Source organism: Allobosea sp. Root483D1, assembly GCF_001429505.1.
Classification (GTDB): Bacteria; Pseudomonadota; Alphaproteobacteria; order Rhizobiales; family Beijerinckiaceae; genus Allobosea.
The window spans coordinates 60,348-101,702 of record NZ_LMJW01000021.1; the positions used below are offsets into that span (position 1 = coordinate 60,348).

43 protein-coding genes are annotated in these 41,355 nt (G+C 66.2%); 23 read left to right on the top strand and 20 right to left on the bottom strand.

Annotation, left to right across the window (positions count from 1 at the left end):
- Positions 1-206 precede the first annotated feature (206 nt).
- Entirely contained in the window at positions 207-1,043 is an 837-nt protein-coding gene (locus ASE66_RS22635; RefSeq protein WP_082613668.1) for an outer membrane lipoprotein carrier protein LolA, read from the top strand.
- A gap of 65 nt (positions 1,044-1,108) precedes the next feature.
- Here the strand turns inward: ASE66_RS22635 and ASE66_RS22640 are convergent, their stop codons facing one another.
- A complete protein-coding gene (locus ASE66_RS22640; RefSeq protein WP_057192071.1) occupies positions 1,109-1,744 on the bottom strand; it encodes a DUF1062 domain-containing protein in 636 nt (211 codons plus the stop codon).
- A 482-nt stretch (positions 1,745-2,226) separates the two neighbouring features.
- Here ASE66_RS22640 and xth point away from each other — a divergent pair, with 482 nt between their 5' ends.
- Positions 2,227-3,042: an exodeoxyribonuclease III gene (xth, locus tag ASE66_RS22645; protein WP_057192024.1), complete on the top strand. Its 816-nt coding sequence runs from the start codon at positions 2,227-2,229 to the stop codon at positions 3,040-3,042.
- Positions 3,043-3,048: 6 nt separating this feature from the next.
- Here xth and ASE66_RS22650 read toward each other — a convergent pair whose 3' ends face one another.
- Both ASE66_RS22650 and ASE66_RS22655 read right to left on the bottom strand, forming a co-directional pair.
- Positions 3,049-3,513: a cyclic nucleotide-binding domain-containing protein gene (locus tag ASE66_RS22650; RefSeq protein WP_057192025.1), complete on the bottom strand. Its 465-nt coding sequence runs from the start codon at positions 3,511-3,513 to the stop codon at positions 3,049-3,051.
- A gap of 5 nt (positions 3,514-3,518) precedes the next feature.
- The gene (locus ASE66_RS22655; RefSeq protein ID WP_057192026.1) at positions 3,519-4,205 is read right to left on the bottom strand and encodes a response regulator transcription factor; all 687 of its coding nucleotides are present in this window, start codon (positions 4,203-4,205) and stop codon (positions 3,519-3,521) included.
- Between the two features lie 194 nt (positions 4,206-4,399).
- Here ASE66_RS22655 and ASE66_RS22660 point away from each other — a divergent pair, with 194 nt between their 5' ends.
- Positions 4,400-4,954 carry a L,D-transpeptidase family protein gene (locus ASE66_RS22660; protein ID WP_082613669.1) on the top strand — a complete coding sequence of 185 codons (555 nt, stop codon included), beginning with the start codon at positions 4,400-4,402 and terminating at the stop codon, positions 4,952-4,954.
- Between the two features lie 130 nt (positions 4,955-5,084).
- Complete coding sequence (locus tag ASE66_RS22665; protein WP_057192027.1) at positions 5,085-5,462, top strand: glyoxalase superfamily protein; 378 nt, start codon at positions 5,085-5,087, stop codon at positions 5,460-5,462.
- 21 nt (positions 5,463-5,483) lie between these two features.
- On the opposite strand, the gene ASE66_RS22670 is transcribed toward ASE66_RS22665, so the two are convergent.
- On the bottom strand, positions 5,484-6,149 hold the full coding sequence (locus tag ASE66_RS22670) for a YggS family pyridoxal phosphate-dependent enzyme (RefSeq protein WP_057192028.1): 666 nt from the start codon (positions 6,147-6,149) through the stop codon (positions 5,484-5,486).
- A gap of 114 nt (positions 6,150-6,263) precedes the next feature.
- Here ASE66_RS22670 and leuS point away from each other — a divergent pair, with 114 nt between their 5' ends.
- The 3 genes from leuS to holA are packed head-to-tail and all read left to right on the top strand — an operon-like array spanning position 6,264 to position 10,448.
- Positions 6,264-8,888, top strand: coding sequence for a leucine--tRNA ligase (gene leuS, locus ASE66_RS22675; RefSeq protein WP_057192029.1), 2,625 nt, complete (start codon positions 6,264-6,266; stop codon positions 8,886-8,888).
- Entirely contained in the window at positions 8,875-9,414 is a 540-nt protein-coding gene (gene lptE / locus ASE66_RS22680; RefSeq protein ID WP_057192030.1) for an LPS assembly lipoprotein LptE, read from the top strand. Before leuS ends, lptE begins: the two co-directional genes overlap by 14 nt.
- A gap of 11 nt (positions 9,415-9,425) precedes the next feature.
- On the top strand, positions 9,426-10,448 hold the full coding sequence (holA, locus tag ASE66_RS22685) for a DNA polymerase III subunit delta (RefSeq protein ID WP_057192031.1): 1,023 nt from the start codon (positions 9,426-9,428) through the stop codon (positions 10,446-10,448).
- Here holA and ASE66_RS22690 read toward each other — a convergent pair whose 3' ends face one another.
- The 5 genes from ASE66_RS22690 to mnmE are packed head-to-tail and all read right to left on the bottom strand — an operon-like array spanning position 10,449 to position 16,092.
- Positions 10,449-11,330, bottom strand: coding sequence for a ParB/RepB/Spo0J family partition protein (locus tag ASE66_RS22690; protein WP_057192032.1), 882 nt, complete (start codon positions 11,328-11,330; stop codon positions 10,449-10,451).
- 30 nt (positions 11,331-11,360) lie between these two features.
- Positions 11,361-12,191, bottom strand: coding sequence for a ParA family protein (locus ASE66_RS22695; protein ID WP_057192033.1), 831 nt, complete (start codon positions 12,189-12,191; stop codon positions 11,361-11,363).
- Complete coding sequence (rsmG, locus tag ASE66_RS22700) at positions 12,191-12,844, bottom strand: 16S rRNA (guanine(527)-N(7))-methyltransferase RsmG (protein ID WP_057192073.1); 654 nt, start codon at positions 12,842-12,844, stop codon at positions 12,191-12,193. Before rsmG ends, ASE66_RS22695 begins: the two co-directional genes overlap by 1 nt.
- Before the next feature lie 4 nt (positions 12,845-12,848).
- On the bottom strand, positions 12,849-14,741 hold the full coding sequence (mnmG, locus tag ASE66_RS22705) for a tRNA uridine-5-carboxymethylaminomethyl(34) synthesis enzyme MnmG (RefSeq protein ID WP_156412286.1): 1,893 nt from the start codon (positions 14,739-14,741) through the stop codon (positions 12,849-12,851).
- A 46-nt stretch (positions 14,742-14,787) separates the two neighbouring features.
- Positions 14,788-16,092 carry a tRNA uridine-5-carboxymethylaminomethyl(34) synthesis GTPase MnmE gene (mnmE, locus tag ASE66_RS22710; RefSeq protein WP_057192034.1) on the bottom strand — a complete coding sequence of 435 codons (1,305 nt, stop codon included), beginning with the start codon at positions 16,090-16,092 and terminating at the stop codon, positions 14,788-14,790.
- A 32-nt stretch (positions 16,093-16,124) separates the two neighbouring features.
- On the opposite strand from mnmE, the gene ASE66_RS22715 reads away from it, so the two are divergent.
- Entirely contained in the window at positions 16,125-18,122 is a 1,998-nt protein-coding gene (locus ASE66_RS22715; RefSeq protein ID WP_057192035.1) for a thioredoxin domain-containing protein, read from the top strand.
- An 82-nt stretch (positions 18,123-18,204) separates the two neighbouring features.
- Here ASE66_RS22715 and rho read toward each other — a convergent pair whose 3' ends face one another.
- The 3 genes from rho to hemE form a co-directional block, all read right to left on the bottom strand.
- Positions 18,205-19,470, bottom strand: coding sequence for a transcription termination factor Rho (gene rho, locus ASE66_RS22720; protein WP_057192036.1), 1,266 nt, complete (start codon positions 19,468-19,470; stop codon positions 18,205-18,207).
- 220 nt (positions 19,471-19,690) lie between these two features.
- On the bottom strand, positions 19,691-20,116 hold the full coding sequence (gene hemJ, locus ASE66_RS22725; RefSeq protein ID WP_082613671.1) for a protoporphyrinogen oxidase HemJ: 426 nt from the start codon (positions 20,114-20,116) through the stop codon (positions 19,691-19,693).
- A 12-nt stretch (positions 20,117-20,128) separates the two neighbouring features.
- Positions 20,129-21,163, bottom strand: a complete 1,035-nt coding sequence (gene hemE, locus ASE66_RS22730; protein ID WP_413814284.1) for a uroporphyrinogen decarboxylase — start codon at positions 21,161-21,163, stop codon at positions 20,129-20,131.
- Positions 21,164-21,616: 453 nt separating this feature from the next.
- On the opposite strand from hemE, the gene ASE66_RS22735 reads away from it, so the two are divergent.
- From ASE66_RS22735 to dnaQ, 5 genes are read left to right on the top strand one after another with little or no spacing between them, the layout of a single operon-like run.
- Positions 21,617-22,447 (top strand): pyruvate, water dikinase regulatory protein, encoded by an 831-nt coding sequence (locus ASE66_RS22735; RefSeq protein WP_057192039.1) that lies wholly within the window; start codon positions 21,617-21,619, stop codon positions 22,445-22,447.
- The gene (locus tag ASE66_RS22740; protein ID WP_057192040.1) at positions 22,444-23,067 is read left to right on the top strand and encodes a Maf family protein; all 624 of its coding nucleotides are present in this window, start codon (positions 22,444-22,446) and stop codon (positions 23,065-23,067) included. Before ASE66_RS22735 ends, ASE66_RS22740 begins: the two co-directional genes overlap by 4 nt.
- A gap of 16 nt (positions 23,068-23,083) precedes the next feature.
- Complete coding sequence (locus ASE66_RS22745) at positions 23,084-23,917, top strand: shikimate dehydrogenase (protein WP_057192041.1); 834 nt, start codon at positions 23,084-23,086, stop codon at positions 23,915-23,917.
- A 22-nt stretch (positions 23,918-23,939) separates the two neighbouring features.
- Positions 23,940-24,551 (top strand): dephospho-CoA kinase, encoded by a 612-nt coding sequence (gene coaE, locus ASE66_RS22750; RefSeq protein WP_057192042.1) that lies wholly within the window; start codon positions 23,940-23,942, stop codon positions 24,549-24,551.
- 1 nt (position 24,552) lies between these two features.
- The gene (dnaQ, locus tag ASE66_RS22755) at positions 24,553-25,260 is read left to right on the top strand and encodes a DNA polymerase III subunit epsilon (protein WP_057192043.1); all 708 of its coding nucleotides are present in this window, start codon (positions 24,553-24,555) and stop codon (positions 25,258-25,260) included.
- Between the two features lie 91 nt (positions 25,261-25,351).
- Here the strand turns inward: dnaQ and ASE66_RS22760 are convergent, their stop codons facing one another.
- Complete coding sequence (locus ASE66_RS22760; protein ID WP_057192044.1) at positions 25,352-26,095, bottom strand: TerC family protein; 744 nt, start codon at positions 26,093-26,095, stop codon at positions 25,352-25,354.
- A gap of 151 nt (positions 26,096-26,246) precedes the next feature.
- Positions 26,247-26,741, bottom strand: a complete 495-nt coding sequence (secB, locus tag ASE66_RS22765; RefSeq protein WP_244495028.1) for a protein-export chaperone SecB — start codon at positions 26,739-26,741, stop codon at positions 26,247-26,249.
- Between the two features lie 240 nt (positions 26,742-26,981).
- Between secB and ASE66_RS22770 the strand changes: the two genes are divergently transcribed.
- From ASE66_RS22770 to ASE66_RS22790, 5 genes are read left to right on the top strand one after another with little or no spacing between them, the layout of a single operon-like run.
- On the top strand, positions 26,982-27,707 hold the full coding sequence (locus tag ASE66_RS22770) for a Tim44/TimA family putative adaptor protein (protein WP_057192046.1): 726 nt from the start codon (positions 26,982-26,984) through the stop codon (positions 27,705-27,707).
- Between the two features lie 47 nt (positions 27,708-27,754).
- The gene (locus ASE66_RS22775) at positions 27,755-28,867 is read left to right on the top strand and encodes a murein transglycosylase A (RefSeq protein WP_057192047.1); all 1,113 of its coding nucleotides are present in this window, start codon (positions 27,755-27,757) and stop codon (positions 28,865-28,867) included.
- A 3-nt stretch (positions 28,868-28,870) separates the two neighbouring features.
- The gene (locus ASE66_RS22780; RefSeq protein ID WP_057192048.1) at positions 28,871-29,431 is read left to right on the top strand and encodes a Smr/MutS family protein; all 561 of its coding nucleotides are present in this window, start codon (positions 28,871-28,873) and stop codon (positions 29,429-29,431) included.
- The gene (locus tag ASE66_RS22785) at positions 29,431-29,805 is read left to right on the top strand and encodes a helix-turn-helix domain-containing protein (protein ID WP_057192049.1); all 375 of its coding nucleotides are present in this window, start codon (positions 29,431-29,433) and stop codon (positions 29,803-29,805) included. Before ASE66_RS22780 ends, ASE66_RS22785 begins: the two co-directional genes overlap by 1 nt.
- 57 nt (positions 29,806-29,862) lie before the next feature.
- Positions 29,863-30,861, top strand: coding sequence for an adenosine kinase (locus ASE66_RS22790; RefSeq protein ID WP_057192050.1), 999 nt, complete (start codon positions 29,863-29,865; stop codon positions 30,859-30,861).
- 18 nt (positions 30,862-30,879) lie between these two features.
- Here the strand turns inward: ASE66_RS22790 and hemA are convergent, their stop codons facing one another.
- Positions 30,880-32,091, bottom strand: a complete 1,212-nt coding sequence (gene hemA / locus ASE66_RS22795) for a 5-aminolevulinate synthase (protein WP_057192051.1) — start codon at positions 32,089-32,091, stop codon at positions 30,880-30,882.
- A gap of 205 nt (positions 32,092-32,296) precedes the next feature.
- Here hemA and ASE66_RS22800 point away from each other — a divergent pair, with 205 nt between their 5' ends.
- A complete protein-coding gene (locus tag ASE66_RS22800; protein ID WP_057192052.1) occupies positions 32,297-33,928 on the top strand; it encodes an HAL/PAL/TAL family ammonia-lyase in 1,632 nt (543 codons plus the stop codon).
- Positions 33,929-34,058: 130 nt separating this feature from the next.
- On the opposite strand, the gene ASE66_RS22805 is transcribed toward ASE66_RS22800, so the two are convergent.
- The 3 genes from ASE66_RS22805 to rpsO form a co-directional block, all read right to left on the bottom strand.
- The gene (locus ASE66_RS22805; RefSeq protein WP_057192053.1) at positions 34,059-34,691 is read right to left on the bottom strand and encodes a pyridoxamine 5'-phosphate oxidase family protein; all 633 of its coding nucleotides are present in this window, start codon (positions 34,689-34,691) and stop codon (positions 34,059-34,061) included.
- A 137-nt stretch (positions 34,692-34,828) separates the two neighbouring features.
- A complete protein-coding gene (pnp, locus tag ASE66_RS22810) occupies positions 34,829-37,000 on the bottom strand; it encodes a polyribonucleotide nucleotidyltransferase (RefSeq protein ID WP_057192054.1) in 2,172 nt (723 codons plus the stop codon).
- A gap of 283 nt (positions 37,001-37,283) precedes the next feature.
- Positions 37,284-37,553, bottom strand: coding sequence for a 30S ribosomal protein S15 (gene rpsO / locus ASE66_RS22815; RefSeq protein ID WP_057192055.1), 270 nt, complete (start codon positions 37,551-37,553; stop codon positions 37,284-37,286).
- 218 nt (positions 37,554-37,771) lie between these two features.
- Here rpsO and ASE66_RS22820 point away from each other — a divergent pair, with 218 nt between their 5' ends.
- Both ASE66_RS22820 and ASE66_RS22825 read left to right on the top strand, forming a co-directional pair.
- The gene (locus ASE66_RS22820) at positions 37,772-38,266 is read left to right on the top strand and encodes an NUDIX domain-containing protein (RefSeq protein ID WP_057192056.1); all 495 of its coding nucleotides are present in this window, start codon (positions 37,772-37,774) and stop codon (positions 38,264-38,266) included.
- An 85-nt stretch (positions 38,267-38,351) separates the two neighbouring features.
- A complete protein-coding gene (locus ASE66_RS22825) occupies positions 38,352-38,585 on the top strand; it encodes a hypothetical protein (RefSeq protein WP_413814285.1) in 234 nt (77 codons plus the stop codon).
- On the opposite strand, the gene ASE66_RS22830 is transcribed toward ASE66_RS22825, so the two are convergent.
- Positions 38,586-38,957, bottom strand: coding sequence for a winged helix-turn-helix transcriptional regulator (locus ASE66_RS22830; protein WP_057192058.1), 372 nt, complete (start codon positions 38,955-38,957; stop codon positions 38,586-38,588).
- A gap of 119 nt (positions 38,958-39,076) precedes the next feature.
- On the opposite strand from ASE66_RS22830, the gene ASE66_RS22835 reads away from it, so the two are divergent.
- Entirely contained in the window at positions 39,077-39,688 is a 612-nt protein-coding gene (locus tag ASE66_RS22835) for an NAD(P)-dependent oxidoreductase (RefSeq protein WP_057192059.1), read from the top strand.
- 33 nt (positions 39,689-39,721) lie between these two features.
- Here the strand turns inward: ASE66_RS22835 and ASE66_RS22840 are convergent, their stop codons facing one another.
- On the bottom strand, positions 39,722-40,108 hold the full coding sequence (locus ASE66_RS22840) for an Atu4866 domain-containing protein (protein ID WP_057192060.1): 387 nt from the start codon (positions 40,106-40,108) through the stop codon (positions 39,722-39,724).
- Positions 40,109-40,396: 288 nt separating this feature from the next.
- Here ASE66_RS22840 and ASE66_RS22845 point away from each other — a divergent pair, with 288 nt between their 5' ends.
- Positions 40,397-41,296, top strand: a complete 900-nt coding sequence (locus ASE66_RS22845; RefSeq protein ID WP_057192061.1) for an AraC family transcriptional regulator — start codon at positions 40,397-40,399, stop codon at positions 41,294-41,296.
- Positions 41,297-41,355 lie beyond the last annotated feature (59 nt).

Consider the following 41,355-nt stretch of genomic DNA (forward strand, 5'->3'; position numbering starts at 1 on the left):
CCATTCCAGCAGAAGTGCGCAGCGGTTCTGCGTCCGCAATCGCGTAGAAACCAAGGGGCCGGTGCGGCCGAATGGCGCGAAACCGGTCCTGAAAATGCCATCAGCCCGGTGCAACCTCACGGCCGATTGATGCGTTGAACCCTTGCCGGCCAGCCTTGGCGGCACGATATTCCGCCAGAAGACCGCCAACCGGACACTGGAGCTCCATGACCACTCTCTCGCCCATGCCAGCCCTCGCAGCCGCCGCCCTGGCGCTCGCGCTGGCGTCGGGCCCGGTCCTGGCCCAGCCGCTCGACATCAAGCCAAGCGGCCAGCCGGCTGTCGCTGCCCGCCCGGCACAGCGAGCGATCCCGTTGCCACCGATCCGCCCGCCGGGCCTCGGCATGCCGCGCACCGACGCGGTCCATGCCGAAGCGGCTGCGCCGGCCCCTGCTCCCGTGCCTGTGGTCACCGCGAACAACGAGCCGCGCGCAACGCCCGCTGCGAAGCCGGCCCGGCCGAGCGCCCCTCTGTCGAAGGCGGAGGCCGTCGAGCGGCTGAACGCCTATTTCAACGGTTTCTCGACGTTGCAGGGCGACTTCATTCAGTTCGCCGCTGACGGCCGCCGCTTCGAAGGCAAGCTCTATATCCAGCGCCCGGGCAAGATGCGCTTCGAGTACCGGCCGCCGGTGACGATGGAGGTCATCGCGGACGGGACGTCGGTCGCGATCCGCGATCGCAAGCTCGCGACCCAGGATCTCTATTCGATCGGCCAGACGCCGCTGAAGTTCCTGCTCAAGGAGCAGATGAACCTTGAGAAGGACACCATCGTCACCGGCGTCAGCACCAAGGGGGACATCCTGTCGCTCAAGCTCGAGGATCGCTCGACCCTGGGCGGCACCTCGAAGATCACGCTGAACTTCGACCTCGCCGCCAACGCGCTCCGGCAATGGGTGGTGATCGACCCGCAGGGCTATGAGACCTCGGTCTCCGTCTACAATCTCGACACCCAGCGCCGGCCCGACCAGAAGAACTTCGTGATTAATTACGAGCGCGTGCTCTGAGCTGAGAGCGTCGCGTTTCATGTCGGAGTGACGGAGGTGCGAGTACGCGCCCCCCGTGCTCCTGTTCAAGGCGCGGTCCCCGTCGCCTGAAACCTCCACGACAAGGCGCAATCAGCCTCGGCCGTCAGGTCGAGCATGACGATCATGCCGGTTTTGGCGCGCTTCCGCAGGACGTCGGTGCGGTCCGGCTCGATCCGAAGCACGCCCCGGTCCTGCAGCGCCAGGAGCCGCGTGCGCGAAACCGCCAGCTCGGACGCCAGGAGACGATCGAGACGCGTGCTGGTTGGCAACGGGACCACCAGTTCGATCGCGATCCTGGTCCAGGCATTAGGGTCGCGCACGACCTCCTTTGCGATCTCGACCTCGGGAAACTCGTGGATGCGCGGCGACTGGCGCTTCAAGGCTTCGAGATTGAAGGCTTCTCGTCGAATCCATTTCGGGTCGTTGGACTGAAGCGCTTCGAGAATTGCAGGATCGATCTTACGAACAGCTTGCCGTTCGAACAGAGGCCGGTTCCAGGTCCTGTCGCAATCCCCGCATTTGTAGATGAGCCAGGCGTCGAGCCTGCGGCCATTGGCGTTGAGCCTGATCTTCCCGCTGGGTCGAAAAGCTCGTAGTCCCGCGCATCCGCTACAAGCAATCCACGGCTGAGGGGCTGTTTTGGCAGTGATGGTCCATCTGACCTGGAGTGCATCGCACATGATGTCTTGGTCTTCCTCACGGAAGTTCACCAAGATGGCGTGCGAGAAAGCCCGGCCGGGCGCGGTATGGCGATGCTTTAGCGGGTCGCAGAGCAGAGACAGCGAGAGCTGTACTGGCACATCAAAACAATGCCAAACCGGTCTCGCCACCACCCGACGAACGCATTTTTTGGCCGACAGCGTGTCGCCATCAGCCTGCACGGGTGAAACTGGATCGAGACCGGATTTACTTAGGCAAAGTCTACCTCGGTGGACCAACGCTCTGCGAAAGCAGGGATAGCAGATGATCCGCCCCAGAGGGAGCTTCGCGCGGAGGGCGAGGAGAAGAGCGTCGGCATGAGGTATTTGTGCAACGTCATGCGGCTGGTGAGGCGGTTCACCTCGCCCGGCGTTCCGCGCGCAGGGAAGGCACTGCACGAAGCCTTGCTTTTCTTGGCCTGGCCACCCAGTTTCCGGCTTCCCTTTCCGCCGGAATCCCCTGCGTGCAGCTCTCCGTCACCACCTGGAACATCAATTCGGTGCGCCTGCGCATCGGCATGGTCACCGAGTTCCTCAAGACCCACCAGCCCGACGTCCTCTGCCTGCAGGAGACCAAGACGCCGGACGAGCAGTTCCCGGCCAAGGCCTTCAGCGAGGCCGGCTATGTCCACCAGGCCTTCATCGGCAACAAGGGCTATAACGGCGTCGCTATCGTCTCAAAGCTGCCTTTCTCGGAAAAGGAGGCGATGGCGATGTGCGAGCGCAACGACGCCCGCCACATGACCGTCGTGCTCGACCAGGGCGCCGGGGCAGCGGCCGGCATTGCCATCCATAATTTCTACATCCCGGCCGGCGGCGACATCGCCGATCCCGAGGCCAATCCAAAATTCGCCCACAAGCTGCAATTCCTCGACGCCATCGGCGCATGGGGCATTGCCCGCAACCCGGCGGGCCGGCCCAGCATTCTGGTCGGCGATCTCAACATTGCGCCTTATGAGCACGATGTCTGGAGCCACAAGCAGCTGCTCGACGTCGTCAGCCACACCCCGATCGAGACCTCGACGCTGGAGAGGCTGCGCAGCGAGCTCGGCTGGACCGATGCCGCCAGGACGCTCAGGCCCGAGCCGGAAAAACTCTACAGCTGGTGGAGCTATCGCGCGGCCGACTGGCAGGCCTCGAATCGTGGCCGCCGGCTCGACCATATTTGGCTCTCGGACGGGCTGAAGCCGACGCTGCGCGACCTCTCGTTCCTGAGCGAGGCCCGTGGCTGGACGCGCCCTTCCGATCACGTTCCGGTGACGGTCCAGCTGGATCTCTGACCACCGTCAGCGCAGGTCGATCGCCCTGAGCGCAGCCCCGACCGAGGCGAGCTCGCTGTTGAAATCATGCAGGCGCTCAGCGACCGCGGCGGCGATCGCCTGAGCCGAATCGGGCGACTCGCCGAGGACGCGGCGCATCACGCTGCGCGCCAGGCGCATGACCTGGGTCGGCTCGCGCGCGATCGCCGTCACCGGCCGCTCCAGCGCCGTGAACAGCGCGAGTTCGCCGAGCAGGGCGCCGGGCCCGACGACCTCGTCCGCCGGCTTGCCGTCATCGTCCCGCTTGAGGGCGACAGCGCCGGAGATGACGAGAAAGGCCCCGTCCGAGCCCTCGCCGCGCCGGAACAGCACATCCCCGGCACGCAGGGTCCGGGTCTCGGCGGCGAAGGCGACGAGGCGCAGCGCATCGCGATCCATCAGGCCCAGCAGCGGCTGACGGGCCAGCAGCGCGATGTCGTCGTTGAGCGACATTCAGGCTACGGATTCAGCCGGTAGCCGCCGGCATCGGTCACGAGCAGCCGCGCATTGGCGGGATCCGGCTCGATCTTCTGACGCAGGCGGTAGATATGGGTCTCAAGCGTGTGCGTCGTGACCTGCGAATTATAGCCCCAGACCTCCTGCAGCAGCGTCTCGCGGGCGATCGGCTTGCGGCCGGCGCGGTAGAGGAAGCGCAGGATCGCCGTCTCCTTCTCGGTGAGCTTGGTCTTCGAGCCCTTGGCGCTGACCAGCAGCTTGGACCCCGGGTGAAATGTGTAAGGTCCAACTTGAAAGATCGCGTCCTCGCTCGCCTCGTATTGCCGCAGGTGCGCGCGGATGCGCGCCAGCAGCACGGCGAACTTGAACGGCTTCACCACATAGTCGTTGGCGCCGGCTTCGAGCCCGAGCACGGTGTCGGCGTCCGAGCCCTGCCCGGTCAGCATGATCACCGGCCCCTTGAAGCCGTTCTTGCGCATCAGCTTGACCGCCTCGCGGCCGTCCATGTCGGGCAAGCCGACATCCATCACCACGAGGTCGATGCGCTCGGCCTGCACGGCTTTCAGGCTCGCCGTCGCGTTCGGCGACGACGACACCTTGAATTCGTCATAGAGCGCGAGCTGCTCGGCGAGCGCATCGCGCAAGGTCTGGTCGTCATCGACCAGCAGGATATGGTGGGTAGCAGACATGAAGGCGATTCAGCCCGTTTGCGTTGGCGCAATAGTAGAGCATGTTCGGCGGAAGTGGGAGCCACCTTTGCGAGGAGACCATGCCCAACATATTGAGTTGAGCGCAGATTCTGACTGTCCGGTCGAAGCCGGTCAAACGGAAAGCGCGCTGGATGGCGCGAAACGGGCGGCAGATCACGCAAGATGGATGTCCTGTGAAAAAACGTGATGATGGCGCCGCGGCCAGCCGGCGGCTGACCCGGCTTGTCGTGGTGCGCTCGGTGCGCGATCGCCGCCAGGGCTTCCTGATCGCCGGCTCCGCGGTCTTCCCCTGCGCGCTCGGCCGCTCCGGCGTCGTCGTCGCCAAGCGTGAGGGCGATGGCGGCACGCCGCGAGCCAGGCTGCCGCTGCGCCGGGTCTTCTACCGCGCCGACAGGCTGCCCCGGCCCTCCAGCCTGCTGCCGGTCCGTGCCATCACGCCGCGCGACGCCTGGTGCGACGACCAGAACGACCGGCGCTACAACCGCCTGATCGACCGTCCACCGGGCGAGGCCGAGGAGCGACTCGCCCGCGCCGACAACCTCTACGACGTCATCGTCGAGCTCGGCTGGAACGACGCGCCGGTCCAGCGCGGTCACGGCAGCGCCATCTTCTGGCATCTCGCCCGGCCAGGCTTCACCCCGACGGCGGGCTGCGTCGCCGTGACCGGCGACATCTTCGGCAAGGTCCTGCCGCGCCTGGCGCAGCGCTGCGCCATCATCGTGCGCTAACCGCTTGCAACGCGGCGCAAGCCGGCGATAGTGGCGTCGAGCACCGTCTCGCCGATGATTTCAGGAGCGCTGGACTTACGCGGGCACCGCCCCGTTCAGGTAAGGCCGGCTCCCAGCAAGAGACTGTGCAATGACTGATTCACCCTCGACGGAGATCGGCTTCGGCCGCGTCGCCGCGATGTTCCCCGTTAAGGACATGGAACGCGCCTGCGCCTTCTATGTGGGCGTGCTCGGCTTCACCAAGACCTTCGAGAACGGCCAGCCGGTCGGCTTCATGATCCTCAAGCAGGGCAAGGCCGAAATCCATCTGACCTTGCAGAAGGATCACGAGGCCGCGCCCTTCAACATCGCCCATATGATGGTCGATGATGTCGACGCCTTCCACGAGCTCTGCCGTGGCCACGGGCTGCGCATCGTCAAGGGCCTGCGCGACCAGGATTACGGCCTGCGCGCCTTCGTCTTCGAGGATCCCGACGGCAACCGCATCGACGTCGGCCAGCCGATCTAGGCGATAGACGTAACGGAGAGATCAGCCGCGCGCGCCGAAGATCGCGCTGCCGACCCTGACATGGGTGGCGCCGAGCTGGATCGCCGCCTCGTAGTCGGCGCTCATGCCCATCGACAGGATCGCCAGGCCGTTGCGCTTGGCGATCTTGGCGAGCAGGGCGAAATGCGGCGAGGGCTGGTCTTCGGCCGGCGGAATGCACATCAACCCGGCGATCGTCAGACCGTAACGGGTCTGGCAGAGCTCGAGGAAGGCGTCGGCCTCGGCCGGCAGGACGCCGCCCTTCTGGGGCTCGGTACCCGTATTCACCTGCACGATCAGCTCCGGCGCCTTGCCGGCGCGCTCGATCTCGCGCGCCAGCTCCTTGGCGAGGCTTTCGCGGTCGAGCGAATGGATCACGTCGAACAGCGCCACCGCATCGCGTGCCTTGTTCGACTGCAGCGGACCGATCATGTGCAGCCGAGCGCTCGGGAAGCGCTCCTGCAGTGCCGGCCACTTCTCCTTGGCCTCCTGGACATAGTTCTCGCCGAAATCGACCTGGCCGGCGCTCAAGACCGGCACGATCATCTCCACCGGCTTGGTCTTGGAGACCGCCACCAGCGTCACGGTGTCCGGCTTGCGGCCGAAATCACGCGCGGCACGGGCGATCGCGTCCCGCGTTTCCTGAAGTCTCGCCACGACATCCGACATTTCGACCGTCCTCGCCTGGTGCGCGCCCGCCAAGCCGTTCCGAACATTGACCCGGCGGCTACGATGGTGTCCTAGTCCGGCCCAGTCCGCTCACGCAAGAACCACACGATCAGCATGGCCGTCGAACGCTACAATCCGAAGGAAGCCGAACCGAAATGGCGCAAGGTCTGGGATGAGCGCAAGCTCTTCGAGACCCGCAACGACGATACCCGGCCGCCCTACTACGTGCTCGAGATGTTCCCCTATCCGTCGGGGCGCATCCATATGGGCCATGTCCGTAATTACGCGATGGGCGACGTCGTCGCGCGCTACAAGCGCGCCAAGGGCTTCTCGGTGCTGCACCCGATGGGCTGGGACGCCTTCGGCCTGCCGGCGGAGAACGCGGCGAAGGCCAACAAGGTCCATCCGCGCGACTGGACTTACGCCAACATCGCGACCATGCGCAGCCAGCTCCAGTCGATGGGCCTGTCGCTCGATTGGAGCCGCGAGCTCGCCACCTGCGACCCCAGCTATTACAAGCACCAGCAGAAGCTCTTCCTCGATTTCCTGAAGGCCGGGCTGGTCGACCGCAAGACCGCCAAGGTCAACTGGGACCCGGTCGACGAGACCGTGCTCGCCAATGAGCAGGTCATCGACGGCCGCGGCTGGCGTTCGGGCGCGCCGGTCGAGCTGCGCGAGCTGACGCAATGGTTCTTCAGGATCACGGCGTTCGGCGAGGAGCTGAACGACGCGCTGGAGGGACTGACCCGCTGGCCCGACAAGGTGCGGCTGATGCAGAAGAACTGGATCGGCCGTTCGGAAGGCCTGCTGGTTCGTTTCGCTCTCGAATCGAACGCCCTGAAGCAAAACGAGATCGAGGTCTACACGACCCGCCCCGACACGCTGTTCGGCGCGAAGTTCCTGGCCGTCGCGCCGGATCATCCCCTGGCGAAAGCCGCCGCCGAAACGAATCCGGCGCTGCAGGACTTCATCGCCGAGTGCAAGAAGACCGGCACCGCCCAGGAGGCCATCGACAAGGCTGAGAAGCAAGGCTTCGACACCGGGCTGCGGGCCGTCCTTCCGTTTGATCCCAAATGGACTTTGCCGGTCTATGTTGCGAACTTCATCCTGATGGAATACGGCACGGGCGCGATCTTCGGCTGCCCGGCCCATGACCAGCGCGACCTCGACTTCGTCAACAAGTATGGCCTCGGCAACACCCCGGTCGTCTGCCCCGAAGGCACCGACCCGGCGAGCTTCGTCGTCACCGACACGGCTTATGTCGACGACGGCCGCATGATCAATTCGCGCTTCCTCGATGGCATGACCATTCCGGAGGCGAAAGAAGAGGTCGCCAGGCGGCTGGAAGCGGAGACCCTCGGCAACCGCCCCGTCGCCCAGCGCAAGGTCAATTTCCGCCTGCGTGACTGGGGCATCTCGCGCCAGCGCTATTGGGGCTGCCCGATCCCGATCGTCCATTGCGAGAGCTGCGGCGTCGTGCCGGTACCGGAACAGGACCTGCCGGTGAAGCTGCCGGACGACGTCTCCTTCGACAAGCCCGGCAACCCGCTCGACCATCATCCGAGCTGGAAGCACGTCGCCTGCCCGCAATGCGGCAGCAAGGCGCGGCGCGAAACCGACACCATGGACACCTTCGTCGATTCGTCCTGGTATTTCGCCCGTTTCACCGATCCCTGGCGCACCGACAGCCCGACCGACCGCAAGGCCGTCGACCGCTTCCTGCCGGTCGACCAGTATATCGGCGGCGTCGAGCACGCGATCCTGCACCTGCTCTATTCGCGCTTCTTCACCCGCGCGATGAAGGCGACCGGCCATACCGGGCTGGACGAGCCCTTCGACGGCATGTTCACGCAGGGCATGGTCGTGCACGAGACCTACCGGGCTGAAGACGGCGCCTGGGTCGAGCCCGGCAATGTCCGGATCGAGGCGATCGGCAACGAGCGCCGCGGCTTCGACGTCGAGACCGGGGCGCCGATCGAGATCGGTTCGATCGAGAAGATGTCGAAGTCGAAGAAGAATGTCGTCGACCCCGACGACATCATCGCCTCCTACGGCGCCGACACTGCCCGCTGGTTCATGCTCTCCGATTCGCCGCCGGATCGCGACGTGATCTGGAGCGACGAAGGCGTCCAGGGTGCAGCCCGCTTCGTGCAGCGGCTCTGGCGTCTCGTGGGCGAGATCGGCGAGCGCACCGGCGGCAACCCCGCCCGCCCCGCTTCCCTATCCGAAGGCGCGCTGACCCTGCGCAAGGCCAGCCACCGCGCTTTGCATGCTGTCGGCGGCGATATCGAGCGGCTCGCCTTCAACCGCTGCGTCGCCCATGTCTACACCTTGGCCAACGCCATCGGCAAAGCGCTCGACGCGGCCGCCGAGTCGGCGGATGTCCCGGCCGACCTCGCCTTCGCGCTGCATGAATCCGCCATGATCGCGTCGCAGCTTGTCGCGCCGATGATGCCGCATCTCGCCGAGGAATGCTGGCAGGCCCTTGGCCTGCCCGGTCTTGCCGGCGAAGCCGCCTGGCCGCAGACCGAAGCCGATTTGTTGCAGGACGACAGCAAGGTCCTGCCGGTACAGGTCAACGGCAAGAAGCGGGCGGAGGTGACGGTGCCCGCCGATGCCGATACGGTGGCCGTCGAGGCGATCGTGCGCGCCTCCGAAGCTGTCGCCAGGGCTCTGGAGAACCGGCCGATCCGCAAGGTGATCGTGGTGCCGGGGAGGATCGTGAATGTCGTCGTCTGAGACCGTGACACGCCGTCGTCCGCTGGCGCTTGCAGCCATACTCGGCCTCGCCGCGCTCGCCGGTGGCTGTTTCCAGCCGCTCTATGGCGAGGGCACGGTCAGCAAGGTCGGCGGCAATGTCCGCAATGCCATGCTCGGCATCGAAGTGCCGGAGATCAAGGGCCTGGTCGGCCACTATCTGCGCAACGAGCTCGTCTTCGAGTTCGACGGCGGTGGCGCTCCCGATCGACAGAAGATCCTGAAGCTCAGCGCGACCACCAGGGAATCGCTCCAGGTGATCACGGTCGACTATGCCAATGGCCGCGCCGATTCGGCCGTTCTGATCGCGACCGCCGACTGGCAATTGATCCGCGCTGGCTCGAACGAGGTCATCGCCTCCGGCCAGAGTGTTGTCCGGGCGCCCTATGAACGGTCGCAGCAGCGCTTCGCCTCGTTGCGCGCGGCCCGCGACGCACAGCTCCGCGCCGCCAAGGAACTCGCCCAGCTGATCAAGCTTCGCGTCGCCGCTGCGCTCGTCGCCGGCTGAGGCCGCTCTCGATGGCGATGATCAAGGCGCATGAGGCGGATCGTGCGCTCGCACGTCCAGACCCCGCCTGGCGCCTGTTCCTGTTCTACGGCCCCGATGCCGGGCTGATCTCGGAGCGAGCGGCCACACTCGCCCGCAGCAGTGTCGACGACCCTCAGGACGCCTTCCAGCTGATCCGCATGGACGGCGACCAGATCGCTTCCGATCCGCTGAAACTGGTCGACGAGGCCAATACGATCGGCCTGTTTGGCGGGCGCCGCGCGATCCGCGTCTCGCCGACCTCGCGCCCGCTCGTTGCCGCGGTCGAACCCTTGCTGGCCACCCCTTCCCGGGACGCGATCGTCATCGTCGAGGCGGGTGACCTCCAGAAGGCGAACCCGTTGCGCACCGCCTGCGAGCGCGCCAGATCGGCGCTCGCGGTGCCTTGCTATGGCGATGCCGCGCGCGATCTCGGCACCATCGTCGACGAGATGACGCGGGCCGCCGGCAAGAACATCGACCGGGCAACGCGCGACCTGCTGACCAGCCTGCTCGGCGGCGACCGCCAGACCTCGCGCCAGGAGATCGACAAGCTGATCCTCTATGCCGGCAGCGACACGGCCCTGACCGCTGCCCATGTCGAGGCCGTCGTCGGCGACACCGCCCAGCGCGAGCAGGCGGGCGTGGTCGACGCTGTCTTCGCCGGCCGCCTGCCAAGTCTCGATCTCGCGCTCGCCAAGCTCGCGGGTGAAGGGCTCGACCAGGGCGTGCTGCTCGGTGCGGTCCTGCGCCACACGCTGGCACTGCTGAAAGCGAAACTCGCCATCGAGGGCGGCAAGCCGCCGCGCGAGGCGGTCGGCGCCATGCGCCTGCCCTATCCGCGCATCGCCACGGCCGAAGCCGCTCTCAACGCCTGGCCGGCCGCGAAATTGCGCGACGCCGTGACGATCCTTGGAACCGCGATGTTGGCCGTGCGCCGCGACGGCGACATGGGCAAGCCCATCGCCGCCCGCGCGCTCTGGACGCTCAGCCGGATGGGCGGCAGGGCCCGCTGATCAGGCTTTCAGGCGCCGGCAGAGCGCGTCGAGCTGTTCCAGCGTCTTGTAGCTGATCTTCATCTCGCCGCCGCCATTGGCACGATGCTGGATCCAGACGCTGAGGCCGAGCGCTTCCTCCAGCGCCTTCTCGACAGCGCGCGTATCCGGATCCTTCTCCGGTTTCGGCGCAGCGGCCCGCACCGGTTTGTTCTCGCTGCGCGCTTCGTCCTGGCCCAGCCGTTCGATATCGCGGACCGTAAGCCCTTGCTCGACAATGCGTTTGGCGACCTGTTCCGGATCCGAAACAGCGAGCAGGGCGCGGGCATGGCCGGCAGAGACCAAGCCGTCCCCGACCATAAGTTTGACCGGCTCCGGCAGCTTGCTCAGGCGCAGCGTGTTTGCCACATGCGAGCGGCTCTTGCCGATCACCTTGGCGAGATCATTCTGGGTATAGTCGAATTCGGCGATCAGCCGCTCATAGCCCGCCGCCTCTTCCATCGCGTTCAGGTCGGCGCGCTGGACGTTTTCGACGATCGCGATCTCGAGCGCTTCCCGGTCATTGGCCTCGACCAGGATGACCGGCACATCGTGCAGCTCGGCCCGCTGTGCCGCTCGCCAGCGCCGCTCGCCGGCGATGATCTCATAGGCGTCGATCATGCCCGGGATCGACCGCACGATGATCGGCTGCAGGATGCCGCGTTCGCGCACCGAGGCAGCGAGATCCTCGAGATCCGCGTCATTGAAGACCTTGCGCGGATTGCGCGCGTTCGGACGCAGGAACTCGACCGGAACCTTCCGCTGTCCGCGCGCCCGCTCGATCGCACCCATTTCCTCGCCGACATCGCCGATCAGCGCGGCGAGACCGCGGCCAAGACGCGAGCGCCCGTGTTCCTCGACCATTGCCATTCCTCTTGAACCTTTTTGTGCCGATCAGGCGGCGCGCAGCATGCGCTCGCGCCTGATCACCTCCGAGGCCAGCTTCAGATAGGCCTGCGAACCGGCGCAGCGCAGATCGTAGAGCAGCGCCGGCTTGCCATAGGACGGCGCCTCCGAGATCCGCACATTGCGCGGAATCACAGTCTCGTAGACCTTGTCGCCGAGAAAATGGCGGACATCGGCCATGACCTGGCCGGAGAGGTTGTTGCGCGGATCATACATGGTCAGCACCACACCCTGGATGATCAGGCGCGGATTGAGGCCGGCCCGGACCTGCTCTACCGTCTTGAGCAGCTGGCTGAGGCCCTCCAGCGCGAAGAACTCGCATTGCAACGGCACCAGCACCGCATCCGCGGCCGTCATCGCATTGATGGTGATCAGGCTGAGCGAAGGCGGGCAATCGATCAGGATATAGGTCAGGTCGCTGCAGCGCTGGTCGTCGACCAGCTCGTCGATCGCTTTCTTCAAGCGCACCGCCCGGTCCTTGGCGCTGGCGATCTCGAGCTCGACGCCGAGCAGGTCGAGCGTCGACGGCGCCAAGAACAAATTAGGAACAGCCGTGGCTTGCATCGCCATGCCGAGCCCGATATCGCCGCAGAGCACGTCATAGGTCGACGCCTTCCTGCTCTTGCGGTCGATGCCAAGCCCGGTCGAGGCATTGCCCTGCGGGTCAAGGTCGATGATCAGCACCTTCTCGCCGATCGCGGCGAGAGCTGTCCCAAGATTGATCGCGGTCGTGGTCTTGCCGACCCCGCCTTTCTGATTGGCGAGCGCCAGCACACGCGGGCGCGCGGCGGGAAGCGTGATAGGACGAGAATCGGTCATCAATCGGCCCGTTTCTCGGCGCCGCTGATCACCAGGATGGCGGCCGCCGAATCCGTCAAGGATGGAAACGTTGTGGCCTGAATCTTCCAATATTTAGACGCGGCGGTCAATTCCGCCTCTAGATGTTGTCCCTTGGGAAAGACTCCCGTCACCCCGGTTCTCAACAGCTCTTTGCACCAGTCGAGCAGGAGCGGCAGCGGCGCCAGGGCGCGGGCCGTCACCGCCTCGACCTTACCGACAAAGCCGCCGACGACGGCCTCGATCCGCGCGTTATGAACTGTCACCGGCGCGCCGGTCAGCCGCGCGGCATGGCGCAGGAAGGCGCATTTGCGCGCATTGCTTTCGACCAGATCAATATGGCCGCCCAGTTCGGCGAGCCGGATGCCGAGCACGAGGCCGGGAAAGCCCCCGCCCGAGCCGAGATCGAGCCAGCGCCGCGCCTGCGGCGCACGGTCGAGCAATTGCAGGGAATCGGCGATGTGACGGGTCCAGACCTCGTCGAGTGTCGCGCCCGAGACCAGGTTCTTCGCCTGCTGCCAGCGCTTGAGTTCCGCAACCAGGATGGCGAGACGCTCCTCTGTTTCACGTGAAACAGGCGTCAAGCGAAAAGCGCGTAGGCGGTCCTGGTTATCCTCGTTTTCAACAGAACTCACAGGGTCATGCCTCAGCGCTGGCCAGGCGCCCGGCCTGGTGCTTGCGCGCATGCACTGCCAGCAAGGTCAGGGCCGCGGGCGTCATCCCTTCGATCCGGCCAGCCTGCGCCAGATTGCTCGGCCAGGCCGCGCGCAGCTTCAGCCGCAATTCGTTCGACAGGCCGGATATCCCGTCGAGATCGAGATCATCCGGCAGCGCCAAGGCCTGGTCGCGCTGGTAGGAATCGATCTCGGCCGCCTGCCGGTCGAGATAGACCGCATAGGTCGCATCCGCCGCGACGCGCGCTTGCACCGTCTCGGAGAAGCCGGCGAGGTCGGGCCAGACCTTGAGCAAGGCCTCGAAACCAACAGCCGGATAGGACAGGATCTGAAAAGCCGAGCGCCTGATCCCGTCGCGATTGAGCTCCAGGCCGGCCGCAGCTGCTTGATTCGGCGACAAAGTTCTTCCGCGTAAGAGTTCGGTAAGCTTAACGATTTCGGACTGACGGCGTTCAAAACGCCGCTGGCGAACCCCTCCGACCACGCCGAGCTCCATGCCGAGCGGCGTCAGGCGCTCATCGGCATTGTCGACCCGCAAAGACAGCCGGAATTCGGCGCGCGAGGTGAACATCCGATACGGCTCCGTAACGCCGCGCGTCACCAGATCGTCGACCATCACGCCGATATAGGATTGCGTCCGGTCGAGACTGACCGGCTCGCTGCCGCCGGCCCGGCGCGCAGCATTGAGGCCGGCGAGCAGACCCTGCGCCGCCGCTTCCTCATAGCCGGTGGTGCCGTTGATCTGACCAGCGAGGAAAAGGCCGGTGATCGCCCGCGTCTCCAGCGTCGGCTTCAGCGCGCGCGGATCGACATAATCATATTCGATCGCATAGCCCGGTCGCAACATCACCGCGCGCTCCAGGCCCGGGATCGTCTTCAGCAGGCCGAGCTGGACGTCCTCCGGCAGCGAGGTCGAGATTCCATTGGGATAGACGGTGGGATCGTCGAGACCTTCGGGCTCGAGGAAGATCTGGTGGCCATCGCGATCGCCGAAGCGACCGACCTTGTCCTCGATGGACGGGCAATAGCGCGGCCCGCGCCCCTCGATCTGGCCGGAGAACATCGGCGCCCGGTGCAGATTGGCCCGGATGAGTTCGTGTGTCGCCAGCGTCGTTCGCGTCACCCCACAGCTGATCTGCGGCGTCGTGATTGCCTCGGTCATCGCCGAGAACGGCTCCGGCGGCTCATCGCCCGGCTGCATCTGCAGGCTGGCCCAGTCGATCGTGCGGCCATCCAGCCGGGGCGGCGTCCCGGTCTTCAGTCGACCGAGCGGAAAAGCATGCCGTTCCAGCGTGGCGGAGAGGCCGAGCGAGGGCGCCTCGCCGACGCGCCCGGCCGGAATCTTTGTCTCGCCGATATGGATCAGGCCCCGCAGGAAGGTGCCGGTCGTCAGCACAACCGTTCCGCAGGCGAATCGACGGCCATCCGCGAGCACCACGCCGGCAATCCCGCCGGCGACGATCTCCAGATCGAACGCCTCGCCTTCGATCAGGATGAGACCGCCCTGGGCTGCGAGCGCAGCCTGCACCGCTTCGCGGTAGAGCTTGCGGTCGGCCTGGGCACGCGGCCCACGCACCGCCGGCCCCTTGCGCCGGTTGAGCATGCGGAACTGGATGCCGCCTTGGTCGGCGCAGCGGGCCATGATCCCGTCGAGCGCATCGATCTCGCGGACGAGATGGCCTTTGCCGAGCCCCCCGATCGCCGGATTGCACGACATCGCGCCGACCGTGGCGATCTGCTGGGTGATCAAAGCCGTGCTGGCGCCAGCGCGCGCCGCCGCTGCCGCGGCTTCCGCCCCGGCATGGCCACCGCCCACCACGACCACATCGTAGTGCCCGTTCACCTGTGCATTCGACATGAGCAATTCGCTAGCCAAGCCCGGCAGCGAGGTCAATGAAAACCGCCTATTTGCCGATGCAGAAGCCGGAAAACAGGCTGTCGAGCACATCCTCGACATCGACCTTGCCGATCAGGCGCGCCAGTGCCCTGACCGCGAGGCGCAGCTCCTCTGCGATCAGCTCCGGCTGCTCGTGCGGGAGCAGGACGGCCCGCTCGATCGCAGCGACAGCATCCGCCACCGCCGCACGCTGGCGCTCACGCGTGACGAGAGCGGGCTCGGTTTGGCCGAGCTTGCTGAGCCGAGACGCGATGAGCTCGATCAACTCGGGTAGTCCTACTCCGCTCATGGCGGACACACCGATCTCGCCGAGGCGAGCACTACCGCCAAGGTCGAGCTTCGTTACAACTGCGATCTCGGTAGTGCCGGACTCGCTTCGTTCCGGCTCCGAATCGGGCGAACGCAACCGCAGCACCAGATCGGCCTGGGCCGCCTTCTGGCGAGCGCGCCGCACGCCTTCCGCCTCGATTGCGTCGCCGCTCTCGCGCAGGCCTGCGGTATCGACCAGTACGACGGGAATACCGCCCAGGTCGAGCCTGACCTCGATGGCGTCCCGAGTCGTGCCGGCAATCGGCGAGACGATCGCGACATCGCGCCGGGCCAGCGCGTTGAGCAGGCTCGATTTGCCGGCATTGGGAGGCCCGGCGAGAACAACGACGAAGCCTTCGCGAACCCGCTCGCCGGCGGCGAAACTACCGAGTGCTACCTGCAGGCTACCGAGTATGCCCCGTGCCCCAGCCAGCGCTTCGGCGATCAGCGGACCGCCGACATCGCCCTCGTCGGAAAAGTCGATCTCGGCCTCGAGCAGCGTCATTGCCTTGATCAGAGCCTTGCGCCATTCGCCGGCCGCCTGGCCGAGCGCGCCTTCCATCTGACGCAGTGCCTGCTTGCGCTGCCATTCCGTCTCCGAATCGATCAGGTCGGCGAGACCCTCGACCGCAGCAAGATCGAGCTTTCCGGCCGCGAAGGCGCGGCGGGTGAACTCGCCGGCTTCGGCGAGCCGCAGGCCGGGCAGGTTGGTCAGCACGGACAGCAGTCGCGACAACACCGCGCGCGAGCCATGGATATGGAACTCGGCAACGTCTTCGCCGGTGAAGCTCGCCGGACCCGGAAAGAACAGCACAAGGCCATGGTCGATGATCGCGCCGGCGGGATCGTGCAGCGCCCGATAGGCGGCTTTGCGCGCTTCAGGCACCGGCCCCGCAATCGTTTCGACAGCGAATCGGACGCGCTCGCCTGACACCCGGACCACGGCGACACCGGCGCGTCCAGCGCCGGAGGACAGCGCCACAATCGTCGGATAGGCTTTCACCGCTCGCTTCCGCCAGGGTCGGAGTTCCGCCGATGAACCGCCTGAAGCACGCCGCCAGTCCCTATCTGCTGCAGCACCGGAACAACCCCGTCGACTGGTGGGAGTGGAGCGACGAGGCCTTCGCGCAGGCGCGCGCCGGCGACCGGCCCATTCTGCTCTCCGTCGGCTATGCCGCCTGCCATTGGTGCCATGTCATGGCGCATGAGAGCTTCGAGAACCCTGCCATCGCTGCGGTGATGAACGAGCTCTTCGTGAACATCAAGGTCGATCGCGAGGAGCGGCCCGACATCGACCATGTCTATATGAGCGCCTTGCACACGCTCGGAGAGCAGGGCGGCTGGCCGCTGACGATGTTCCTCGACAGCGAGGGCGCGCCATTCTGGGGCGGGACCTATTTCCCGCCGACCTCGCGCTATGGCAGGCCGGGTTTCATCGACGTGCTCCGGCAGATCTCCGGCCTCTACCGCAGCGACCGCGAGCGCATCAGCCGCAATGCCTCGGCGATCGGTGAAGCGCTGCAGCAGAGCCTGCAGCGGATGGCGGAAGCCGACGAGCCTGATCTCGATCATCTCGCCGGCGAGATCGCACGCCGCTTCGACCGCGACCATGGCGGGCTCGGCGGCGCGCCCAAATTCGCGAATCCCGGGCTGGTCGAATTGCTCTGGCGCCATGGCGCACGCAGGGGCGATGAAGCCTCCCGCGAAGCCGCCAGCCGGACGCTGATGCAGATGGCGCGCGGCGGCATCCACGACCATCTCGGCGGCGGCTTTGCGCGCTATGCCGTCGATGAGCGCTGGCTCGTCCCGCATTTCGAGAAGATGCTCTACGACAACGCCCAGCTGCTGTCGCTCTACGCGCTCGAGGCCGCGCGCACCGGCGATCCGCTTCTAGGCGAGACTGCTGACGGCATCGTCGCCTGGCTGAAGCGGGACATGCTGCTGCCCGAGGGAGCCTTCGCCGCCAGCCTCGATGCCGATTCAGAAGGCGAGGAGGGCAAATTCTATGTCTGGACGCTGGCTGAGCTGACCGAGAGTCTCGGCCCGGACGATGCCGCCCTTGTCGCCCGGCATTACGACGTGACCACCGGCGGCAATTGGGAAGGCCACGCCATCCTCAACCGGCTGGATACGCCCGACCCCTTGCTGGAGGTAGCGGGCAGGCTCGCCGAGCTCCGCGCGCGCCTGCTCGAGGCCCGTAGCAAACGCATCCCGCCCGGCCGCGACGACAAGATCCTGGCCGACTGGAACGGGCTGATGATTTCAGGTCTCGTCCGGGCAAGCGGCGCCCTCGGCCGCAAGGACTGGATCAACCTCGCAGCCGACGCCTTTCGTTTCGTTGCCGAATCCATGGCCGATAGCGATGGCCTCTCGCATTCCTACCGCGCCGGTAGACTGATTGCTCCGGGCTTCGCGCTCGATCACGCCGCCATGGCCGAGGCCGCCCTCGCCCTGCATGACGCCACCGGCGCGCAGCACTACTTCGATCTCGCCAGGGGGTGGAGCGCCCATCTGGAGCGGCACTACCACGAGGCTGACTCAGGGTTACTGCGGATGACTCGTGCCGACAGCGCGGCCCTACCGGTCATACCAAGGCCGAGTCATGACGACGCCACACCCAATGCGAACGGTCTCCATGCCGCCAACCTGCTACGGATCGCGGCCCAGACCGGTATGGCTGAGGATCGCGAGCAAGCCGACCGGTTTCTGGTGGTCATACTCGCTGCGGCGGCGCATGCCCCGATCGCGCATGGCTCAGTGCTCAACGCCTATGATCTCGCCCGCAACGGCATCGAGATCGTCCTGGCCGGCCCGAACCGCGAGGTCTTCCGACGAGCTGCCCTGGCACTACCGCACCTGACAATCATGCTGGTCGACTGCCCCGATCCGGACGAATTGCCGCCGGAGCACCCGGCCCATGCCTATGCCAGGCAGGCCGGGACAGGCGCCGCCTTCATCTGTCTGCACGGTAGCTGCCTGCCACCTGTCACGGAGCCGAAGCGATTGGCAGAAGCAGTGGCAGGCGCACGCTGAGCCTGCGGGCGGACGCCACCCAAAGAAAAAGGCCCCGGCGCAACGCCAGGGCCTTTTCATTCGCTGAGGCGGTGACCGCCGGTCAGGTATTCATCGAATCGAAGAACTCGGAGTTCTGCTTGGTCTGGCGCAGCTTGTCCAAGAGGAACTCGATCGCGTCCTGCGGACCCATCGGGTTGAGAATGCGGCGCAGCACATAGGTCTTTTGCAGGTCGGAGCGCGGCGTGATGAGCTCCTCCTTGCGGGTGCCGGACTTGATGATGTCGATCGCCGGGAAGATGCGCTTGTCGGCCACCTTGCGGTCGAGAATGATTTCCGAGTTACCGGTGCCCTTGAACTCCTCGAAGATCACCTCGTCCATGCGGCTGCCGGTGTCGATCAGGGCGGTCGCGACGATGGTCAGCGAGCCGCCTTCTTCAATGTTGCGGGCGGCACCGAAGAAGCGCTTCGGCCGCTGCAGGGCGTTGGCGTCGACGCCACCGGTCAGCACCTTGCCGGAGGACGGCACCACCGTGTTGTAGGCGCGGCCGAGGCGGGTGATCGAATCGAGCAGGATGACGACGTCGCGGCCGTGCTCGACCAGGCGCTTGGCCTTGTCGATCACCATCTCCGCGACCTGGACGTGGCGGGTCGCCGGCTCGTCGAAGGTCGAGGACACAACCTCGCCCTTCACCGAGCGCTGCATGTCGGTGACTTCCTCCGGCCGCTCGTCGATCAGCAGCACGATCAGATAGCACTCGGGATGATTGGTGGTGATCGACTGCGCGATGTTCTGCAGCAGCACGGTCTTGCCGGTGCGCGGCGGCGCCACGATCAGGGCACGCTGGCCCTTGCCGATCGGCGCGACGATGTCGATGACGCGCGGCGAGAAATCCTTCTTGGTCGGATCCTGCACTTCGAGCTTGAGGCGCTCGTCGGGATAGAGCGGCGTCAGGTTGTCGAAGTGGATCTTGTGCTTGATCTTCTCCGGATCCTCGAAGTTGATCGTGTTGACCTTGAGCAGGGCGAAATAACGCTCGCCATCCTTCGGGCCGCGGATCGGGCCCTCGACGGTGTCGCCGGTACGCAGGCCGAACTTCCGGATCTGAGTGGGCGAGACGTAGATGTCGTCCGGGCCCGGCAGATAGTTCGAATCGGAGGAGCGCAGGAAGCCGAAGCCGTCCTGCAGCACCTCGACGACGCCTTCGCCGAGAATTTCGGTTTCCTGGGAAGCGAGCTGCTTCAGGATCGCGAACATGAGCTCCTGCTTGCGCATCGTGCTCGCGTTCTCGACCTCCATGCCTTCGGCAAAGGTCAGCAGTTCGGTCGGCGACTTCGCCTTGAGTTCGTGGAGTTTGATTTCCCGCATGGGGCACCCGGGTTGAGCAGGCCTGCACAAAGGCGGGCCAGACGGCAGCGGAGGGATCGACGGGACGAAGGGCTGGGAGCCCCACTTGTCAGGATGTCGTGCCGGCTGGCGGAAGCCGCCGTGGCACGAACCGTCGACGATAGGGAAGGACGCGAACAGAAGGCGCAGAGGCTTGATAACCGCTTTCCCCGCCTGGCTCAAGCGGGAAACCGCACTGAAATCAGAACGGCTTGACGATCACCAGGATGACGATGCCCGCCATCAGCACCGCCGGCACCTCGTTGAGGATGCGATAGAACCGCGCCGGCTTGTCGTTGCGATCCTCGGCGAAGGCCCTGACCCTGCCGGAGAGATAGCCATGCAGGCCCGAGAGGACAAGGACCAGCGCGATCTTGCCGTGCAGCCAGCCACCCTTGAAGCCGAAGGCGCTCCAGGCGAGGTAGAGCCCGAGCACCCAGGTGATGATCATCGAGGGATTGATGATCCCCTTGAGCAGGCGGCGCTCCATGATCTTGAAGGTCTCGGACTGGATCGAGCCGGTCTGTGCCTCGGCATGGTAGACCATCAGCCGTGGCAGATAGAGCATCCCCGCCATCCAGGCGATCACCGCCATGACGTGGAAAGCCTTGATCCATTCATAGGCCATCTGATCGATCCTTTAGGCGCGCACCAGCTCGACCAGCCGCTCGACATGAGCGATCGGCGTATCCGGCAGAATGCCATGCCCCAGATTGAAAACGAACGGACCTGCGCCGAATGCCGCACGGATCGCGTCGATCTCGCGATCGAGCTCCGGCCCACCCGCCCGCAGCAGTTGCGGATCGAGATGGCCCTGCACCGGAACGATCGGCTGGATCGCCTCGCGCACAAAGCCCCGGTCGATCTCGGTCTCGAGCCCGACCGCATCGATCCCGGTCTCGCGGACGTAAGACGGAATGCCGGCGCCGGCTCCTCGCGGAAAGCCGATGATCTTCGCATGGGGATGACGGGCCCGGACCAGCGCCACGATCCGCCGGGTCGGTTCGATCGACCAGCGCTTGAAATCCTCCGGCCCGAGCGAGCCCGCCCAGCTATCGAAAATCTGCACAGCATCGACGCCGGCTTCGATCTGCGCGTTGAGATAGGCCGCCGAGTTGACGACGAGCCGGTCGATCAGCCTGGCAAAGAGCTCGGGGTCGCGCTGGAACAGATCCTTGGCTGGCCCTTGATCCGGCGTGCCGCGCCCGGCGACCATATAGGTCGCGACCGTCCAGGGCGCCCCACAGAAGCCGATGAGCGCTGTCCCCGCGGGCAGGGCAGCCTTCACTCGTCGGACGGTCTCGTAGACCGGCGCCAGCACGTCCTGGTCGATCTCGTTGCGGATTTCGCCAAGCCTGACTGCATCAGCGACAGGCTCCAGCCTCGGCCCTTCGCCTTGCGCGAACCAGAGCTTCTGCCCGAGCGCATGCGGGATCACCAGGATGTCCGAGAACAGGATCGCCGCGTCGAAGCCAAAGCGCCTGATCGGCTGCAGGGTCACCTCGGCTGCCCATTCCGGATTATAGCAAAGCTCCAGGAACCCGCCGGCCTTGGCCCTGAGTTCGCGATATTCCGGCAGATAACGTCCGGCCTGTCGCATCATCCAAAGCGGAGGCTTCGGCAGCGTCTCACCGGAAAGAGTGCGGAGGAAAAGGCTCTCGTTCATGAAAGGCACCGGGCTCTCTGCCCTTCTTCTAAAAAGAATCTCTTTTAAGAGAGTCTTCTGTTTTGACTGTTGGATAGGGGCACATAGCCCGCCGCAAGATTGTCCACAACCGGTCCACAGGTGACGCGTCGCCGCGCCGGGCGGCCTCCAAGGCGCCGGCCAGCCCTTAACAGTTTCTTAACGAATTGGATTTCGCCCTGGAGCGCGGCTCGGCGCCTCGTCCAAAAATGATTCACGTGAAACATCCCGATTCAGCCCACAGGCCGATGCCTGTTGAGCTGGAAGCAGGGTTATCCCGCCCCTCTGCGATGGGGCTCTGGTTGTGCCCGGTTATCCCCAGTTGTCCCAGCCGTCCGAACCGGTCACCCGGCCATGTCCAGTCGGCTCGAAAAGGGATTCCCACGCTGGCGGAACCGCTCTAGAGCTGAATCGCAGAAGAGGCCGGCGAGGGCGACGGAAGCCGTGGCGCGCAATTATTTTCACTTGCACCTGGTCTCGGACGCGACCGGCGAAACCCTGATCGCGGTCAGCCGCGCTGCCGCGGCACAGTACGAGGCAGTTTCGGCGATCGAGCATGTCTACCCGCTCGTCCGCTCCGAGAACCAGTTGTCGCGGGTGCTCGCCGAAATCGAGACCTCGCCCGGCGTCGTGCTCTATACGCTGGTCGAGCCGGAATGGGCCGAGCGGCTGGAAGCGTTCTGCCGCGATATCGGCTGCCCATGCCTGTCGGTGCTGCAGCCGGTGCTGTCGCTGTTCCAGTCCTATCTCGGCCAGGCTTCGGCGCCGCGTCCCGGCGCGCAGCACATGCTCAATGCCGAGTACTTCCGCCGCATCGACGCGATGAACTACACGCTGATGCATGATGACGGTCAGCTCGGCGGCGATCTCGAAAGTGCCGATGTCATTCTCGTCGGCATCAGCCGGACCTCGAAGACGCCGACCAGCATCTATCTGGCCCATCGCGGCATCAAGACCGCCAACATCCCGCTGGTGCCGCACGTACCGTTGCCCGTCGAGCTCGATGGCCTGAAGAAGCCTTTGGTCGTCGGTCTCGTCGCCAGTGCCGAGCGCATCATCCAGATCCGGCAGAACCGGCTGCTGTCGTTGAAGGCGGATGACGAGACGCCTTATGTCGATCCCGATGCGGTCGCCGACGAGATCACCCAGTCGCGCCGGCTCTGCGCCCGCAGGGGCTGGCCGGTGATCGACGTTACCCGACGCTCGATAGAGGAGACGGCCGCCGGCATCCTCGACCTGCTGCGCGACCACCGCATGAAGTTCATCGCGACGTGACCGCCCGGGCGGCATTCTGGCGCGGGGAGGCGCCGCTCATCCTTGCTTCCGGCAGCGCGACGCGTCTGCAGCTGCTCGAAGCGGCGGGGCTCCCGGTCGAGGTGATCAAGCCGGTCGTCGACGAGCGCCTGGTCGAGGCGGAGTTCCTCGCCATGGGCGGCCCGCCCGCTGGCGTCGCCGCGGCGCTGGCAGAAGCCAAGGCCTTGTCGGTTTCGCCGGGGCATCCCGGCCGGGTCGTCCTCTCGGCTGACCAGATGCTGATTTGCGAAGGTCGTCCGTTCCACAAGCCCGAGGATGCCGCCGGCGCCGAGCGCCAGATCGCCATGCTCGCCGGCCGCAAGCACGTGCTCACCTCGGCCTTCGCCCTGGCCCGCGACGGCCGGATCGTTGGTGGTGGCGCCAGCAATGCAGTGCTCGCCATTCGCCCGCTGACGCCGGACTTTATCAGGGACTATGTCGCGCTGGCCGGCGCTGCCGCGACCACCAGTGTCGGCGGCTATCAGCTCGAAGGCCTCGGCATCCATCTGTTCGCGGCCATCGAGGGCGATCATTCCACCATCCTCGGCCTGCCGATGCTGAGCCTGCTCGCCACGCTCCGCAATCTCGGCCTCGCCGCATGAATTCCGTTTCAAGACCATGACCAGACGTTGCTTCATCATCGGCCATCCCGTCGCGCATTCTCGCTCGCCGCTGATCCATGGCCATTGGCTCGCCGAATACGGTCTTGCCGGCAGCTATGAACGCGTCGACGTCCCGCCCGCCGAGGTCCCGGCCTTCATCGCGCGCCTGCGCGCCGGCGAATTCGTCGGCGGCAACGTCACCGTGCCGAACAAGGAGGCGGTGCTGCCCCTGCTCGACCAGGCCAGCGCGACGGCACGGGCCATGGGCGCGGCCAACACGCTCTGGATGGCGGATGGCCGGCTTCATGGCGACAACACCGATGCCTATGGCTTCCTCGCCCATCTCGATGCCTGCGTGCCTGGCTGGGCCGAGCGCGCCCGGACGGCGCTGATTCTTGGCGCCGGCGGCGCCGCCCGCGCCGTGATCCACGGCCTCGCCGAGCGTGGCGTCAATCGCATCCTCCTGGTCAATCGCAGCTCCGAACGTGCGGTCGACCTGGCGGCGTCGTTTCCGGAAGCAGTGGAGGCGCACCCCTGGCGGGATGTCGCCGTGCTCGTGGCTGAGAGCGATCTGATCGTGAACACGACCTCGCTCGGCATGCACGGCCAGCCGCCGCTGGAGATCGATCTCTCGGCCTTGCGTCCCGGCACGATCGTCGACGACATCGTCTATGTCCCGCTGGAGACGCCGCTGCTCGCCGAAGCCCGACGCCGTGGCGGCCTCCCGGTTGATGGTCTCGGCATGTTGCTGCACCAGGCGGTTCCGGGTTTCGAGCGCTGGTTCGGTGTCCGCCCGCAGGTCACGGATGCGCTGCGGGTGAAGCTCGAAGCTGACATTCCGGCTTCGTGAGCATGATGGCGGAGACGCTGCGATGACCTTCCTGCTCGGCCTCACCGGCTCGATCGGCATGGGCAAGTCGACGACCTCGGCGATGTTCCGCGCTGCCGGCGTGCCCGTCCACGATGCCGACCAGGCGGTGCACGATCTCTACTCCGGCGTCGCCGCGCCGCAGATCGAGGCCGCCTTCCCGGGAACCACGGTGGCTGGTGTCGTCGACCGGGCAAAGCTTTCTGCGGCCGTGCTCGGCCGGCCGGAAGCGCTGGCGCAGCTCGAGGCGATCGTCCATCCGCTGGTGCGCTCCGAGGAACAAGCCTTCCTGGCGCAAGCCCGCAGGAGCGGCGCGACCGTTGCCGTGCTCGACATCCCGCTTTTGCTGGAGACAGGCGGGGAGGGGCGTTACGACGCGGTCGTCGTCATCACCGCTCCGGCGGAGGTCCAACGCAAGCGCGTCCTCGGCCGTCCCGGCATGACGGAAGAGAAATTCGCCGCGATCCTCGCCCGCCAGATGCCGGATGCGCAGAAGCGGCGCCTGGCCCATTTCCTTGTGGACACCTCGCGCGGGCTCGTGGCCGCCGAACGCCAGGTCCGCTCTATCCTGAATGCCGTCGCCGGCCGCTTCGGCCGCAACGGGAGGGCGGGCTGACATGCGCGAGATCGTTCTCGATACCGAGACCACCGGCGTTGAAGCGCTGAAGGGCGATCGCATCGTCGAGATCGGCTGCGTCGAGCTGATCAATCATTGCCCGACCGGCCGCAACTACCACGTCTACATCAACCCCGAGCGGAATATGCCGGACGGCGCCTTCAGGGTGCACGGGCTCTCAGAGGCCTTCCTCTCCGACAAGCCGGTCTTCGCCGCGATCGCCAGCGAGTTCGCCGCCTTCATCGCGGATGCCAGGCTCGTCATCCACAACGCCGCCTTCGACGTCGGCTTCATCAACATGGAGTTCGGCCGGCTCGGCCTGCCGCCGATCGTGTCGGCGCTCGTGGTCGACACGCTCGCCATGGCGAGACGCAAGCATCCCGGCGCCAGCAACAGCCTGGACGCGCTTTGCTCGCGCTACGGCATCGACAACAGCCGCCGCACCAAGCACGGCGCGCTGCTCGACTCCGAGATCCTCGCCGAAGTCTATATCGAGCTGATCGGCGGCAAGCAGACGAGCCTCGGCTTCGGCAGCGCTGCTGCGGGCAAGGCCGGCGCCGGGCTCGCAGCGGCGATCGAACGCCCCGTCCGCCAGCGCCCGCTCGCGCCCCGGCTGACGCCGGAGGAACGAGCGGCCCATGAGGCTTTCGTGATGAAGCTCAAGGGGCCGCTCTGGCGTGGCTATCTCGGTGTGCCTGAGGAGGCGTGACGCTAGGCGTCAGTCCCGGGCGGCTCGCGGCGGCCCGGGAATCTTCCGATCGTCATGCTCGGGTCGAGCCCGAGCATGACAAGCGTGATGGTTATCCGCCCTGCTTCCGGCTCGCGCGGCGCGACATCATGTTCAGCCCCTCGATCAGGGCCGAGAACGCCATGGCGGCGTAGATGTAGCCCTTCGGGATATGGGCGCCGAAGCCCTCGCCGATCAGCGTGCCGCCGATCATCAGCAGGAAGCCGAGCGCCAGCATCACGATCGTCGGGTTCTTGTCGATGAAGCGCGCCAGCGGGTCGGCCGCGAGCAGCATCACCAGAACGGCGACGATCACGGCGATCACCATCACCGGCACATGCTCGGTCATGCCCACTGCCGTGATGATGCTGTCGATCGAGAAGACGAGATCGAGCAGCAGAATCTGAAAGATCACGCCGCCGAAGGTCACGGCCGCGGCCGCACCGCCGTCGAACATGTCAGGCCCGTGATCGGGATCGACCTTGTGGTGGATTTCCTTGGTCGCCTTCCAGACCAGGAACAGGCCACCGGCGATCAGGATCATGTCGCGCCACGAGAAGGCCTTGCCGAAGACCGAGAACACCGGCGCGGTGAGCTGCACGATGAAGGCGACGGTGGAGAGCAGCGCAAGTCGCAGGATCAGCGCCAGACCGATGCCGATCCGGCGGCCGCGTGCGCGCTGATGCTCGGGCAGCTTGTTAGTCAGGATCGAGATGAAGATGAGGTTGTCGATACCGAGGACGACCTCCATGGCAATCAGGGCGCCGAGCGCCGCCCATATGGCTGGGTCAGCGGCGAGCGTCATAAGGGAATCCATGGAAGTCGTGAACCTCGCGGGAACGGCGCGCCGGGATGGCGGCCTCTGGCCCGCGGGACATGGAAACGCTCCGGCGATTCCACAACGGTTGGTCAACAAAAAAGAGCCCCGAAGGGCTCTTATCTGTCGCATTCACGCTACCGGTGGCCGTTCAGGCGTTGGGCGCGCCCTGTTGGGCCTGCATTTCCTCGACACGCTGGCGATAGAGCGCAGCGAAGTCGATCGGGTCGATATAGAGCGGCGGGAAGCCGCCATTGCGCACCGCTTCGGCGACGATCGCCCGGGCGAAGGGGAAGAGCAGGCGCGGGCAGTCGATCATCACGACCGCATGCAGCTGCTCCTGCGGCACGCCTTGGATCCGAAAGACACCGGCATAGCTGAGCTCGAACGCGAACAGCGTCTCGTCGTTCAGCGTCGCCTTGCCTTCGAGCGTCAGGATCGTCTCGATGTCGTTCTCGCCGAGCGCATTGGCGTGGACGTTGACCTGGAGGCTGATCTGCGGTCCGCCCTGCTGTTGCTGCTGGGTCAGCGAGCGCGGAGCGTTCGGATTCTCGAAGGAGAAATCCTTGATGTACTGGACCAGCGTGTTGAGGCTGGGTCCTTGCTGGTCGGCGGCGCCGGCGCCGTTGCCGTTTTCGTTGGCCATCGGTCCCATCACTGTCTTTAGAAAACCATCGGGAAACTCTGTGCCGTGGCCGGAACTACCCGACAAGACGGCAGCGCCGGGTATCATGGTGAGGGTGCCGGCACAAGCGAAGCGCGCTTTCGTGCCTTGTCGCACCCCGGGGGTGGATGTTACGAGCCTTCCACACCATATCCGTTCGATGACGGGCAGCAGAAGCGCGCCCGCGCGGGAACGAGTTTTCGAGGTTCGGATCAGCCGGCGATGCAGAATTTCGATATGACGACCCTGGTCTTCCTGGCCCTGGCCGTTTTCGTCGCCTGGAAACTGCGCTCGGTTCTGGGCCAGAAGACCGGGCACGAGAAGCCCCCGGCCGATCCGTTCGCACGCCGGGAGACCCCGCCGCTGCGCCCGGACCAGCCGGGCAATGGCGAGCGGCGCGACAATGTCGTCCGGTTGCCGGGCGCCGCCAACGATGCTGCGGCTGCCCCTGTCGCCGAGGTGGAACGCTGGAAGGGCATCGCCGAGCCAGGTTCGCCCATCGCCGTCGGCCTCGACGCCATCCTTCGCCAGGAAGCGGGCTTCGATGCGCCCGGCTTCGTCGGTGGCGCGAAATCGGCCTACGAGACCATCGTCACGGCTTTCGCCCGTGGCGATCGCAAGACCTTGAAGGGCCTGCTTGCCAAGGAAGTCTATGACGGCTTCGAGCAGGCGATCGCCGAGCGCGAGAAGCGTGGCGAGAAGGCCGAATCCAATTTCGTCTCGATCGACAAGGCCGAGATCGTCGCGGTCGACGTCAAGGGCAAGGTTGCCCAGGTCACGATCGCCTTCGCCTCGCAGCTGATCAGCGTCGTCCGCGATGCGCAGGGCACTGTCGTCGACGGCAGCGCCGATGCGGTGTCCGAGGTCAACGACGTCTGGACCTTCTCGCGCCAGCTCGGCAGCCGCGATCCGAACTGGCTGCTGGTCGCCACCGAATCGGCCGCGTGATTCGTGCCGCCGGTCTCGCTCTGGGGCTGCTGGCCGCAAGCTTATCGATGACCGGCGCCGAAGCTTCGCCTCCACCTCTGCCGACGGGCGCCCGGGCCGAACCCGTGGCGCCCGCCGCGCTTGCGGGCTGGGGTGTCGATGATCAGCGCACAGTGCTGCGCCTGTTCGCGCAGGGCTGCGAGACCGATCCGCCATTGCGGCAGGGCGCGGCTCCGCCACCGGCTCTCCCGGCCTTGTGCACCAAGGCTGCGGCCGTGCTTGCCGCGGGTGAGCCGAGCGAGGCTGTCGCCCGCCGCTTCTTCGAAGATAATTTCGCTTTCTGGCGCATCCGCCCGGCCGGCGCCGAGCGCGGCTTCATGACCGGCTATTTCGAGCCGGAGTTCGAGGGCGCGCTGACCCGCTCGGACGCCTTCCCGACGCCGCTCTACGGTCGCCCGGCCGATCTCGTGACCAGGATGCCGGGCGATGACTGGCCCGGCCTCGATGCGGCCCTGACCTCGGCGCGCCGGACCGCCAGGGGATTTGAACCCTTCCCCGACCGTGGGGCGATCGAAGAAGGCGCGCTCGACGACCAGGGTCTCGAAATCCTCTTCATGCGCGATCCCGTCGACCGCTTTGTCCTGCAGGTCCAGGGCTCGGGCCGGATCCGCCTGCCGGACGGCAAGGTGACGCGTCTCGTCTATTCCGGGCGCAATGGCCACCCCTATACCTCGCTCGGGCGCGAGCTCAGCCGGCGCGAGAACATTCCGCCCGAGCAGATGACGATGGACAAGCTCATCGCTCGGCTGAAAGGCGATGCCGGCTTCGCCCGCGAGCTGATCCGACTCAACCGCTCCTTCGTCTTCTTCGCCCGCAATGATGATCTCCCGGCCGGCTCCGGCCCGATCGGCGGCGCCGGCCTGCCGCTGACCCCGCTGCGCAGCGTCGCGGTCGACCGCTCGCTCTGGCCCTATGGCATGCCGGCCTGGATCGAGACCGAGATCCCGAACGGCAAGGGCGGCAGCGAGAGGCTCGCCCGGCTGATGCTGGCCCAGGATACCGGCACGGCGATCGTCGGCCCGGCTCGGATCGACCTCTTCGTCGGCTCGGGCGCGGAAGCAGGCCATCGCGCCGGCCTGATCCGCCATCCTGTTGACTTCGTCGTGCTCTGGCCACGCTGAGCCATGCGCCGGCGCGGCAAGCTCCTCTCCGAGGCGGAACTCGCGCTCTGGCGCCAGGTCGCGCGCACGGTCAAGCCGTTGGCGGGCCGCGCGCCTGTCGAGCCCGAGCCGGAGGAGGCGCAGGCGAAGCCCGCTCCGGCTGCGGAGAATGTTCCGTCTGCGGCCGTGCTGGCGCCCGCGCGTCTGTCCGCCAAGCCCGCCCCGCCTCCGCTGGTACCGCTCGAGCGGCGCATGCGCACGCAATTGCGTCGTGGCCAGCAGGGCGTCGAGGCGGTGATAGACCTGCACGGCCTGCGCCAGGACGAGGCCCATTCGGCTTTGCGAGGCTTCCTGCGGCTGCAACAGCAGCGCGGAGCCAAGCTCGTACTGGTGGTGACCGGCAAGGGCATCGCCGGTGATGTCCCTTATGGCGAGGAGCGCGGCATCCTGCGCCGCAACGTCCCGCGCTGGCTGCGTCTGCCGGATCTACGCCCGCTGGTGCTCGGCTTCGACGAGGCCGAGCAGCGTCATGGCGGTACCGGGGCGCTCTATATCCGTTTGCGCCGCAGCCGGGAGGTCGATTGATGACGCCCTTCGGCCGCCGCGTTCGCGAATTGCGCGCCACCCGCGGCGTTACGCTGGCGCAGATGGCGCAGGCCCTCGGCGTCACCCCGGCCTATCTTTCGGCGCTCGAACACGGCAAGCGCGGCCAGCCGACCTTCACCCTGATCCAGGGCGCGATCCATCTGCTCGGCGTGATCTGGGACGAGGCCGACGAGCTGATCCGCCTCGCGGAACTCTCGCATCCGCGCATCGTGATCGATACCGCCGGCCTCGAGCCGGAGGCGACATTGTTCGCCAATCGCCTCGCCCACGAGGTGCAATGGCTCGGCCCGTCCGACCTTGCGGCGCTGACCTCGATCCTCGACAGCGCCGTGCGCCGGCGCGGCAGCGCTTGACCTCGCCTGCCGGCAAATGCGACACGCCGCCATCCTCTCGCCATCACGGACATCCCCATGACCTCCAAGCGCTATGACGTGCTCGCCTTGGGCAATGCCATCGTCGACGTCTTCGCCTCGGCGGAGGAAGATTTCCTGGCGAAGTACGCGCTGGTCAAAGGCTCGATGGCGTTGATCGACGAGCCACGGGCCGAGTTGCTCTATGGCGCGATGGGCCCGGGCAAGGTGGTCTCGGGCGGTTCGGCCGCCAACACCATCGCCGGCCTGGCCTCCTTCGGCGGAAAAGGCGCCTTCATCGGCAAGGTCAAGGCCGACGAGCTCGGCAAGCTCTACCGCCACGACCTCACCTCACTCGGCGTCGCTTTCGGTACGGAAGCTACGACGGACGGCCCGGCGACGGCGCGCTCCTTCATCATCGTCACGCCCGATGGCGAGCGCACGATGAACACCTATCTCGGCGCCTGCCAGGGCCTGTCGCCGGCCGATGTCGACGCCGCGACGGTCGAGAATGCCGACATCGTCTACCTCGAAGGCTATCTCTGGGATCCGCCGGCCGCCAAGGACGCCTTCCGCAAGGCCTCGGAGCTCGCCCACAAGGCCGGTGGCCGCGTTGCCATCACCCTGTCGGATTCCTTCTGCGTCGACCGCTATCGCGACGAATTCCTCGGCCTGATCCGCAATCGCATGGTCGATCTCGTCTTCGCCAACGAGCACGAGCTGAAAAGCCTCTACCAGAGCGCCGACTTCGACACGGCGCTGGCGGCTCTGCGGGCCGAGAACGTGCTCGCCGTCATCACCCGCTCGGAGAACGGTGCGCTGGCGCTGACGCCGGATGGCGTGGTGGCCGAGCCGGTCTTCCCGATCGAGCGCGTGGTCGATGCGACCGGTGCCGGCGACCTCTTCGCTGCCGGCTTCCTCCATGGTCTGACGACGAACCGCGAGGCGCGCGACTGCCTGCGGCTTGGCGCGCTGGCCGCCGCCGAGGTCATCAGCCATGTCGGCGCCCGCCCGGACGTCAACCTGAAGACGCTCGCCGCCAATAACGGCCTGCTCTGAGAGAAAAAGGCGGCCGGTTCAAGCCGCCCGCTTCAACCCGACGGCGCCCCAGATTTCGCTGAGGGCGCCGACCAGCGCGGCGATGTCCTCGTCCGAATGCAGCGGCGTCGGCGTGATCCGCAAACGCTCGGTGCCACGCGGCACAGTCGGATAGTTGATCGGCTGGACGTAGATCGCAAAGCGCTCCAGCAATTCGTCGCTGATCCGCTTGCACAGGGCGGCATCGCCGACCATCACCGGCACGATATGGCTCGGATTCGGCAGATGCGTGATGCCGGCCTGGTCGAGCTGCTGCCGTAAGATTTGCACGCGGTCCCGCTGGCCCTCGCGCTCGGCCGAGCTCGTCTTGAGATGCCGGATCGCGGCGAGCGCGCCTGCGGCCAGCGTCGGCGGCAGCGAGCTCGAGAAGATGAAGCCGGAAGCGAAGCTGCGGATGAAGTCGCACAGCGCCGCCGAGCCCGTGACATAGCCGCCCATCACCCCGAAGGATTTGGCCAGCGTGCCCTCGATCAGGTCGAGGCGGTGGCTGAGCCCGTCGCGCTCGCTGACGCCGCCGCCGCGCGGGCCGTAGAGCCCAACGGCATGGACCTCGTCGATATAGGTCATCGCGCCGAATTCGTCGGCGAGATCGCAGAATTCGGCGACCGGGGCGATGTCGCCATCCATCGAATAGACCGACTCGAAGGCGATCAGCTTCGGCCTGGCGGGATCGATGCTCGCAAGCTTGCGGCGCAGGTCTTGCGCATCGTTATGGGCGAAGATCAGCTTCTCGGCGCGCGAGTGCCGGATGCCCTCGATCATCGAGGCGTGGTTGGCGGCATCGGTCAGCACGACGCAGCCGGGAATGCGCGCGGCCAGTGTCGAGAGCGAGGCCCAGTTCGACATGTAGCCCGAGTTGAACAGCAGCGCCGCGTCCTTGCCGTGCAGGTCGGCGAGCTCGCGCTCCAGAAGCACATGGTAGTGGTTGGTGCCGGCGATGTTGCGGGTGCCGCCGGCGCCGGCACCGCAGCTGTCGAGCGCCTCGCGCATCGCGGCGAGCACAACGGGGTGCTGGCCCATGCCGAGATAATCGTTCGAGCACCAGACGGTGACCTCGCGCGGGCCATCCGGGCCGTGGAAGGCGGCGCGCGGAAAGCGACCGGCGCGGCGTTCGAGATCGGCGAAGACGCGGTAGCGACCCTCGGCCCTGAGGCTGTCGAGCTCGCTGCGAAAAAAGGCTTCGAAATCCATCGTGACGCTCCTGGCGGCACCTTTTAGGGATTCCAGTCGCTGCGTAAAGGCGCGCCGATGTCGCGCCGAGTAGGGCTACGGCGCTCTATCCTAGCCCAGTCCGCGCTTCATTGTGCAAGGAGCTTTTCGTTTCCGGGCGGGAATGGGTCTTTCCCTTTGGCGCGATGGCCCGTTAGATCGGCTTCGAAACTGACGAGGACAGGCCATGGCGGTAACGATCGACGGACGCACCCTGAAGGGCAAGCAGGTGCTGCGCGTGGCCCGGCCCGGCGCCTCCGGCCGCTATGAGAAGGCAAACCTCGCGCCGACGGCGCGTGCGGCGATCGCGGCGACACGCGCCCATATCGACACCAATTTCATGAACGACGAAGCCCCGTTCATGTACTCCTTCAACACCGGCGTCGGCCTGTTCAAGGACCAGCGCGTGCTGATGTCGGAGATGACCGAATATCAGCGCAAGAGCGTCTACGCCCACGCCACCGGAATCGGCGAGCCCTTTGCCGAGGATGTGACGCGCGCCACCATGCTGCTGCGCGCCAATGCCTTCGCCTCGAACTATTCCGGCCCGCAGGTCGCGCTGGTCGAGCGCCTGCTCGCCTGCCTCAATGCCGGCATCCATCCGGTGATCCCGCAGAAGGGCTCGGTCGGCGCCTCCGGCGACCTTGCCCCGCTCGCTCATATGTCTGCGGCTGTCTGCGGCTTCGAGGAGGGCGAAGCCGTCTACAAGGGCAGGCGGATGAAGGCCCGCGAGGCTCTCGCCAGGGCCGGGCTGGAGCCCGATTTCAAGCTCGGCGCCAAGGACGCCTCGGCGCTGATCAACGGCTCGACCGTCTCGCTGGCGCTCGGCGTGCTCGCCACCGAGGACGCCAAGCGCCTGATCAAGGCCGCCGATATCGGCCTCGCGCTCTCGCTCGAAGCCATGCGCGGGGAGCTCGCCGCCTTCGATCCACGCGTCCATGCCGCCCGCCCGCATCCCGGCCAGGCGCTGGTGGCGCGCAACCTCATCAAGATCACGCAAGGCTCGAAGCGCTGCTCGGCTTCGGCCCGCGAGACGATCTATCCCGACGAGATCGGCCGCACGCCCGGCAAGCCGCCGGCGCCGCGGGTGCAGGATGTCTATTCGCTGCGCTGCGCCCCGCAGGTGCATGGCCCGGCCCGCGAGGCGCTCGACTATGTCGCCCGCATCATTTCGACCGAGACCAATTCGGCGACCGACAATCCCCTGATCTTTCCGGAGAATGACGGCTACCGCGTCATCTCCGGCGGCCATTTCCATGGCCAGTACGTCGCCCAGGCGATGGACCTGCTCGCCATCGCCATGACCGATCTCGGCTCGATCTGCGAGCGCCGCCTCGCCCGGCTGGTTGACCCCACCATGAGCTACGGCCTGCCGCGCAACCTGCTCGCCGGCAAGCGCGGCCTCAACACCGGTTTTGCCACCGTGCAGTGCTCGATGTCGGCACTGGTGATGGAGAACCGCACGCTCTCCTCGCCCGGCTCGGTCGATTCGATCCCCGGCAAGTCGAATGCCGAAGACCATGTTTCGAACTCGACCTGGTGCGGCCGCAAGGCCCGCACGGTGGTCGAGAACGTCGAGATGATCATCGCCGCCGAAATCCTGATGGCCTGCCAGGCGCTCTCCCTGATCGCCGACACCGCCAAGGCCCATCCGCTCGGCAAGGGCACGCAGGCGGCCCTCGACGCTTTGCGTGAGACGATCCCGCCGGCGCTCGATGGTGACCGCTGGTACGCCGCCGAGATGAACCAGGCGACGGCGCTGATCCGCTCCGGCGCGATCGTCGAGGCGGTCGAGGCGGTGGTGGGGGCGTTGGAGTAAGCACCGCCTGACGGCGCGCGTCAGGCTCGGCCTTGAGCCGAGCATCTCAGGCCGGAGGAGGCACCAGCCGGCGCCTTCTCGTCCTGAGATTCTCGGATCTGCGCTGCGCTCCGCCCGAGAATGAAGCCTTCTAGTACAACGTCGCCTTGACCCGCTCCGGCAGCGCCTTGTCATAGGCGGCGCCATCGAAAGTCTCCGTCGCCGCCCGCGCCGAGATGTCGCGCAGGATCGTGCCCGCGCTGGGCAGCGTCCGCTTGTCGACCTGCGCTGCCGGGTTCCAGAGGTCGGCGCGCACCACCGCTCGCGAGCATTGGAAGTAGGCGGCCTCGACGGTGACGACGATCACGCAGGCCGGCAGCTTTCCGGCCATCTCGAAGCGCGCGCACAGCTCCGGGTCGGTCGACAACGCTGCTGTGCCGTTCACACGCAGCGTTTCGCCGTATCCGGGGATCAAAAAGAGCATTCCGATTCGATTGTCGGACAGAAGATTCTTCAATGAATCGAGGCGGTTATTGCCTCTTCGGTCCGGAATCAGCAACGTTTTCGCGTCGCTCACGGTGACAAAGCCCGGCAGATCCCCGCGCGGCGAGCAATCCAGCCCGTCCGGACCGTTGGTCGCGAGCACGAAAAAAGGCGAGGCGGAGATCAGCGCACCATAGTTGGCGTCGATGTGGTCGATCTCCTTGAGGACTGAGGCCGGAGCGATCGGGTTCGGATAGAGCGCGACGAGCTGTTCGGGCGAGGTGATGCGATGCGCGGTCATGCCGGCCTCCGGATGTCGATAAGTCTAGACTATTCTGCCTAGCTGCACTGCACCAGTGGGTGACCTCAAAAAGAAACGCCCCGCATCTTTCGATGCGGGGCGCTGATTCACGTGAAACGCTTAGCGTTGGGGCGAGCTCAATCCTCGGCGCCCTGGCGTTCGCGGGACTTCTCGGCGTCGCGCTCGGCCTTCAGCTTCTCGGTGATGTCCTCGCCGGTCTCCTGGTCGACCACCTTCATCGACAGGCGCACCTTGCCGCGCTCGTCCATGCCGAGGAACTTGACCTTGACCTTGTCGCCTTCCTTGACGACGTCCTGGACCTTCTGGACGCGGCGCGGGGCCAGCTCCGAGATGTGGACCAGACCGTCCTTGGCGCCGAAGAAGTTCACGAAGGCGCCGAACTCCATGACCTTGACGACGGAGCCGTCATAGATCATGCCCGGCTCGGCTTCCGAGACGATCGACTTGATCCACTTGATCGCCGCTTCGATCGACTTGCCGTCGGCCGAGGCGATCTTGATGGTGCCGTCGTCCTCGATGTTGACCTTGGCGCCGGTCTTCTCAACGATCTCGCGGATGACCTTGCCGCCCGAACCGATGACTTCGCGGATCTTGTCGACCGGGATCTTCATCGTCTCGATGCGCGGCGCATACTCGCCGAGCTGACCACGGGCCACCGAGAGCGCCTTGTTCATCTCGACGAGGATGTGGTCGCGACCGCCCTTGGCCTGGTCGAGGGCGACCTTCATGATCTCCTCGGTAATGCCGGCGATCTTGATGTCCATCTGCAGCGAGGTGATGCCCTCGGACGTGCCGGCGACCTTGAAGTCCATGTCGCCGAGATGGTCCTCGTCGCCGAGGATGTCGGAGAGCACCGCGAAGCGCTCGCCTTCCAGGATCAGGCCCATGGCGATGCCCGCGACCGGTGCCTTCAACGGCACGCCGGCATCCATCAGCGCCAGCGAGGTGCCGCAGACGGTGGCCATCGAGGACGAACCGTTCGACTCGGTGATCTCCGAGACGACGCGGATGGTGTAGGGGAACTCCGACTTCGCCGGCAGCATCGGGCGGATGGCGCGCCAGGCGAGCTTGCCATGTCCGATCTCGCGACGGCCGGGCGAACCCATGCGGCCAGCTTCACCAACCGAATAGGGAGGGAAGTTGTAGTGCAGCAGGAAGGTCTCCTTGTAGGTGCCTTCCAGCGAGTCGATGTACTGCTCGTCGTCGCCGGTGCCGAGCGTGGTCACGACCAGCGCCTGGGTCTCGCCGCGGGTGAACAGCGCCGAACCGTGGGTGCGCGGCAGGATGCCGGCTTCCGAGACGATCTTGCGGACCGTCTTGAGGTCACGGCCGTCGATGCGGACGCCGTCGTCGAGGATGGTCCAGCGCACGACCTTGGCCTGGGCTTCCTTGAACTGGCCGCCGACCTGCTCTTTGGTGAAGGTCGTCTTGCCGTCCGGCGTATCCGAGACGAGCGCCTGGACCTTGGCCTTGGCGGCGTCGAGGGCCTTGTAGCGCTCGGCCTTGGTGGTGATCTTGTAGGCGGCGCGGATATCCGCATCGACCAGCTTGAGCACGGCCTCGAGCACGACGGAGTTGTCGGCCGGGGTGTAGTCGCGCGGCTCCTTGGCGGCCTTCTCGGCCAGGCGGATGATGGCGTCGATCACCGGCTGGAAGTGCTTGTGGCCGAACATCACGGCGCCGAGCATGATCTCCTCGGACAGCTGCTTGGCCTCCGACTCGACCATCAGGACGGCGTCGGGCGTGCCGGCGACGACGAGGTCGAGCTGCGATTCCTTGATCTCGTCGACCAGCGGGTTGAGCTTGTAGGCGCCGTCGAAATAGCCGACGCGGGCAGCGCCGACCGGGCCCATGAAGGGCACGCCGGAGAGCGTCAGCGCGGCGGAGGCGGCGACCATGGCGACGATGTCGGGATCGTTCTCGAGGTCATGCTGCAGCACGGTGCAGACGACCTGCGTCTCGTTGCGATAGCCCTCGACGAAGAGCGGGCGGATCGGCCGGTCGATCAGGCGCGAGACCAGCGTCTCCTTCTCGGTCGGGCGTCCCTCGCGCTTGAAATAGCCGCCGGGAATGCGGCCGGCCGCGAAGGTCTTTTCCTGGTAGTTCACGGTCAGCGGGAAGAAGTCGATCCCGGCCTTGGGCGTCTTGGCGGAGACGACGGTCGCGAGCACGACGGTCTCGCCATAGGTCGCGAGCACGGCGGCGTCGGCCTGGCGGGCAATCTTGCCGGTTTCGAGCACGAGCTTGCGCCCGCCCCAGATCAGCTCTTCGGTTTGAACATCAAACATGGATATGTCTTTCGGTCGGATGCGATCCGTCCGGCGTCGATCGTGCCCATGGGCAAGACGGCTAAACGTCCGGGGTGTGCTTGCAGGAAGCGCGCCCGGGCGCTCGGCGATCCTGCCATGGACGTCACTGACGCCGGCGGATCATGCGGGAAGCCGCCCCATGCGGTTGCCGCACTGGAATGGGAGGTCGCGTCATTGCGGCACTCCCGGAGTGAGGCCGGTTACCTGGCCTCTAGTAGAACCGCCCGGAGCAGCGAGGCACCGGGCGGAAATTCGGTCTCGATCAGCGGCGGATGCCGAGCTTCTCGATCAGGGTCTTGTAGCGCGCCTCTTCCCTGCCCTTGAGGTAGTCGAGCAGCGAACGACGCTGCGACACCATCTTGAGCAGGCCGCGACGCGAATGGTTGTCCTTGGTGTGCGACTTGAAGTGGCCGGTCAGGTTGTTGATGCGCTCCGTCAGGATCGCGACCTGGACTTCCGGCGAGCCGGTGTCGTTCGGCTTGGTGGCATGTTCCTTCATGAGCGCGGTCTTGCGCTCGGCAGTGATCGACATCGTGATGTCCTTTGGTTCGGTGTTGATCTGGCGGGCCAGGCCGGGATGTCGTCCAGCAAGGTCCGAAGTCCGCACCGCTTCATCGCGGAAGGGGCGCGCAGCCGGCTGTCGAGCCGGTTGGCCGGGGATATACACGAAATCTGGCGAAAGGCTAGCGTAGCGGTTCCGATGCGCCTGCTTCGCAGGCTGGTCGTTGATCCGGATATGGCGAGGGCATCATGCAGGTGGAAGAACGGCGCGCCGTCCGAGCGCTCATCCTCACGCCGGAACGGCAGACCCTGCTCTTTCGCCTGAGGCCGCCGGGAGAGACGCGGTGCTTCTGGATCGCGCCGGGCGGCGGGCTCGATCACGGCGAGACGATCGAGGATGGCCTGAGGCGCGAGCTGCGCGAGGAACTCGGGCTGGTCGACTTCCGGGTCGGCGCGTTGGTCTGGCGTCGTCATCACATCTTCGACTGGGGCGCCCGCCGGATCTCGCAGCGCGAGGAATACCGTATCGTCGAGGTGCCGCGCTTCGACCCCGTCATGACCGACGAGGTCGAGGCGCAGAACGTGGTCGACTATCGTTGGTGGCCGGTCGCCGAGCTGGGCAATGTCCTCGAGCCGCTAACACCGCTGAGCCTGTCGGCGATCCTCGCGCGCTATCTCGCTGAGGGTGCACCCGATCCGATTCCGCCCGAAGAAGTGCTGGTAGACGACGAGCCAGCCGGCTGACTCTGGAGCGCTGTCAGGAACCTCTGTTGGCTCCGCAGGTTGACTCTGCGGAACGCGACAGCAGGGGTCGAAGACCATGCCAGCCATGCCAAAAGATCGCCTCATCGCCGCGCTCGGGGCCCAGCTTCGGGCCGAGCGCGAGACCCGCGACGCGCTCCGCGATGTGATCGCCAACGGCCAGCTCGACCGCGAGGTGCTGCTGGCGATCTTGTCCGATCCGGTGCCGGTCGTGACCCGCGACGAGATCATCCGGGCAGAAGCCTGGCTGCGCGGGTTGCCGCCGGCCTTCCCGGCCCGCCCTGCGCTCAAGGCTGCGTGATCAGGCGGCGGCCTCGCCGCGGTCATAGCGTCGCTGCGCGTCCTCGACCTCACCGATATGGGCCTCGGCCCACTGGGTCAGCGCCGCGACCGTGCCGGCGAGCGTGCGCCCAAGCGGCGTCAGCGAATATTCGACCGTAACCGGGACGGTGGCGAAGGCGCGCCGTGAGATCAACCCGTCGCGTTCCAGGCTTTTCAGCGTCTGCGACAGCATCTTTTGCGAGATGCTGTCGATGCGCCGGCGCAATGCGTTGAAGCGCAAAGTCTCCTGCTCGAGCAGGATCAGCACCAGCACCGCCCATTTGTCGCCGATCCGGTCGAGAACCTGCCGTGTCGGACAACGGGCATCGAATGCGTCGGGACGGTGCAGCATGGTGGTTTCCGGCAGGTGACCTTGTGGCGTGAAAGTGCCTTCTTGAGAGAAAGTCTCACGCGCGCCATCTGGTGTCCATCGGGATGTTGGTTCCCATTGGATACTAGGGAAGGTCGACCATGAAGATTGCTCTCATCGGCGCTACCGGCTTCATCGGCTCGCGTCTGCTCGCCGAGCTCGCCAGCCGCGGCCATCAGGTCACCGCCATCGTCCGCAATCCCGAGAAGGTGCCACAGGGCGCCGGCGTCACCGCCAGACAGGGTGACGTCCATGACAAGGCCGGGCTCGCCGCCCTGCTCGCCGGCCATGACGCGGTGATCAGCGCGGTGCATTTCACGGCCAGCGACCCTGCGACGCTGCTGGCGGCGGTCAAGCAGTCCGGTGTTGGACGCTATCTCGTCGTCGGCGGCGCCGGCAGCCTCGAGGTCACGCCTGGTGTGAAACTGTTCGACACCAAGGAATTCCCGGCAATCTATCTCGACGAAGCCAGAAAGGGTGGCGCTTTCCTCGATCTGCTGAAGGGCGAGAGCGGCCTCGACTGGACCTTCCTCTCGCCCTCCGCCCTGATCGAGCCGGGCGAGCGCACCGGCAAGTTCCGCCTCGGCAAGGACCAGCTCCTGGGCGACGGCGAGGGCAAGAGCCGGATCTCGGCCGAGGACTACGCCGTCGCTTTGGTCGACGAGCTGGAAAAGCCGGCGCATTCGCGCCAGCGCTTTACGGTCGGCTATTAAGGCGGGGCACCCTCGCCTCAACGCCGAATGGCTTCACCGGTCAGCTTGGATCAATCTGACCGGATCCAACTGCATGGTCCGGCGGAAGCGCTTCTCGCCGAAGGCGAGCTGGCCGCGGCGGAGTTCGCCGCTCCAGACATGGCCGGCGTCGCTCTCGAAATAGAGCTGCGCCGCATCGACCTCGTAGCGGCCGCCATGGCTCGGCGACTGGTCGCGCTGCTTGCCGAAGCGGCCGTTCGGCCGCAGGTCGAGCCGGATGGCCCCGTCCTCGCTGATCCAGCGGCCGAGCACGGCGCGTTCGGCCTTGCTCAGCGGCTGGAAGGCTTCGAGATCGATCTCGAGCGGGCGGATCGGCCGCTTCGCCGGGGCGATGATCGACGCGATCGCGCCGAATGACTGGAAGACCTGGCTGAAGGGCATGATGACCTCCTTTCGTTCAGGTTGTTGGATGGTGCTGATAGCGCCACGTCTGTCAGGAATATGTCAGTAGCGACCGACGTTGGGCGCCAGGGGCGATCAGCCCATGGGTCCGTCGTTCGACGACGCTGCCGGTATGACCTGACAATGCATCGGCACGAGCGGGGAGCGGTAGACCGATCCGCCGCGATCATTGCCTGATCCTCCAGCGCTTCAGCCTGGCCATCGCAAAACTCCGGTGCTTTCTTATATGAAAGTCCGAAGCCGAGGCTGCTCGCGAAGGAGATCCGCATGCGTCAGGTCGAAGAGCTCGCCGCGCTGATCGCGCGTTTCGCGCCGACCGACGGCGTCCATGACACCGCGATCCCGCGGCTGAAGGTGGTGCGCCTGTCGCAGCCGAGCGAGCCGATGCACGGCCTGCACGAGCCGGCGCTCTGCATCATCGCCCAGGGTGCCAAGCAGGTGATTCTGGGCGACAAGGTCTACCGCTACGACGCGGCTCATTGCCTGGTCGTCTCACTCGACCTGCCGGTCACCGGCCAGGTGATCGAGGCGACGCCGGACAAGCCCTATCTCTGCGTCAAGCTCGAGCTCGACCCGGCAGCGATCGGCGCGCTCATGCTGGAAGCTGGGCCCATGGCGGACCGTGAGCCCGAGCCCGGGCTGGGAATGACGCTCAGCCCGATGACGCCGGCTTTGCTCGATGCCGCGATCCGCCTGACCAGCCTGCTCGCCTCTCCCGCCGACATCCCTGTGCTCGCGCCGCTGGCCGAGCGCGAGATCCTCTATCGCCTGCTGACCGGCGAGCAGGCGGCGCACCTGCGCCAGATCGCGGTGGCGGAGAGCAAGCTGCAGCAGGTCAATCGCGCCATCGGCTGGATCAAGCGCAACTACCGCAAGCCCTTCAGCCTCGAGATCGTCGCCGCCGAGGCGCGAATGAGCGCCTCGGCGCTGCACCTGCACTTCAAGGCGGTGACGGCGATGAGCCCGCTGCAATACCAGAAGCAGCTGCGGCTGCAGGAAGCCCGCCGGCTGATCCTGGCCAATGCGCACGACGCCGCCTCGGCCGGATTCGAGGTCGGCTATGAGAGCCCCTCGCAGTTCAGCCGGGAATACAGCCGTCTGTTCGGTGCCCCGCCGCTGCGCGACGTCGCGCGCTTCCGCGGGCGGGAGCCGATCTACAGCGGCTGACGCCGCTCAGAACTCCTCCCAGCCGGCGTCGTCTGCGCGGCCGTTGGCGGCCTTGCGGG

Coding starts and splice junctions, on each gene's coding strand:
- ASE66_RS22760 (WP_057192044.1), bottom strand. CDS start 26,095: ATGGATTCCCTTATGACGCTCGCCGCTGACCCAGCCATATGGGCGGCG.
- ASE66_RS22640 (WP_057192071.1), bottom strand. CDS start 1,744: ATGTGCGATGCACTCCAGGTCAGATGGACCATCACTGCCAAAACAGCC.
- ASE66_RS22665 (WP_057192027.1), top strand. CDS start 5,085: ATGACTGATTCACCCTCGACGGAGATCGGCTTCGGCCGCGTCGCCGCG.
- ASE66_RS22670 (WP_057192028.1), bottom strand. CDS start 6,149: ATGTCGGATGTCGTGGCGAGACTTCAGGAAACGCGGGACGCGATCGCC.
- pnp (WP_057192054.1), bottom strand. CDS start 37,000: ATGTTTGATGTTCAAACCGAAGAGCTGATCTGGGGCGGGCGCAAGCTC.
- rpsO (WP_057192055.1), bottom strand. CDS start 37,553: ATGTCGATCACTGCCGAGCGCAAGACCGCGCTCATGAAGGAACATGCC.
- ASE66_RS22840 (WP_057192060.1), bottom strand. CDS start 40,108: ATGCCCTTCAGCCAGGTCTTCCAGTCATTCGGCGCGATCGCGTCGATC.
- dnaQ (WP_057192043.1), top strand. CDS start 24,553: ATGCGCGAGATCGTTCTCGATACCGAGACCACCGGCGTTGAAGCGCTG.
- ASE66_RS22785 (WP_057192049.1), top strand. CDS start 29,431: ATGACGCCCTTCGGCCGCCGCGTTCGCGAATTGCGCGCCACCCGCGGC.
- ASE66_RS22650 (WP_057192025.1), bottom strand. CDS start 3,513: ATGTCGCTCAACGACGACATCGCGCTGCTGGCCCGTCAGCCGCTGCTG.
- ASE66_RS22835 (WP_057192059.1), top strand. CDS start 39,077: ATGAAGATTGCTCTCATCGGCGCTACCGGCTTCATCGGCTCGCGTCTG.
- ASE66_RS22825 (WP_413814285.1), top strand. CDS start 38,352: ATGCCAAAAGATCGCCTCATCGCCGCGCTCGGGGCCCAGCTTCGGGCC.
- ASE66_RS22780 (WP_057192048.1), top strand. CDS start 28,871: ATGCGCCGGCGCGGCAAGCTCCTCTCCGAGGCGGAACTCGCGCTCTGG.
- ASE66_RS22805 (WP_057192053.1), bottom strand. CDS start 34,691: ATGACCGCGCATCGCATCACCTCGCCCGAACAGCTCGTCGCGCTCTAT.
- rho (WP_057192036.1), bottom strand. CDS start 19,470: ATGCGGGAAATCAAACTCCACGAACTCAAGGCGAAGTCGCCGACCGAA.
- ASE66_RS22715 (WP_057192035.1), top strand. CDS start 16,125: ATGAACCGCCTGAAGCACGCCGCCAGTCCCTATCTGCTGCAGCACCGG.
- hemA (WP_057192051.1), bottom strand. CDS start 32,091: ATGGATTTCGAAGCCTTTTTTCGCAGCGAGCTCGACAGCCTCAGGGCC.
- ASE66_RS22790 (WP_057192050.1), top strand. CDS start 29,863: ATGACCTCCAAGCGCTATGACGTGCTCGCCTTGGGCAATGCCATCGTC.
- ASE66_RS22745 (WP_057192041.1), top strand. CDS start 23,084: ATGACCAGACGTTGCTTCATCATCGGCCATCCCGTCGCGCATTCTCGC.
- holA (WP_057192031.1), top strand. CDS start 9,426: ATGGCGATGATCAAGGCGCATGAGGCGGATCGTGCGCTCGCACGTCCA.
- hemJ (WP_082613671.1), bottom strand. CDS start 20,116: ATGGCCTATGAATGGATCAAGGCTTTCCACGTCATGGCGGTGATCGCC.
- lptE (WP_057192030.1), top strand. CDS start 8,875: ATGTCGTCGTCTGAGACCGTGACACGCCGTCGTCCGCTGGCGCTTGCA.
- leuS (WP_057192029.1), top strand. CDS start 6,264: ATGGCCGTCGAACGCTACAATCCGAAGGAAGCCGAACCGAAATGGCGC.
- ASE66_RS22800 (WP_057192052.1), top strand. CDS start 32,297: ATGGCGGTAACGATCGACGGACGCACCCTGAAGGGCAAGCAGGTGCTG.
- coaE (WP_057192042.1), top strand. CDS start 23,940: ATGACCTTCCTGCTCGGCCTCACCGGCTCGATCGGCATGGGCAAGTCG.
- ASE66_RS22770 (WP_057192046.1), top strand. CDS start 26,982: ATGCAGAATTTCGATATGACGACCCTGGTCTTCCTGGCCCTGGCCGTT.
- ASE66_RS22655 (WP_057192026.1), bottom strand. CDS start 4,205: ATGTCTGCTACCCACCATATCCTGCTGGTCGATGACGACCAGACCTTG.
- ASE66_RS22820 (WP_057192056.1), top strand. CDS start 37,772: ATGCAGGTGGAAGAACGGCGCGCCGTCCGAGCGCTCATCCTCACGCCG.
- ASE66_RS22845 (WP_057192061.1), top strand. CDS start 40,397: ATGCGTCAGGTCGAAGAGCTCGCCGCGCTGATCGCGCGTTTCGCGCCG.
- ASE66_RS22690 (WP_057192032.1), bottom strand. CDS start 11,330: ATGGTCGAGGAACACGGGCGCTCGCGTCTTGGCCGCGGTCTCGCCGCG.
- secB (WP_244495028.1), bottom strand. CDS start 26,741: ATGGCCAACGAAAACGGCAACGGCGCCGGCGCCGCCGACCAGCAAGGA.
- ASE66_RS22695 (WP_057192033.1), bottom strand. CDS start 12,191: ATGACCGATTCTCGTCCTATCACGCTTCCCGCCGCGCGCCCGCGTGTG.
- ASE66_RS22635 (WP_082613668.1), top strand. CDS start 207: ATGACCACTCTCTCGCCCATGCCAGCCCTCGCAGCCGCCGCCCTGGCG.
- ASE66_RS22775 (WP_057192047.1), top strand. CDS start 27,755: ATGACCGGCGCCGAAGCTTCGCCTCCACCTCTGCCGACGGGCGCCCGG.
- ASE66_RS22830 (WP_057192058.1), bottom strand. CDS start 38,957: ATGCTGCACCGTCCCGACGCATTCGATGCCCGTTGTCCGACACGGCAG.
- mnmG (WP_156412286.1), bottom strand. CDS start 14,741: ATGTCGAATGCACAGGTGAACGGGCACTACGATGTGGTCGTGGTGGGC.